This is a genomic window from Sphingobium xenophagum NBRC 107872 (assembly GCF_000367345.1).
Taxonomy (GTDB): domain Bacteria; phylum Pseudomonadota; class Alphaproteobacteria; order Sphingomonadales; family Sphingomonadaceae; genus Sphingobium; species Sphingobium xenophagum.
In genome coordinates this window covers 57,346-107,837 of record NZ_BARE01000027.1, presented here as the reverse complement: position 1 = coordinate 107,837, position 50,492 = coordinate 57,346, and the positions used below count along the sequence as shown (strand labels likewise).

At 62.4% G+C, this 50,492-nt stretch carries 46 protein-coding genes (1 of these 46 running past the window's edge); 37 read left to right on the top strand and 9 right to left on the bottom strand.

Annotated elements, in window-relative coordinates:
* Both SX1_RS13045 and SX1_RS13040 read right to left on the bottom strand, forming a co-directional pair.
* The coding region (locus tag SX1_RS13045; protein ID WP_019053347.1) for an aminomethyltransferase family protein at positions 1–1,087 on the bottom strand (1,087 nt) is incomplete at its 3' end.
* Between the two features lie 40 nt (positions 1,088–1,127).
* Positions 1,128–1,862, bottom strand: a complete 735-nt coding sequence (locus tag SX1_RS13040) for an alpha/beta fold hydrolase (protein ID WP_019053346.1) — start codon at positions 1,860–1,862, stop codon at positions 1,128–1,130.
* 116 nt (positions 1,863–1,978) lie between these two features.
* On the opposite strand from SX1_RS13040, the gene SX1_RS22650 reads away from it, so the two are divergent.
* The 4 genes from SX1_RS22650 to SX1_RS13020 are packed head-to-tail and all read left to right on the top strand — an operon-like array spanning position 1,979 to position 4,947.
* Positions 1,979–2,848, top strand: a complete 870-nt coding sequence (locus SX1_RS22650) for a methylenetetrahydrofolate reductase (protein WP_017181839.1) — start codon at positions 1,979–1,981, stop codon at positions 2,846–2,848.
* 29 nt (positions 2,849–2,877) lie between these two features.
* Entirely contained in the window at positions 2,878–3,732 is an 855-nt protein-coding gene (gene purU / locus SX1_RS13030; RefSeq protein WP_017181840.1) for a formyltetrahydrofolate deformylase, read from the top strand.
* Positions 3,733–3,734: 2 nt separating this feature from the next.
* Positions 3,735–4,598, top strand: coding sequence for a bifunctional methylenetetrahydrofolate dehydrogenase/methenyltetrahydrofolate cyclohydrolase FolD (gene folD / locus SX1_RS13025; protein ID WP_019053345.1), 864 nt, complete (start codon positions 3,735–3,737; stop codon positions 4,596–4,598).
* Positions 4,591–4,947, top strand: coding sequence for a dihydroneopterin aldolase (locus SX1_RS13020; protein ID WP_017181842.1), 357 nt, complete (start codon positions 4,591–4,593; stop codon positions 4,945–4,947). Before folD ends, SX1_RS13020 begins: the two co-directional genes overlap by 8 nt.
* On the opposite strand, the gene SX1_RS13015 is transcribed toward SX1_RS13020, so the two are convergent.
* Complete coding sequence (locus tag SX1_RS13015; protein ID WP_255209756.1) at positions 4,944–6,263, bottom strand: MFS transporter; 1,320 nt, start codon at positions 6,261–6,263, stop codon at positions 4,944–4,946. The two genes, SX1_RS13020 and SX1_RS13015, sit on opposite strands and share 4 nt — an antisense overlap.
* A 129-nt stretch (positions 6,264–6,392) precedes the next feature.
* On the opposite strand from SX1_RS13015, the gene SX1_RS13010 reads away from it, so the two are divergent.
* Positions 6,393–7,619: a multidrug effflux MFS transporter gene (locus tag SX1_RS13010; RefSeq protein WP_255209755.1), complete on the top strand. Its 1,227-nt coding sequence runs from the start codon at positions 6,393–6,395 to the stop codon at positions 7,617–7,619.
* Positions 7,620–7,624: 5 nt separating this feature from the next.
* Here SX1_RS13010 and SX1_RS13005 read toward each other — a convergent pair whose 3' ends face one another.
* A complete protein-coding gene (locus SX1_RS13005; RefSeq protein ID WP_017181845.1) occupies positions 7,625–8,194 on the bottom strand; it encodes a MarR family winged helix-turn-helix transcriptional regulator in 570 nt (189 codons plus the stop codon).
* Positions 8,195–8,236: 42 nt separating this feature from the next.
* Positions 8,237–8,638 carry a nuclear transport factor 2 family protein gene (locus SX1_RS13000; RefSeq protein WP_019053342.1) on the bottom strand — a complete coding sequence of 134 codons (402 nt, stop codon included), beginning with the start codon at positions 8,636–8,638 and terminating at the stop codon, positions 8,237–8,239.
* Between the two features lie 122 nt (positions 8,639–8,760).
* On the opposite strand from SX1_RS13000, the gene SX1_RS12995 reads away from it, so the two are divergent.
* The 3 genes from SX1_RS12995 to SX1_RS12985 are packed head-to-tail and all read left to right on the top strand — an operon-like array spanning position 8,761 to position 10,427.
* A complete protein-coding gene (locus SX1_RS12995; RefSeq protein WP_019053341.1) occupies positions 8,761–9,150 on the top strand; it encodes a nuclear transport factor 2 family protein in 390 nt (129 codons plus the stop codon).
* Positions 9,151–9,161: 11 nt separating this feature from the next.
* Positions 9,162–9,911: an SDR family NAD(P)-dependent oxidoreductase gene (locus SX1_RS12990; protein ID WP_019053340.1), complete on the top strand. Its 750-nt coding sequence runs from the start codon at positions 9,162–9,164 to the stop codon at positions 9,909–9,911.
* A gap of 12 nt (positions 9,912–9,923) precedes the next feature.
* Positions 9,924–10,427 carry a DUF3237 domain-containing protein gene (locus SX1_RS12985; RefSeq protein ID WP_017181849.1) on the top strand — a complete coding sequence of 168 codons (504 nt, stop codon included), beginning with the start codon at positions 9,924–9,926 and terminating at the stop codon, positions 10,425–10,427.
* Between the two features lie 95 nt (positions 10,428–10,522).
* Here the strand turns inward: SX1_RS12985 and SX1_RS12980 are convergent, their stop codons facing one another.
* Both SX1_RS12980 and SX1_RS12975 read right to left on the bottom strand, forming a co-directional pair.
* A complete protein-coding gene (locus tag SX1_RS12980; protein ID WP_174302237.1) occupies positions 10,523–12,652 on the bottom strand; it encodes an acetate--CoA ligase family protein in 2,130 nt (709 codons plus the stop codon).
* Between the two features lie 125 nt (positions 12,653–12,777).
* On the bottom strand, positions 12,778–13,221 hold the full coding sequence (locus tag SX1_RS12975) for a MarR family winged helix-turn-helix transcriptional regulator (RefSeq protein WP_017181851.1): 444 nt from the start codon (positions 13,219–13,221) through the stop codon (positions 12,778–12,780).
* A gap of 124 nt (positions 13,222–13,345) precedes the next feature.
* Here SX1_RS12975 and SX1_RS12970 point away from each other — a divergent pair, with 124 nt between their 5' ends.
* From SX1_RS12970 to SX1_RS12860, 23 genes are all read left to right on the top strand, one after another.
* A complete protein-coding gene (locus SX1_RS12970) occupies positions 13,346–14,764 on the top strand; it encodes an aldehyde dehydrogenase family protein (RefSeq protein ID WP_017181852.1) in 1,419 nt (472 codons plus the stop codon).
* Positions 14,765–14,931: 167 nt separating this feature from the next.
* The gene (locus SX1_RS12965; RefSeq protein ID WP_017181853.1) at positions 14,932–15,675 is read left to right on the top strand and encodes a DUF4198 domain-containing protein; all 744 of its coding nucleotides are present in this window, start codon (positions 14,932–14,934) and stop codon (positions 15,673–15,675) included.
* 24 nt (positions 15,676–15,699) lie between these two features.
* Positions 15,700–16,080: a hypothetical protein gene (locus SX1_RS12960; RefSeq protein WP_019053338.1), complete on the top strand. Its 381-nt coding sequence runs from the start codon at positions 15,700–15,702 to the stop codon at positions 16,078–16,080.
* 127 nt (positions 16,081–16,207) lie between these two features.
* A complete protein-coding gene (locus SX1_RS12955; RefSeq protein ID WP_026149746.1) occupies positions 16,208–17,422 on the top strand; it encodes an acetyltransferase domain-containing protein in 1,215 nt (404 codons plus the stop codon).
* A 322-nt stretch (positions 17,423–17,744) separates the two neighbouring features.
* On the top strand, positions 17,745–19,886 hold the full coding sequence (locus tag SX1_RS12950; protein ID WP_019053336.1) for a TonB-dependent siderophore receptor: 2,142 nt from the start codon (positions 17,745–17,747) through the stop codon (positions 19,884–19,886).
* A 100-nt stretch (positions 19,887–19,986) separates the two neighbouring features.
* Positions 19,987–21,030 carry a PepSY-associated TM helix domain-containing protein gene (locus SX1_RS12945; RefSeq protein WP_019053335.1) on the top strand — a complete coding sequence of 348 codons (1,044 nt, stop codon included), beginning with the start codon at positions 19,987–19,989 and terminating at the stop codon, positions 21,028–21,030.
* The gene (locus SX1_RS12940; RefSeq protein ID WP_019053334.1) at positions 21,027–21,956 is read left to right on the top strand and encodes a 2-hydroxyacid dehydrogenase; all 930 of its coding nucleotides are present in this window, start codon (positions 21,027–21,029) and stop codon (positions 21,954–21,956) included. The genes SX1_RS12945 and SX1_RS12940 overlap by 4 nt, the downstream gene beginning before the upstream one ends.
* Before the next feature lie 21 nt (positions 21,957–21,977).
* A complete protein-coding gene (locus SX1_RS12935) occupies positions 21,978–22,784 on the top strand; it encodes a haloacid dehalogenase type II (protein ID WP_019053333.1) in 807 nt (268 codons plus the stop codon).
* Between the two features lie 7 nt (positions 22,785–22,791).
* A complete protein-coding gene (locus tag SX1_RS12930) occupies positions 22,792–24,075 on the top strand; it encodes an NAD(P)/FAD-dependent oxidoreductase (protein ID WP_026149743.1) in 1,284 nt (427 codons plus the stop codon).
* Positions 24,072–25,616, top strand: coding sequence for an ABC transporter substrate-binding protein (locus tag SX1_RS12925; protein ID WP_019053331.1), 1,545 nt, complete (start codon positions 24,072–24,074; stop codon positions 25,614–25,616). Before SX1_RS12930 ends, SX1_RS12925 begins: the two co-directional genes overlap by 4 nt.
* Entirely contained in the window at positions 25,616–26,596 is a 981-nt protein-coding gene (locus tag SX1_RS12920; RefSeq protein WP_019053330.1) for an ABC transporter permease, read from the top strand. The genes SX1_RS12925 and SX1_RS12920 overlap by 1 nt, the downstream gene beginning before the upstream one ends.
* A complete protein-coding gene (locus tag SX1_RS12915; RefSeq protein WP_026149741.1) occupies positions 26,593–27,426 on the top strand; it encodes an ABC transporter permease in 834 nt (277 codons plus the stop codon). The genes SX1_RS12920 and SX1_RS12915 overlap by 4 nt, the downstream gene beginning before the upstream one ends.
* Positions 27,423–29,231 (top strand): ABC transporter ATP-binding protein, encoded by a 1,809-nt coding sequence (locus SX1_RS12910; protein ID WP_019053328.1) that lies wholly within the window; start codon positions 27,423–27,425, stop codon positions 29,229–29,231. The genes SX1_RS12915 and SX1_RS12910 overlap by 4 nt, the downstream gene beginning before the upstream one ends.
* Positions 29,228–29,533: a (2Fe-2S)-binding protein gene (locus tag SX1_RS12905; RefSeq protein WP_019053327.1), complete on the top strand. Its 306-nt coding sequence runs from the start codon at positions 29,228–29,230 to the stop codon at positions 29,531–29,533. The genes SX1_RS12910 and SX1_RS12905 overlap by 4 nt, the downstream gene beginning before the upstream one ends.
* Positions 29,515–30,900 carry an FAD/NAD(P)-dependent oxidoreductase gene (locus tag SX1_RS12900; protein WP_026149740.1) on the top strand — a complete coding sequence of 462 codons (1,386 nt, stop codon included), beginning with the start codon at positions 29,515–29,517 and terminating at the stop codon, positions 30,898–30,900. Before SX1_RS12905 ends, SX1_RS12900 begins: the two co-directional genes overlap by 19 nt.
* A complete protein-coding gene (locus tag SX1_RS12895; protein ID WP_019053325.1) occupies positions 30,897–32,033 on the top strand; it encodes an NAD(P)/FAD-dependent oxidoreductase in 1,137 nt (378 codons plus the stop codon). Before SX1_RS12900 ends, SX1_RS12895 begins: the two co-directional genes overlap by 4 nt.
* Before the next feature lie 96 nt (positions 32,034–32,129).
* Entirely contained in the window at positions 32,130–35,681 is a 3,552-nt protein-coding gene (locus tag SX1_RS12890; RefSeq protein ID WP_026149739.1) for a CHASE domain-containing protein, read from the top strand.
* Positions 35,682–35,819: 138 nt separating this feature from the next.
* Complete coding sequence (locus tag SX1_RS12885) at positions 35,820–36,470, top strand: response regulator transcription factor (RefSeq protein ID WP_017181869.1); 651 nt, start codon at positions 35,820–35,822, stop codon at positions 36,468–36,470.
* Positions 36,471–36,609: 139 nt separating this feature from the next.
* Entirely contained in the window at positions 36,610–37,038 is a 429-nt protein-coding gene (locus SX1_RS12880) for a DUF4402 domain-containing protein (RefSeq protein ID WP_255209754.1), read from the top strand.
* Positions 37,039–37,173: 135 nt separating this feature from the next.
* On the top strand, positions 37,174–37,680 hold the full coding sequence (locus SX1_RS12875) for a DUF4402 domain-containing protein (protein ID WP_017181871.1): 507 nt from the start codon (positions 37,174–37,176) through the stop codon (positions 37,678–37,680).
* Positions 37,681–37,745: 65 nt separating this feature from the next.
* Positions 37,746–38,213 carry a DUF4402 domain-containing protein gene (locus SX1_RS12870; protein ID WP_019053322.1) on the top strand — a complete coding sequence of 156 codons (468 nt, stop codon included), beginning with the start codon at positions 37,746–37,748 and terminating at the stop codon, positions 38,211–38,213.
* Between the two features lie 96 nt (positions 38,214–38,309).
* Positions 38,310–39,128 (top strand): fimbrial biogenesis chaperone, encoded by an 819-nt coding sequence (locus SX1_RS12865; protein ID WP_019053321.1) that lies wholly within the window; start codon positions 38,310–38,312, stop codon positions 39,126–39,128.
* Positions 39,129–39,152: 24 nt separating this feature from the next.
* On the top strand, positions 39,153–41,804 hold the full coding sequence (locus tag SX1_RS12860; protein ID WP_019053320.1) for a carboxypeptidase-like regulatory domain-containing protein: 2,652 nt from the start codon (positions 39,153–39,155) through the stop codon (positions 41,802–41,804).
* Here the strand turns inward: SX1_RS12860 and SX1_RS12855 are convergent, their stop codons facing one another.
* Positions 41,805–43,184, bottom strand: a complete 1,380-nt coding sequence (locus SX1_RS12855; RefSeq protein ID WP_255209753.1) for an aldehyde dehydrogenase family protein — start codon at positions 43,182–43,184, stop codon at positions 41,805–41,807.
* 299 nt (positions 43,185–43,483) lie between these two features.
* Between SX1_RS12855 and SX1_RS12850 the strand changes: the two genes are divergently transcribed.
* The 6 genes from SX1_RS12850 to SX1_RS12825 all read left to right on the top strand — a co-directional run bounded on the left by SX1_RS12850 (position 43,484) and on the right by SX1_RS12825 (position 50,158).
* A complete protein-coding gene (locus SX1_RS12850) occupies positions 43,484–44,341 on the top strand; it encodes a GNAT family N-acetyltransferase (RefSeq protein WP_019053318.1) in 858 nt (285 codons plus the stop codon).
* Complete coding sequence (locus SX1_RS12845; protein ID WP_019053317.1) at positions 44,338–45,801, top strand: NAD-dependent succinate-semialdehyde dehydrogenase; 1,464 nt, start codon at positions 44,338–44,340, stop codon at positions 45,799–45,801. Before SX1_RS12850 ends, SX1_RS12845 begins: the two co-directional genes overlap by 4 nt.
* Positions 45,802–45,871: 70 nt before the next feature.
* On the top strand, positions 45,872–46,939 hold the full coding sequence (locus SX1_RS12840; RefSeq protein WP_019053316.1) for a tartrate dehydrogenase: 1,068 nt from the start codon (positions 45,872–45,874) through the stop codon (positions 46,937–46,939).
* Between the two features lie 113 nt (positions 46,940–47,052).
* Positions 47,053–48,465: an aspartate aminotransferase family protein gene (locus SX1_RS12835; protein ID WP_019053315.1), complete on the top strand. Its 1,413-nt coding sequence runs from the start codon at positions 47,053–47,055 to the stop codon at positions 48,463–48,465.
* Positions 48,466–48,485: 20 nt separating this feature from the next.
* Positions 48,486–48,980, top strand: coding sequence for an Lrp/AsnC family transcriptional regulator (locus SX1_RS12830; RefSeq protein ID WP_017181880.1), 495 nt, complete (start codon positions 48,486–48,488; stop codon positions 48,978–48,980).
* A 29-nt stretch (positions 48,981–49,009) separates the two neighbouring features.
* Complete coding sequence (locus tag SX1_RS12825; protein WP_019053314.1) at positions 49,010–50,158, top strand: M20 aminoacylase family protein; 1,149 nt, start codon at positions 49,010–49,012, stop codon at positions 50,156–50,158.
* A 207-nt stretch (positions 50,159–50,365) separates the two neighbouring features.
* On the opposite strand, the gene SX1_RS12820 is transcribed toward SX1_RS12825, so the two are convergent.
* Positions 50,366–50,492, bottom strand: the final stretch of a protein-coding gene (locus SX1_RS12820) for a TonB-dependent receptor (protein WP_019053313.1). It continues 2,213 nt past the right edge of the window; only the last 127 of its 2,340 coding nucleotides appear in the window; its start codon lies off the right edge, out of view; its stop codon occupies positions 50,366–50,368.

Below are 50,492 nucleotides of genomic sequence, written 5' to 3'. Positions count from 1 at the left end.
GCCGGAACTTGGCCTTGTCGCCGGTCTGGAGCATCGAGCTCATGACGCGGACAATATCTTCATTGTCCAGCGCCAGCGTCACCTTCTGGCGATGCGGCTTGTCCTTGATCTTTTCCAGCGCTTCGCGGCCGATGAAGTCATGGTCGAACTTGACCATGATGCCATAGCCCAGCTCCCACGGGTTGAGATAATAATCCTCGATATTGTCCGACACGAAGCTGCCGCCGAGCGAACACATGCCTTCATAGGATTTGGCGGGCAGCCATTCGCGGAACGCCTTGGAGCCTTCACCGGTATAGGTGGCGGGCAGCGGAGACGGGATCCAGCCCGATTCCAGCGTGTTCGAGGAATAGGTGCGGCCGCCGCAAAGGGTGAGGCCGTAATCCTTGCCTGCTTCGATCAGCGCATTGCGGACGGTGTCATAATCCTTCCAGGGACCAAACAGCTCGTAACCTGGCTGACCGGCCATGCCGTGGCGCAGCGCGCGCACTTCGACGCCCGCGATCATGATCGGCGCCATGTGGAAGAATTTGAGATCCGGCGGGGTCTGGCCCATCGCCTTTTCCAGCACGGGCATGGCGTTTGGCCCCTGCAGCTGGAAGCGATAGTTGCGACGGTAGCCCTGCTGGTCGAGCGGGCGGGCCGCAGTACGCTCGTCGCGTTCGACCTTTACGTCCCACTTGCCGGTCGAGGCCCAATATTCGACCCATTCGATCGAGGGAGCGCGGCCGACCAGCTCGAACTTTTCTTCTTCGAGATAGAAGAGAATGACGTCGCCGATGACATAGCCTTCGGGCGTGACTGGAGCGAACTGCTTGGCGCGGTTCGGCACGAAGCCCTTGAAGCTGTTGGGGGCGAGATAGGCCAGCATGTCGAACGCGCCGGGACCGGTGACGAGCAGGTCGACCATGTGGAAGCTCTGGTTGAACAGGACCGAGCTTTCCGCCCAGCTGCGCTGTTCATCGCGCCAGTTGCTATATTCGCCCGGAACGCCCGGATAGGCGTTCGGGCCGACCTGCTGGTTACGCAGGAATTCAACGATGTCGCCCTTTTCGTCGAGCAGTTGTTGCAGGGACTTGTCGGTCATTCAAACCTCTCCTTTGGGATGATGTGCAATGTGACGGAAATCATGGGGTCGGGGCGATGGCGAGCCATTCCCCGACCAATTGGTTGAAAACCTGCGGCGCTTCGGCGGGCATCATATGGCCTGCGCCTTCGACGATGCGCAGTTGCGCGCCGGGGATGGCAGCCACGATCGCTTCATGCTGGGCGACCGGGGACCACTGGTCCTGGCGACCGACCATGGCGACAGTCGGACACGCAATGGTCGGCAACAGCGCATCGACTGACGGACGATTGAGCAACGCCTCGATCTGCGCCTCGAACGTTGCAAGGCCAGCTGAGACCGCCATGGCGTAGAGACTGTCCATAAGCGGTTCGTTGCGAAGGCCAGCGAAGCCCATCATCGGCGGCAGCCAGTTCGCGACTAGCGCGGCCATGCCCTGTTCGCGGCCAAGATCGCGCAGCGCATAGCGCGCGTCGCGTTCGCCCGGCTTGGGGCCATGAACGCCAGTATCGACCAGCGCCAATCGCTCGACCCGGTCAGGCGCCTTGCGCATGACTTCCAATGCAATGCGCGCGCCCATGGAATGGCCAAGTAGCGAGACGCGCGCTGGCATACGAGCAAGCACATAATTTGCCATCGCCTCGATCCGGTCGCAGCCGGCATAAAAACCGTCAATCACCTGGGCTTCGGGGAAAGCCGACAGCAGTTCAGCAAACATGCGCGAATCGCACATCAGCCCCGGAAGGATGATGAGCGGTGCGGCTTTGCTGCCCCGATAGGATGATTTCGTATCCATGAAGTTTTCATCTATACGAATGTTTACGGATAGGCTAGGGGAAAAATGCGCCGGGGAGAGGCACGCCGCATCCGTTTTGCGGGCCGCCCCTGATCGAACGCTACCGGGAGAGAGACATGAGCCTGCCGTCGATCCATCCAAACTGGGATTTGCCGCCAAAGGGCATGACCGATGGCTATTCGCTGGAAATCACGGCGAAAGACATTGACGCTCTGCGCGAAGCAGCGCCTGCCATGGCCCCTGAAACCCCAGTCGCCGTGACCTTTCTGCCGGGCGAATCGCTGGAGGCGCGAATCGAGGCCGCACGGACGGTGCGGGCTCTGGGCTTTGAACCGATGCCACATTTTTCCGCGCGCAGGCTGGAGTCGGGCGACGATTTCGAGGCCTATCTGGCGGCAGTCGTGCGCGAAGCAGGCGTAACCCGCTGCTTCATCATCGCTGGCGATCCGCCTGAAGCCGCCGGTCCCTATTCAGACAGCATGTCGCTGATCCGTACCGGTGCGTTCGAGCGCGCCGGGATCAAGGCGATCGGCGTCGGGGGTCATCCTGAAGGCCATCCCAATATGACGCCTGACCAATGTTTCGACATATTGATCGCCAAATGCGCGGAAATCGAAGCGCGCGGCATGGCCCCACTGATCGTCACCCAGTTCAGTTTCGACGCAGCGCCAGTGCTGTCCTGGCTGGAAGAGTTGCGCGGGCGGGGCATAGATGCGCCGGTACGCGTAGGTATTCCTGGGCCTGCCGGCATCAAGACGTTGATGCGCTTTGCCGCACGGTGCGGCGTGGGGGCTTCGGCTTCGGTGCTGACCAAATATGGCATTTCGATCACCAAGCTGATCGGCACCGCGGGCCCAGACAAGCTGGTCGACGCCCTTGGCAAAGGGCTGGGAAGCCAGCATGGCAAGGTTCGGCTGCATTTCTATCCGTTCGGCGGCCTCGCCCGGACGGTCGAATGGATTAATAATTACACAAAAAGCCGCTAAGGGCGGCAAGACTTGAGCGGAGAAGCGATGTGACCGAGATTTGCACCCTGACCCTGCAATGCGACGACCGGCCAGGCCTGGTGGCCGATGTTGCCGGCTTTCTGGCGCAGCAGGGCGGCAATATTACCGACGCCCAGCAGTTTAACGACAAGCTGACCGACCGCTTTTTCATGCGGGTGGAGTTTGAAGCGGCCGACGACAGCGTGGACGGGTTGCGTACGGCCTTCACCAATGTGGCGCAGAAGCGCGGCATGGAATGGAGCCTGCGTCGCCGCAGCGAACGGCAGAAGGTTCTGCTGCTGGTCAGCAAGTTCGACCATTGCCTGGGCGATCTTCTGTATCGCTGGCGCATTGGCGAACTGGACATGGATGTCGTGGGCATCATCTGCAACCATCCGCGCGAAGCGCTGACCATATCGCTGATCGGAAATATCCCGTTCCATCATCTGCCGGTGACAAAGGACACAAAGGCGGAGCAGGAAGCGCAGATCAAGGCGATCGTCGAGGAAACCGGCGCGGACCTGATCGTGCTGGCACGCTACATGCAGATATTGAGCGATGATCTGGCGGGATTCGTGTCCGGCCGATGCATCAACATCCATCACAGCTTCCTGCCCGGTTTCAAGGGCGCCAAGCCCTATCATCAGGCGCATGAGCGTGGGGTCAAGATGATTGGTGCAACGGCGCATTATGTGACCGCGGACCTGGATGAAGGTCCGATCATCCATCAGGATGTCGAGGCGATCGGCCATGCCGATACGCCCGACGATCTGGTGCGCAAGGGCCGCGACATTGAACGGCGTGTGCTGGCAAGCGCAGTGCAGCATCATCTGCAAGGTCGGGTGTTCCTGAACGGCGCCCGCACCGTCGTATTCAAGGCCTGACCATGGCGCAGGTCATTGACGGGCGCGCGATGGCGCGCGCCCTCTCGGACGAAACCGCCGCACGGGTGGCGGCGCTGGTCGACCGGACCGGCCAGCCACCCGCGCTGGCGGTTGTGCTGGTCGGCGACGATCCGGCGAGCCATGTCTATGTGCGCCGCAAGATCAGCGAATGTCGCCGCGTGGGCATTACATCGATCGAACATCGATTGCCGGTCGATTGCCCGCAAACAGAGTTGCTGGCGCTGATCGACGCGCTGAACGCAGATGCCGGCGTCCATGGCATATTGATACAGCTGCCCTTGCCAGCCGGTATCGATGCGGCGCTGGTGCTGGACCGGATCGACCCGGCGAAGGATGTCGACGGATTTCACCCGGTCAATGTCGGACGCCTGTCCACCGGGACCGGGGGGCTGGTGCCTTGCACGCCGCTGGGGATCATGAAGCTGCTCGACAGCGTGATCGAAGATTATCGCGGTTTGAACGCGGTGGTCATCGGCAAGTCCAATATTGTCGGCAAGCCTGTCGCCATGCTGTTGCTGGAACGGGAGGCGACAGTCACCGTCACCCATATAGAAACGTTGAACCTGCCCGACATTGCACGCAAGGCCGATATCATCGTTGCCGCCGCTGGTGCGCCCAACCTGGTGCGCGGCTATTGGGTCCGCCCCGGCGCGATCGTGATCGACGTGGGGATCAACCGCATCACCAGAGATGACGGCAGCACGCAAATCGTGGGCGATTGTGCCACCCATGAACTCGACCATGCCAAGGCCGTGACCCCGGTACCGGGCGGCGTCGGACCCATGACTATCGCCTGCCTGCTCAGCAACACCGTGCTCGCAGCCGAAAAGAGCGAAGATGCCTGAGCCAATCTGCACCACCCGCGTCAAGGTGCGCGACCTGCCCTTGCTGGCCGATATCGGCATCAACCCTGACGAGATCGGCCGTCGCCAGCCGCTGGTAATCTCGGTCGACCTGCTGCTGTCCGCCGATCGGGTGGACGGGATCGGCGACACGGTCGATTATCGCAAGGTCGCGCAAGCGGCCGAGGATCTGGCCCTGGTCCACATTCCGCTGATCGAGACATTCGCGCAGAAGCTGGGCGAGCGCTGCCTGGAGTTTGCCTGCGTGGTCGAGGCGCAGATCAGGGTCGACAAACCCTTTGCGCTGACGCGGGGGCTGGCAGGCGTCGAGGTGACGGTGCAACGCGCCTAATTTTCGTCGGCAGGGCGAATCCGCGAGGCTAGCAGGACCAAAGCGGCGATGCCCGATCCCAGCGCCAGCAGCAGGGAAGTCGTCCCCCGCCCTGCCCCGGCCGCGAGCAACTGACCCGCTGCGAAGGGGCCAAAGGCAGCGCCAAAGCGCCCGAAGCCTATGACCGCGCCAGTGCCTGTCGCGCGCAGGGTGGTCGGATAGACATTGGCGATGAGCGCGTAGAGGCCAACCACCGACCCGTTGGACAGAAAGCCAAGGACGAAGGCCGCGCCCTGGAGCAGGACAAGTTCAGGTGGCACGGCGCCGAAGGCGGCGACCGCCACCGCTGCGCCCGCAAGACCAAAGATGACGAGCGGGCGCAGGCCGAGGCGGGGTGACAGCAGGCCCAGGACCAGCCCGCCGATCGCGCCGCCCGAATTCATGAATACCGACACGATCGTCGCACGCGACGGATCGAAACCCAGCGCCACCACCAGCGAGGGCGCCCAGCCAAGCGCATAATAGAAAGTCATCATGTGCAGGCCATACATGACGATCAAAGCGATCGTTACGACGCGATAGCGATCGGCAAACAGGGACCGCATGGAGGCTTTGGGTTCCTCAAGCGCGATCAATTGCGCGGCCTGCGGCTGGCCCAGGCGTCGCAGGATCGCGTTGATCCGCGCCAGTGCATTCGGACCACCGCGCGTCGCCAGCCAGCCGATCGATTCGGGAAGAAACGCCAGCACGAGCGGCACCATGGCCAGCGTCGCCACGCCGCCGAACAGGAAGATCGCTTCCCATCCGTGCGTCCGCAACAAATGCGCCGCACCCCAGCCGCCGATGATGCCACCGACCGGATAGCCTGCCGCCATGATGCTGACGGCGAGGTCGCGGCGGCGGCGATTGGCAAATTCCGCCGACATGGCGTTGATCGCCGCCAGCATCGCGCCCAACCCCAGGCCGGTGAGCACGCGCAGCAGGCCAAGCGACACCACGCCCGTGGCAAAGGCGGAGGCGAACATGCCGATCGTCATGATGCCAAGGCAGAGCAATATCTGGCGGCGGCGACCGATGCGATCGGCCAGTTGGCCCAGCGTCAGCGATCCGATGACCATGCCGACAAGTCCGGTCGACACGATGATGCCGATCGCCCCTGGCCCGACCGCCCAGTCCTTCGCAATGCCCGGCGCAGCGAAGGTAACGGCCAGCACATCGAAGCCGTCGAGCGCGTTCAGGAGAAAGCAGACAGTGACTGCGACAATCTGCCGCAGGCGCATCGGGCTGTCGGCCATGATGCTGCGCGGATCGTCCGCTGGCAGGGTGGCGATGGCCATATTCATTCTCTCCTGTCGCACCATGCGGCCCGTATGACGAATTTGTATGCTGATGACACAATTAGGCGATCCTGCACGCTTGCACCAGCCCCATGATGAATGTAACGATCGTTATTAAATGGGAAGAGGGTGCAGATACTTATGGGCGAGGCGAGCCGGACCACGGCCGGAGAAAGCGCACAGCCAAGCCTGTTGCTGGGGATCGGCTTTGGCCTTTTGTCATCGCTTGGCCCCCTGGCGATCGATCTCTATCTGCCCGCCATGCCCGGCATGGCGCGCGAAATGGCGGCGGATAGCGGTGCGGTGCAGCGGACCTTGTCTGCCTTTTTCCTGGGACTGGCGCTAGCGCAAATTCCCCTGGGCACGTTGGGGGACCGTTTCGGACGACGATGGCCGCTGATCGGCGGACTTATATTGTTCATCCTCGCGTCAACGGCCTGCGCGCTGGCTACAAGTCTGGAGCAGTTGATCGTCTTTCGCTTCTTGCAGGGGATGGGTGCGTGCGCGGGGACGTCGAGCGTGCGGGCCATGATACGCGACCGGCACAGCGGGCATCGCGCTGCGCAGTTGATGGCATTCACATTCCTGGTGATTGGCATATCCCCGGTGCTGGCTCCGCTTGCGGGGAGCTATTTGTTGCAGCTCACCAGCTGGCGCGGGTTGTTCGCCCTGCTAGCGGGCGGCGGCCTGATTGCCATATTGGCGGTGCTGCTGTTCCTGCGTGAAACGCTGCCACCGGAGCGGCGGCAGGCGCGCCAGTCGATGCTTCGAACCTATGGGGATTTGCTGGCGACGCCTGCCTTTGTTGGCTGGACCCTGGTCGCCGGGCTGGCGACGACCATACCCTTCGCCTTCGTAACGGCCGCCCCTTTCATATTCAGCCTTGGCTTTGCCCTGAGCGCGCATGAATATAGCCTGTTGCTGGCCCTCAACGCCGGCACATCGATCATCGCGACGCAATTTGCGCCGGGCCTGATGAAGCGTTTGGGCGCAAGGCGACTTGTGCTGACCATAGCGACGATTGCCCTTGTCGCCACGGCGGCGATTGCGCTGGCGGCGATGAAACAGCCCGTCGCGCTGCCGCTTTTCCAGCTCTATTCCATGTTGCTATTTGCGATAGCGGGCCTGATCCTCACGCCAGCTGCGATTTCGGCGCTGGATGCGGCAGCGGGTGGCGCGGGCGCGGCGGCAGGCCTGCTAGGCACGCTGCAACTGGCGATCACGGCGCTGGCCAGTGGCGTCGTGTCGCTGCTGCCATCCCTTTCCATATTGCCGCTCGTCAGCGTGCTGGGCGGCGCCTTCGCCATCATGTGGGTGACGGCTGGGTTGATCGGTCCGCGACAGGCGCGGGCCTGATCAATCTAAAGGTCCGCCTCGTCCGGGCGGGTGGATTCAAGGAACCGGCTATTGCCAGCCTCGTCTTTCGCTTCGAGTGTCTCGACCAGCGTGTCGAGGAAATGATTGAGCGTATCGACCTGCGCCGCTTCCAAGCCGGACACCAGATAGTCTGCAACCTTGTCGGTCTGCGGGCGCATCAGCCCATAGAGGCGCTGTCCTTCTTCGGTCAGCACCAGCGTCTTGCGCCGCTTGTTGCTGGCGTCACGCTCCACGGTGATACGGCCATGCTTTTGCAAGGCGGCGACCGCACGCGAGACGCTCATCGGGTTCACCCCGGTCATTTCCGCCAGTTCATGGCTGGCCGAATCAGGGAAGCGCCCGATCAGCATCAGCAGCCGAAATTCATTGAGGCTGATCTTGTAGCGATGCTCCAGATATGTGGAGAAGGGCGCCATCAATTTGTTGGCCAGCCGCAATATCCGATGCAACGTATCGGATTGGCTGACTTCGTCAGCTCGTGACCGGGGCGACTTGCGCGATGCGGTCGGGCTTTTGGGCGCAGGACTGTTCGACATGACTTTCCGATAGGACATTTGCCGGGCCTCAAGTCAAGCCGGGCATGGGAGAAGGCGCGCTCAGGCGGCAGGAACGATCGCGCAGCCGACGCTGGTGAAGTGGTCATTGGCGACGTGATAATGGATATATTGGCGCATCTCCTGCACCTCGCCTTTGCGGATCGGGGCAAATTGATCCAACCCCTGTTCGCGCAAAGCCTCAGCGGTCAGGTCACGGATCCCTTCAACCCGGATGATCCCTTCCAGCGCGACCAGATTTTCGCTGGCAGCGAAGCGTTCGATCGTCAGCGTTTCGATCACATGGGCGTGGAGGAAGCTGTAGAAGCGCTTGAATGCTTCGCGCGTGCCCAAGTCTACGCCGAAGAACTGGATTTTCGCGTCGGGTGCGTAAAAATCGAACACCGTGTCATAATCGCGATGGTTGAAGGCGTGCGCGTAACGCTCATAATCGGCGCGGTTCATATCGGCCTCTCCATTTTTCGGGACTGCGATTTTTCGCCTGCCCGCTTGCCATATTAATAACGATCGTTATCGTAACGGCAAAGGGCGATCAAACGCCAGCGAAAAGATGGGATGAGGATGATATGGCCCGCACAGAGCAGGAAGAGCGCAATCTCAAACTCGTCATGGCGATGTTCGACCATGTGCTCAAACCCATGGATGCCGACGCGGTCGACCGCTATCTGGCCCCTGATTATATCCAGCACAACCAATGGGTCGATACCGGGACTGAGCCGCTCAAAGCGTTTTTGCGGCAGGTGCGCGGAGAAAATCCCGACGCGGTCCACGACATCAAGCGATGCTTTGTCGAGGACGATCATGTGATCGTCCATTATCATGTCCGGCGACGGCCGGATGATCCTGGTTTTGCCGTGATCGACATTTTCCGCGTCGAAAACGGGCTGATCGCCGAGCATTGGGATGTGGTGCAGGATGTGCCGACAGACAGCCCCAACCCCAATTCCCCCTTTTGACGGAGCGCGAGATGCGGTTCAGCGACAAGATCATACTGGTTGTCGGCGGCAATAGCGGCATCGGTCTGGCAAGCGCCCAGGCCTTTGCCGCCGAGGGCGCGATCGTGCGGATAAGCGGACGCGATCAGGCGACGATCGACGCGGCGGTGGCAACCATCCCCGGCGCAAAAGGCTATCGCGCGGACATTGCCGATCCGGACGCGATGGACGCGATGATGGCCGACATCGCGGCACAGGACGGGCGGATCGATACATTGTTCGTGAATGCCGGCGTCGGCGGCTTTGCCCGCTTGCGCGATATGGCACCAGCAGACTGGGATCATGTCCATGGCGTCAATCTGCGCGGCTGCGTGTTTGCCATCCAGAAGGCGTTGGGACTGATGCGCCGGGGCGGATCGATCGTCGCGACCGGATCGATCGGGGGCCATGCGTTCGTACCGGGCAATACGGCCTATGCGGCGGCCAAGGGCGGGCTTTATGCAGCGATGAAGGTGATTGCCGGCGAGTTGGTAAGCGAGGGTATCCGCGTCAATCTGGTCAGTCCCGGTCCCATCGAAACGCCCCTGCTCCACCGCAATCCGGGGATGAGCGAGGCCGATGTGGCAGCGATGCGCGAGGCCATGATCAATGCCGTACCAATGAAGCGGATGGGCCGACCGGAGGAAGTCGCCCGCGCGGTGCTGTTCCTGGCGTCGGACGAGGCGAGCTTTATCACCGCGGCTAACCTTTTCGTCGATGGCGGTACGCTTGAACTGGGATGATGGAGAATTGGGATGACGGATATGTTTTCGACGCTGGATAATCCGCGACTGGAATTTGCGATGGAGGTACGGCTGCAATTTCCGCGGGTGCAGACGATCGTGAATACGCCGATGGGCGGCAATCGCAGCGCCGTCTATGTCGATGGCGGCACGTTCGAGGGGCCAAGGATCAGGGGCAAGGCCGTTCCGGGATCGGGCGGCGATTATGCCTATTTCCGGCCTGACGATGTCGCGGTGTTCGATGCACGCTATATGCTGGAGGAGGAGGACGGCACGCTGATCCTGCTCAATAATCGCGGCTTCCTGTGGGGGCGCAAGCCCGATACGATGACGAAATTGCGGGACTGGGCCTTTGGCGAGGGGCAACCTGTCGAGCAGCAGGACTATTATCTGCGCGGCAATCCGACTTTCGAATGTCCTGTCGGCAAGCATGACTGGCTGACCAAACATGTGTTCATAGGCGTTGGTGAACGGCGGGCCGATGGCAATGTGTTGCGCTATTATGCGCTGACATAAATGCAGCGTCACCCGTTCGCTGCGAGCGAAGTCGAGAGGCGTTCAGGGCACTGCCCGGCGTTTTTCGGCTTCGCTCGGGGCGAACGGAGGCAGGGTCAGAGCGAGATCAGAGCGTCCAGCGCCAACGCGCCCTGTCCTTCGGGATAGACAATGACGGGGTTGAGATCGACCTCGCGAATGGCAGGCGTGGCGGCGACCATGCGGCCCAAGCGCTGGACGACGTCGGCGACAGCGCCGATGTCCATGACCGGCGCACCGCGAAAGCCGTCGAGCAAGGGCGCCATGCGTAGCGTGCGGATGCGGGCGATGATGGCGTCGCGCGGCAGGTCAGGCGGAAGCAGGCAGACGTCATGCAGCAATTCCGCCGCGACGCCACCAAAACCGACCAGGACGGTCGCGCCCCAGTGCGGATCGTTCCGCGCACCGACAATGAGTTCGACACCCTTGTCGGCCATCCCCTCCACCAGCACGCCGTCGAGCACGAGATCGGGGCGGGACGCTGCGATATTGGCGGCTAGCCTGTCCCAGCCTTCGGCCAGTTCGTCGCGATTTTTAAGGTCGACGATAACGCCGCCCGCGTCGCTCTTGTGCGGCAGGTCTGGCGACTGCGCCTTTAGAACGACAGGATAGCCCAGCGTCTCGGCAGCAGCGATCGCATCTTCCACGCTCTGCGCCATGGCGAAGCGAGGGAAGGCGATACCATGTTCCGCCATGATCGCCTTGGATCGATATTCCGGGATAGAATGGCCGACCTGCGCCAGATCGGCAACCGGAGCGGCGTCCAGCGGGGCCGCCGTGAAATCGCGCGCAGCAGCGGCGCTGATCCGGGCGAGCGCGCGCACGGCGCGTTCGGCAGTCGGCAGATAGGTGACGCCTGCCTGACGGAGAGCGGAAAGATCGTCCGCAAACACTGCGCCGCCTTCATCAACGCCGCCGACTATGATGGGCTTGTCTGGCCGGAGGGTGGCGAGCGCATTCAGCACGGCGGTGAATTTGACATGGGATGTGCCGGTGTCGGTCTGGATCAGGGTCAAAAGGATTGTGGCGATACGCTGATCTTCGACCAGAGCGGCAAGCGTGCGACCGTAAAGGCCCGGATCGACCAGCCCCTGCGCCGTGACATCGAGCGGATTGGTGACGGGAACGAAATCGGGCAGCGCCGCGCGCAGCGCCGGGCTGTCGGCGTCGGTCAGCGTCGGCAGGTCAAGCACGACCGCTTCGGAGAGGTCCAGCATCATCGCCTTGAATGCGCCCGATTCAGCGATGATGCCGGTGCCGCCCGCGCCGATTGCCGCATTGCGCGCCAGCATTTCAGCCACGTCGCCCAATTCTTCCAGCGAGTCGACCAGGATGACGCCCGCCCGTTCGACATGGACCGCCATGACGGCATGATCGCCCGCCATCGCGCCCGTATGCGTGGCAGCGCTGGCCGCGCCCGCCGCGCTGCGGCCTGGGTGGAGCAGCACCACCTGCTTGCCGGCCAGCCTTGCCGCGCGGGCGGCGGCAAGGAAACGGGCGGGATCGCGGACATGTTCGGCGATCATCGCGATCACCGCGGTTTCGGGCTCGTCTACCAGATGGGCAAGATAATCCTCGATCCCACTGGCCGCTTCATTGCCGGTGGAGATGTAGCAGCTGAGCGGCACGTCGCGATGAATCATCGTCGTCGCCAGCACAGCCGCCATGGCGCCCGATTGCGAAACGATGCCCACCCGGCGGTCACCCTGGGCCGTCGCCTCCGGCATTTCGATGAAGGTCAGCGAAACATTGTCGCGGAAGTTGACGAGGCCGAGGCAATTGGGCCCTTCCACCACCATACCGGCTTCGCGGGCGATGCGCGCGATTTCCTGCTGGTCGGCGAGACCTTGCGGGCCATCCTCGGCAAAGCCGGCGGAAAAGATCACGGCCGCGCCGACATGGCGACGGGCAAGGCCGCGCATCGTGTCGAGCACGCCCGCGCGCGGGATGGCAAGAACAGCGGCATCGACACCTTCGGGCAGATCATCAACCGATGCGACGCAGGGGCGGCCGCCGATTTCCGCACGCTTGGGATTGACCAGATGGATGTCGCCAGCAAAGCCCTGCCGCACCAGATTGGCCAGCACCGACGCACCCAGAGCGCCCGGCTTGTCCGACGCACCCACGATCGCGACGGACCGTGGCCGCAGCAACCGGTCGAGCGAGGGGGCCGCCATGGATAGTGTCGGCCGGTCGAGGTCGATCATGTCGGTCAAGCGTGTCTCTCCCCAGAAATTCTTCAGTAGAAGCGGCTCGAATCAACCGCTGTTTCGCGCCAACATTGTGCGCCTGTGATACAATTTACGCAACCGCTTTTGCGTCACCTTGGCCGTCAGTCAGCGCTGGCGGCGCGCGGCACTGGGCCAAGCTTGCGCAGCAAGGCACTGAGCGTGCGGACTTCCTCGGCGCTCAGCCGGGCCGTCATCCGCGCGTCGGATACGCGCAGCGCATCGACCATGACCGGCACTTTCGCTTCCCCTTCGGCCGTCAACCACAGCGCGTTGGTACGCAAGTCGCGACCCGGCCGCCGTTCGACAAGCCCGCGTTCCGCCAATATGTTGACCAGCTTCATCGCGCTCGACCGGTTGATGCTGAGTGCCCGACCCAGGGCAGTCTGGTCGCAGCCGGGATTGTCGCGGATCAGGATGAGCGCCGTCAGCTTGGCGGGCGAGAGGTCGTGCGCCGCCATGGCGGCGCGCGCATCCGTATCAATCAAGAGATGCGCACGCTGGACCTGATAACCAACCAGTCCACGAAGATCCGCCCCCTGTTTCATCGTTGCCTTTACCCTCTTGCCAAAATTGTATCACAGGCGCACAAATACATGCTACAGGCTCGCATCGCACAAAGCGATAGGCAAAGCCGATCGAAATCAGGACTTGCATTCAAGGAGAGCGACAATGGATCATGAATACCGCCTGTTGATCGATGGTGAACTTGTGCCGGGCGTCAGCGCCTTCGACGTGGTGAACCCGGCGACCGGCGCGGCCTTTGCTTCCGCGCCCAAGGCCGACGAGGCGATGCTGGAGCGCGCCGTCGCCGCCGCGAAACGCGCCCAGCCTGCATGGTCGGCGCTGCCGGTCGATGAACGGGCCGCGCTGGTCAACAAGCTGGCCGACACACTGGAAGCGCGAATCGGTGAGTTTGCAAGCCTGCTGACCGCTGAACAGGGCAAGCCACTCGATCAGGCTGGCTATGAGATCATGGGCAGCGTGTTCACGCTGCGCGGATTTGCCGCGATGCGGATCGAACCCAAGGTGCTGAAGGACGAAGGTGGCAACCGCGTTGTCGAACATCGCACGCCGCTGGGCGTCGTTGCGTCGATCACGCCATGGAATTTCCCGGTAATTCTGCTGATGAACAAGCTGGGGCCAGCATTGATGACCGGCAACACGATGATCGCCAAGCCTGCGCCGACGACGCCGCTCACCACACTGCTGTTCGGCGAACTGGCGCAGGCCATCCTGCCGCCCGGCGTGTTCAACATCGTGTGCGACCAGAATGAGCTGGGCGCGCTGATCACCGGGCATCCCGACATTGCCAAGGTCGCTTTCACCGGATCGACCGCGACCGGCAAGAAGGTGATGGCGTCCTCGGCCAGCACGGTGAAGCGGGTTACGCTGGAACTGGGCGGCAATGATGCCGCGATCGTGATGGACGATGTCGACGCCAAGCAGGCGGCGAAGAAAGTCTATCAGGGCGCGATGACCAATGCTGGCCAGATCTGCGTCGCCATCAAGCGCGCCTATGTCCCCACCCCGATGTATGACGAATTTTGCGATGAGTTGGCCCGGCTTGCCAATGAAGCGATCGTCGATGACGGGGCCAAGCAGGGCACGACGATCGGTCCGGTGCAGAACAAGATGCAGTTCGACAAGGTCAATGCCTTGATCGAGGATGCGCGTTCGCGTGGCACGGTGATGACCGGCGGCGCGCCGCTCGACCGGGCAGGCTATTTCATTCCCCCCACGATCGTTCGCGATCTGGACGATGATGCGCCCCTGGTGCGCGAAGAACAGTTCGGTCCGGTGCTGCCGGTGCTGAAATATGACGATATTGAGGATGTGATCGCCCGCGCCAATGACAGCGAATATGGGCTGGGCGGCACGGTGTGGGGCAAGGATCTGGCCCGCGCCACGGATGTCGCGATGAAGATCGACACAGGCACCGTCTGGGTGAACCAGCATCTGGCGATCGATGCCAATATTCCGTTCCGGGGCGTGAAACAGTCCGGGCTGGGCGCGGAACTGGGCGAGGCGGGGCTGCTGGAATATACCCAGGCGCATATCGTCAATTCAGTGGAATTTGCCGACGCCTGATCATTATCCCGACGGGTCGTAAAAAGGGCCGGAGAAGCACATCGCTCCTCCGGCCCTAACTTTTTGACATTTTTACGTCGCATCAATGACGTTTTCAGAATTTTCGTTCGTGCCGTCAGCATAGCCTCGATCCAGGAATTGGCCCCCTTTGTCGAGGAACCTGCCCGATGCGTTTTTCCCATATGGTTACAGCCGCTGTTGCGGCATCTACCCTGATCATCGCCACGGCACCCGCTGGCGCGCATGCCATCTGGTTCGCGCAGCGCGCCAAGCAGACCGCGTTGATCTACGGCGTTGGCGCAGACGATCTGGACATGGTCAAGCGCCTGCCGCTGGTCAAGTCAGTGACCGGCTATGACTCCGACGGTGCGCCAGTCAATACGTCGCTGCGCGCGGCTGGGGCTATTCCGGTGGTCGACAGCGACGAACCGATCGCCGTCGTCGCGGCAGTTATGGACTATGGCTATTGGAGCAAGACGCCGGATGGCGAATGGCACAATAAGGGCCGCGACGAAGTGCCCAATGCGACATTGGCCGAACATAATTTCAAATATGCCGTCTATCTGACGCAGATGCCGACCAAGCAGATCCCGCTGTATGAAGGCCACACGTTGCAGGTCGTGCCGGTGGGCACCGCCATTCCGCAGAAGATGGGCGAACCGATGAAGGTGCGGGTCTATTATAAGGGCCAGCCGATTGCCGGTGCGACCGTAATGCAGGATTATGTCAACGATCCTGACGAGGTTAATCCCGCCAAGACCGCTGCCGACGGGACTGCGACGATCAAGGTCCGCAACCAGGGCAATAATGTGCTGATGGCGATCTATGTCGCAAAATCCGATGACAAGAAGGCGGACCATATAGAGCATAGCGCTTCGCTGAGTTTCGTCCTGCCGCACGTGCCGGAATAACATCATTCTGTTCGGAGATTTGCCGTGAATATCCAGTATATCCGCAGCGGCATCGCCGCACTCGCCCTGATTGCTGCACCTGCGATGCTGCAAGCTCACAGCAGCATGAAACCGCAGCATGGCGGCATGGTCCAGATGACCGGCGAAACCGTGTTCGAACTGGTCGCGGGGCCGAAGGGCGTGGACGTCTATCTGAGCGAAGAGGATGAACCGCTGGCAGCAGTGGGCTATACCGCAAAGCTTATCCAAACTGTTGCAGGGGCCAAGACCGAGGCCGTCTTGACGCCGGCGGGTGGCAACAGACTATCCGCACCGGGTTTCAAAGCCGCCAAAGACGCGAAGCTTGTCGTCGCTCTGATCGACAAGAGCGGCGCCAAGACTTTCGCCACCTTCCAGGCGAAGTAAGGAGCGGGAAAATGCGTAGCGATCCGCCGCCAGTCTTGCTCCTCAGACGTGCGGCGGATCGCAACATGACAGCTTCCACGCTGTATCCGCCAAAGGGCGAGTGACGCAGGGAAAAGAAGGACAGACGATGAGCAGCATTGCAGGCCACGCGCCCCTCACCCCATTTACTACAAGCGCGCCACCACCGGTCGCAGCCGCCAAAGCGCGCACGCGATTGATAGCGATCGATGCGCTGCGCGGCCTCGTCATGCTGTTCATGCTGGTCGACCATGTGCGCGAGACTTTTTTCCTTTACATGCAGGTGACCGATCCGGTCGATGCCAACACGACCGATCCCGGCCTGTTCTTCACCCGGCTGCTATCCACCTTCTGCGCGCCGACCTTCGTTGCACTGACCGGCCTGTCGGCCTGGCTCTATGGCCAGTCACACAGCAAGGGGCAGGTTTCGGAATTTCTGCTCAAACGCGGGCTTTTCCTGATCTTTCTCGAAGTAACCGTGGTCGGCTATGCCTGGCCGACCCAGGCCCCCGCTTTCCCCCCGACGGCGATCTGGTTGCAGGTGATCTGGGCGATCGGCATTTCGATGGTCGCGCTGGCCGCCTTGCTGCATTTGCCGCGGGCCGCGCAATTTGGCGTGGGACTGGCGATCGTGGGCCTGCACAATCTGCTCGATCCCATTCGGCTGACAGCAGACCAGCCAGGCTATGTCGCCTGGGCAATTTTGCATCAGCGGTCGCTCATCGAATTTGGCGGGGCGGCGATCAAGACCACCTATCCGGTGCTGCCATGGATCGGCGTCATCCTGCTGGGCTATGCCTGTGGACCCTGGTTTGCCAAGGGCAGCGATCCGCAGCGGCGTATGCGCCGCCTGCTGATGACCGGCCTTGGGCTGATCCTGGGCTTTGTTGCGATCCGCTATCTCAACATTTACGGCGACAAGCCCTGGTTTGTCGGGGAAACGCCCTTGCGTACGGTCATGAGTTTCCTGGCACTGACCAAATATCCGCCATCCCTGCTGTTCCTGATGCCGACCGTGGGCACCGGTTGCCTGTTGCTCGCCCTGTTCGAGAAATATGAGGACAGCGCGGTCATGCCGCATCTGGCGCTGCTGGGCGGGGCGCCGATGTTCTTCTATATACTGCATCTCTATGTGCTGAAGCTGATCTACAATGTGGCGCTCGCCCTTTACGGGCCGACCAAAGGAACGGTGTTCGGGGTCGACAATCTTTCCACGGTGTGGATTTGGGTCGCTCTATTGATCCTGCCGCTTTACTTTCCCACCCGCTGGTTCGCGCAGCTCAAGCAGCGGCGCAAGGACATATGGTGGCTGAAATATCTGTAAAGGCGCCCACCCTGGGAACAACTGGTCACCTCCCCCTTGGAGGCGGCTATTTCCGGGGCATTTTGGCCTCTTTACTGCAAGGATCGGGCGCAGCATTTTCATGCCGTAACAACCGCCGATTCACAATTTTGCGCCGTCCGATGTGCCAAGTTTGACGGATTATTTCTGGAACTCATCCTAGCCTCGAACTCAAGAAGAGGTGGAATAAACACCCAATCGCCGGCGTCCGATGACAGGAGCAACAGTTCGCGTCGGAAATGAAAACCCGTCGGCCCCGTTCGCAGGACGTTCAGAACAGCGATTTTTAAAAGGGGATTTCATCATGCGACCATTCTCCACCCTCCGGCTGGCACTGATCGCCAGCACCGCCACTATCGCGTTGCCGTCTGCCGCGATTGCACAGGCACCGGCCGCCGAGTCCAGCGACATCGTCGTCACCGGTCTGAAGCGCCAATATTTCGGTGACACGCCGGTCAAGGAAATCCCGCAGGCTGTTCAATTTCTGGAAGGCAAGTTGCTGGATGATTTGAATATCACCCGGCTGGACACTGCGTTGGAACTGGCGAGCGGTGTGTCGAAGCAGAATAATTTTGGCGGTCTGTGGGACAGTTTTGCGATCCGCGGCTTTGCGGGGGATGAGAATTTTCCGAGTGGCTTTCTGGTCAACGGCTTTAATGGTGGCCGCGGTTATGGTGGCCCGCGCGATGCATCAAATGTCGAGCGCATCGAAGTGCTCAAAGGCCCCAATTCCGCGCTGTTTGGGCGCGGTGAGCCGGGCGGCACGATCAACATCGTCAGCAAAAAGCCGACCTTCAAGGAGGGCGGCAGCTTTTCCGTCGCCGGTGGCAAATGGAATACCTACCGCGTCGAGGGCGACTATAATCTGCCCATCACCGACATGGTCGCGGTCCGCCTGACTGGTGCGGTGGAAGATGCGGAAAGCTTCCGTGACACCGTGAAAACGCGCAAATATGTGCTGAACCCGTCCTTCCTGGCGAAACTGTCTGACAAGACGATCTTCACCTACGAACTGGAATATGTGAACCAGGAAGTGCCGTTTGAACGTGGCGTGGTGGCGATCCCGACCGTAACGGCCAATGGCATCACCTATGATCTGGGCGCAATTCCCAATACCCGTTTCCTGGGCAACCCAAATGATGGCCCGACCAAGGTCGAAGTGCTGGGCCATCAGGCGCAGTTGCAGCATGACTTGAGCGACGATTGGGTCGTCATGCTGGGTGCTGGTTACAAGGACACATCATTCAAGGGCTTTTCGAGCGATCCTGAACTGGTCCTTGGTCGGCAGCGCATCGACAATGACGGCCGTACCCTTACCCGCCAGCGTCGCTACCGCGATTATAGCACGACCCATATGGTTTTCCGCGGCGAAATCAGCGGCAAGGCGCAGACCGGATCGATCGTTCACAATATCCGCGTCGGGGCGGACTGGGACAAGTTCGAGATCGACACGTTCCAGACCCGTTATCGCCCCGTGGCGGCGGACCAGTCCTATTCGATCGACATCTTCAATCCCGATTACACCATCCCGGCCCCCGTTCCCAACGTCGTGATCCAGAATGGCAACGAGGTTCAGAAGGCCTGGGGTGTGTATGCGCAGGACCAGATCGAGATCACCGAACAGTTCAAGGTGCGCTTTGGTGGCCGCTACGACCATTTCAGCCAGAATATCGACCTGCGCCTGAACAATACCAACCCCAAGAAAAGCTACAGCAAGTTCAGCCCGATGGCAGGCTTGGTGTTCGAACCGACCAGCAGCGTGTCGCTCTATGCCAGCTATGGCAAAGGCTTCCGTCCCAATAGCGGCGTTGGTTTCGACGGGCAGCCATTTGAGCCTGAAATCAGCACATCCTATGAAGTCGGTGCAAAGTTCATCACCCCAGATGGTCGCCTGACCAGCACGATTTCGCTCTACAAGATGAAGAAGAGCAATGTGCTGTCCACCGACCCGGCCAACCCCGGCTTCTCCAAGCCGGTCGGTTCCGCCGACAGCAAGGGCGTGGAGTTTGACGTCAATGCCAAGCTGCCAGCCGGGTTTGAACTGTTCCTGACCTATGCCTATACCGATGCGGGCTGGGCCACCAATGTGTTCGACCCCAATTTCGGTCTGCCGATCCTGAAGGGCGATCCGCTGATCAACATTCCCAAGCATCAGGGCAATATCCTGCTGTTCAAGAATTTTTCGATCGGCGATCATCAAGCCATGCTGGGCGGTGGCGTAAACCATGTCGGCAAGCGTCTGGGCGAGACGGCAACGACCTTCTTCCTGCCCAGCTATACGATCGCCAAGCTGATGGGATCGGTCACGATCAACGACCAGTTCAAGCTGTCGGCCAATGTCGATAATCTGTTCGACAAGAAATATTATGCCAGCTCTTACGCAGCCCTGTGGATACAGCCAGGCATGCCCCGTTCCTTTACGATACGAGGTACGTTCAACTTCTAGAACAGGTGCCGGGGAGGCTTTCGCGCCTCCCTCTTCGGGCCGTCAACGACACCTCCTCCTCCTGTCGTTGGCGGCCCTTTTCGTTTTTGAGGGCTACCCCATGAACCGCGCGCTGATGTTGCGCCTGCATCGGACAATTGGCCTGGCCGTGGCGGCATTGCTGCTGGTGCAGGCGCTGAGCGGCGCGATGCTGGTCTATCGCGGGCCGCTGGCGCGGCTGATCGATCCGGTGGCGATGACCAGCGGAAAAGCCGGGCCAGCGGTTTCGGTGGGCGAGGTGATCATGACAGCGAACCGGACGACGGCAGGCTATGCGGTAACGCGGCTGTTTGCGCCCGATGCCGATGGGGCCACCTATTTCGCGCAAATGGGCAATCGTGACGGCGCGGTGCGCTATGCGTCGGTCGATCCCGCGGGCGGCGCAGTGCGGCGGTCGGGCAATGCCCTGGCCTTTCCGGTCGAAGCGGCGTTACAAATCCATTATCGGTTGATGGCCGGCAAGGTCGGCATGGCACTCATCGTCCTGAACGGCCTCGCCCTGTTGGCCATGGTCGCGAGCGGGCTGGCCTATTGGTGGCCCAAGCGCGGCAAGATGGGCAAGGCGCTGGCGATACGCTGGACATTGTCGTCCAAGCTGGTTCTGCGCCAATGCCATCGCACGGCAGCTGTCTTGCTGAGCGCGTTTCTGCTGTTCATGGCGACGACGGGATTGCTGCTGGTGGTGCCCGAATTGCTGAGCAAGGGTGCCGCCAATGCGCCGTCCGCCGCGTCAAATGCCACAATCGACCGCAGCCTGATGCTGGCGCAATCGGCCTTCCCCAATGCCACGCTGCGCGACCTGCGGATGGATGGCGATCGGCTGATCGTCAATTTCAACGCCCCTGAACATAATGCGCGCGCGATCCACAGGGTCATCGTAACGCTGGCGCAGCCCCGCATCGTTAGCGCCATGCGTGCGCAGAACAATCCCACATTGTGGATGACCGTGCTGCCATTGCATGCGGGCGATGCCTTTGGTCCGATCGGCCAGCCCCTATTGCTGATCACCGCACTGGCGCTGGCTGCGCTGTGTGTTTCCGGATTAGTCATGTGGTGGCAGGCCAGGCGCGCCCGCCGCCCTGCCCCCGCCAGAAAGTCTGTATGATGACCCTGCTTTATACCTCCGATCCTGAACGCGGCCGCACCTGGCGCGATGTTTTCGCGGCTGAGGCTGCGGATATCGGCTTTGTCGATCCGACCGACCCGCATGACCCCGCCACGATCCGCTACCTCGCCGCGTGGAACCCGTCAGTGGAACTGATCGCAAGACTGCCCGCACTGGAGATATTGTTTTCCATCGGCGCCGGTATCGACCAGTTCGACATGAGCCGCCTGCCGCCCCATGTCCGCGTAGTGCGGATGATCGAGCCGGGCATCGCGCAGGGCATGGTCGAATATGCGACGATGGCGGTGCTGGCGCTGCATCGCAACCTGATCGACCATGGTATCGCCCAGCGCGAGGGTCGGTGGGCACCGATCAAACTGACGCCCGCCAGCCAGCGACGGATCGGCGTGATGGGCCTTGGCATTCTGGGTCAGGCGGTGCTGGGCGCGTTGCGGCTGTTCGGCTTTCCACTGTCGGGGTGGAGCCGGTCGGCCCATGCCGTGGAAGGGGTCGATTGCTTTGCCGGAGCGACGGCGTTGCCCGCCTTCCTTTCGGGATGCGACATATTGATCTGCCTGCTCCCGCTCACCACCGAGACCCGCGGCATTTTGTGCCGCGAAACGCTGTCGCAACTGCCGCGCGGGGCGGGCCTGATCAATGTCGGGCGGGGTGGGCACCTGGTGGAGCAGGATCTGCTGTCGCTGCTGGACGAAGGTCATCTTTCAGGGGCGGTGCTGGATGTATTCGACCCCGAACCGTTGCCTCAGGGCCATGCATTGTGGGCGCATCCCCGCATCATCATGACCCCCCATGTCGCCAGCATGACGCGGGCGGACAGCGCTGCGCGCGCGTTGATCGCCAATATCCGCCGCCACATGTCGGGGGCGACCATGGAGGGGGAGGTCGCACGCGACAAGGGCTATTGAGAGCGCAGCAATCTATGCCGAATGGGCCGCGATAAAAGCCCGATATATGCGTTCGTGCCCGTAGAAATGGGCTTCATGTTCCGGTGCGCCCATGTCGTAATGTGCCTGTCACATGGCCGCCAGGCCGCGCTTCAAGAACCTGCAAAGGATGATCAGCCGATGCCCAATTTCCGGCCCAAATATATCAGTTTCGACTGCTATGGCACGCTCACCCGTTTTCGCATGACCGAAATGGCGACCGCCTTCATGGCCGATCGCATCGACGCGGAAAAGCTGCCCGCCTTTTGCAAGGACTGGAGCGCCTATCGGTTCGATCAGGTGATGGGCGATTGGCAGCCCTATCAGGAGGTCATCCGCAACTCGTTGCGCCGGACGTGCGAGAAATGGGGCGTGGCCTATAATGAGGCTGATGCCGATGCTGTGTACAACACGGTGCCGACATGGGGTCCGCATGACGACGTCGTTGGCGGCCTGTCCAAGATTGGCGACAAAATTCCGCTCGTCATCCTCTCCAACGCGATGAACGACCAGATCCATCATAATGTGGGGATGCTGGGCGCGTCCTTCCATGCGGTCTATACCGCGCAGATGGCGCAGGCCTACAAGCCGCGGATGCAGGCGTTCGAATATATGTTCGACCAGCTCGGCGCAAATCCGGAAGATATGATGCACGTATCATCCAGCTTCCGCTACGATCAGAATACGGCGACCGACCTGCATTTTGGCTGCCGCGTGTTCGTGGGTCGTGGGCATGAGCCGTCCAACCCCTTCTACCGCGACGTAGAAATCCCCCATATCGGCTGCCTGCCGGCGGTTTTGGGCCTCTGATCGTTCGATGAACGCCTCCCCCCTCTCCTACTGGCTTGCCAGCGCGCCGCCCTTCATGGGCGGTGCGAAGGGCGGGGTCGAAGGGTCGGCTGACATCGCCATCATCGGTGGTGGCTTCACCGGCCTGTCGGCGGCCCTAGCGCTGGCAAAGCGCGGCGCAAGCGTCGTTCTGCTGGAAGCGGGGAAGGTCGTGGGCGAGGCATCCGGGCGCAATGGCGGCCAGTGCAACAACGGCACCGCGCATGACTATGGCGCATTGTCGGCAAGGTTCGGCAAGCCGGTCGCCAAAGCCTGGTACAGGGCGCATTGCGACGCGGTCGATACGGTCGAGCGGCTGGCTCGCGAGGAAGGGATTGACTGCAATTTCACCCGCTGCGGCCGGGTGAAGCTGGCGGCCAAGCCCAAACATTATGACAAGCTGGCGCGGGCGCATGACCTGCTGGCCGCGGAAGTCGATGAGCATGTGCGGCTGGTGCCCCCGGCGCGGATCGGTGACGAGGTTGGGTCCGACGCCTTTCATGGCGCGCTGATCCAGACCACAAGCGCGCAAATCCACCCTGCCCGTTTCGGGGTGGGTCTTGCTGAAGCAGCAACGCGAGCCGGCGCACATATTTTCGAAGGGGCCGAGGTCACAGGGCTTGACCGGACACAGACCGGTTGGCGGGTTGTCTCTTCACGCGGGTCCGTCGATGCAAAGCAGGTGCTGGTCGCCACGGGCGGTGCCCCTGCCGCGGCGCCGTTCGGCTTCTTCCGTCGCCGGATCGTGTCGGTCGGCAGCTTCGTAATCGCGACCGAGCCGCTGGACGACGCGCTGATCGAAAAGTTGCTGCCAGGACGCCGCAATTATGTGACCAGCAAGAATATCGGCAATTATTTCCGTCTGGCGCCCGACAATCGCCTGATCTTCGGCGGGCGGGCGCGCTTTGCCATCAGCGATGCCCGATCGGATTTGAAAAGCGGGCGCATTCTGGAGGAGACGCTGGGGGAGATATTCCCAGCGCTCAAGGGCGTGGGAGTCGACCATGTGTGGGGCGGGATGGTGGACCTGACCGCCGACCGCCTGCCCCGCGCGGGCGAGACGGGCGGCCTTTATTATTCGATGGGCTATAGCGGCCATGGCGTGCAGATGGCGACCCATATGGGGCAGCAGATGGCGCGCGTGATGAGCGGCGAACCCGACGCCAACCCTTGGGCCGAACTGGACTGGCCGAGCGTGCCGGGGCATTTTGGCAAGCCATGGTTCCTGCCGCTGGTTGGGCTATGGTATAAATGGCAGGATGTGATCCATTGACCGATATCTTGTCCCCCTATTCCCGCCGCGGCCTGATCGGCGCGGGCCTTGGCGTTGGCGCTGGACTGCTGCTGCCCGATAGCGCGATGTCCGCCAGCCGCCCTCGCCGCGGCGGACGCATCCGCGCCGCCGGGATGACGGCATCGACCGCCGATACGCTTGATCCCGCCAAAGGCGCAAATTCAAGCGATTATATCCGTCACTACATGTTCTACAGCCTGCTGACCCAGCTGGACCGCAACCTGATCCCCCAGTTGGAACTGGCCGAACGGATCGAGAGCAGCGACCAGATCAACTGGCATATCAGGCTGCGCAAGGGCATCACATTTCATGATGGTGCGACGCTGACGGCGCAGGATGTCGTCTGGACCCTGATGCGACACAAAAATCCGGCGACCGGATCGAAAATGGCGCAAATTGCCGAGCAGTTTGCCCAGATTCGAGCCACGAGCAAACAGGATGTGTTCATTCGCCTGACCGGCCCCAATGCCGATCTGCCCGCCATTCTTGCACAAACGCATTTCGGGATATTGCGCGAAGGGACGAGCGATTTCCGTACCGCCAACGGCACCGGCCCGTTTTTGTGCGCACAATTTCGCCCCGGCGTCCGTACGCTGGCGCGGCGCAATCCCAATTTCTGGAAGCCGGGCAAACCCTATCTGGACGAAATCGAGCTCATCAGCATTCCCGACGAGACCAGTCGGGTCAACGCGCTGCTGTCGGGCGACGTCCACATCATCTTGGCGGTCAACCCGCGATCGAGCAAGCGCATCCATGCCTCGCCCCGCCATAATCTGATGGTGACACCATCGGGGCTGCACACCAACCTCATCATGCGACAGGATCGCCTGCCGACCGGAAACCCGCATTTCGTTGCAGCGATCAAATATCTGTTCGATCGCCCCCTCATAAAACGGGCGCTCTTCCGCGGCTATGCGACGATCGCCAACGATCACCCGATCCCGCCTTTCCACCCCTATTATCGCGCCGATCTGCCGCAGCGGGGACTCGACCTAGACAAGGCCCGTTGGCACTTGCAACGGGCGGGATTGAAGGGAACGCGGCTGCCGATCTATGCGTCACCCGCGGCGGAAGGATCGGTCGATATGGCGTCGGTCCTGCAGGAATATGGATCGCGCATCGGCCTTAATCTGGCCGTCAATCGCGTGCCCGCCGACGGCTATTGGTCGACCCACTGGATGAAACACCCAATGGGTTTTGGCAACACCAACCCGCGTCCGACCGCCGATCTGATGTTCAGCCTGTTCTACAAGTCGGATGCGGCGTGGAATGAAAGCGGCTGGAAAAATCCGCGCTTCGACCGCCTGCTGGTGGAAGCACGCGGCGAAGCCAACCAGGCAAAGCGCAAACAGCTTTATGGCGAGATGCAAGAGCTGGTCCGCGACTATTGCGGGGTTTCCATTCCGGTTTTCATCAACCTGATCGATGCCCATGACCGGCGGTTAAAGGGCATGTATCCAATCGCCATTGGGGGCATGATGGGTTACCAATTTGCCGAACATGTCTGGTGGGAAGGCTGATGGCGGGCGCATCCTCCCGCAGCGGCATGAGCGCCGCGCTGACATTGATCGGCAAGCGGTTCGCATCGTCTTTGCTGACGCTGTTGCTGGTATCGATGACGATCTTCGTGATCGCCCAATTATTGCCCGGCGACGCGGCGCAGGAAGCGCTGGGGCAGAGCGCCACGCCGGAACAGGTCGCGGCATTGCGCCATGAAATGGGCCTCGATCGCCCGGCCCATGTGCGTTATGTGAGCTGGCTTGGCGGCATGCTGACGGGCGATCCTGGCCAATCGATGGTCGCGAACATGCCTGTGGGCGAAGTCATTGAGGAGCGCTTGCCCAACAGCCTGCTGCTCGCCGCTCTGGCCGCCATGGTCGCTATCCCCGTCGCCCTGTCCATCGGCATCGGATCCGCCATGAACCGCGGCGGGCGGATAGACCGGGCGCTCAACGTCGTGACGCTCGCCATGGTGGCGGTACCCGAATTTCTGGTTGCGACCATCGCCGTGCTGATCTTTTCGGTGAAACTGCGCTGGCTGCCCTCGATCGCGCTGGCGTCGAGCGACATGGAGTGGGGCGAGTATCTGCGCGGCGTTGCCATGCCGGTCCTGACATTATGCGTGATCGTTATCGCGCAGATGGCGCGGATGACGCGCGCGGCAGTGATCGACCAGATGGACCGGCCCTATGTCGAAATGGCGGTGCTGAAGGGCGTTGCACCGGTGCGTGTCATATTGCGGCACATCATGCCCAACGCGATCGCGCCGATCGTGAACGCCATGGCATTGAGCCTGTCCTACCTGCTGGGCGGGGCGGTGATCGTGGAAACCATCTTCAACTATCCGGGGCTTGCCAGCCTGATGGTCAATGCGGTCACCAGTCGCGACATGCCGCTATTGCAGGCGTGCGCCATGATATTCTGCGCCGCCTATCTCATCCTGATGCTGATCGCGGACGTTACCGCGATCCTGGCCAACCCAAGGCTGCGGGCGCAATGATGGGCAATATCTTTCAACGGGCCAAAGCCCTGCCGCTGTCGGGCAAGCTGGGGCTGGCCCTGGTCATCTTCTGGCTGGCTGTCGCGCTGTTCGGACCCATGCTGGCCCCCTATCCGGTCGGCGCGTTCGTCGCCTATGACGTGTTTGACGGCCAATCCGCGAAGCATTGGCTGGGCAGCGACTATCTGGGCCGCGATGTGCTGAGCCGGCTGATGTCGGGCGCGCGCTATACGGTTGGGCTGGCGGCGGCGGCGGCCCTGCTGGCGAGCACCAGCGGCACCGCGCTGGCGCTGACGGCGGCAGTGGGCGGGGCCAAGGTCGATGAACCGCTTTCGCGCTTCATGGATATGCTGATTTCGATCCCCTCCAAGATATTCTCTCTGGTGCTGGTCGCGGCATTCGGATCCTCGCTGGGGCTGCTGCTGCTGATCGCGGCCTTCACCTATATCCCCGGCAATTACCGGATCGCGCGGGCTCTGGCCGTCAATCTGGCGCAGATGGATTATGTGCAGGTGGCGAAGGCGCGCGGCGAACGGCGCTTCTATATCGCGATCGCTGAAATATTGCCCAATATGATCCACCCGCTTCTGGCCGATTTCGGCCTGCGCTTCGTCTTCATCGTGTTGTTGCTGTCGGGCCTGTCTTTCCTTGGCCTTGGCGTGCAGCCCCCCGACGCTGATCTGGGATCGCTGGTGCGCGAGAATATCTCCGGGCTGGGCGAAGGCGCGCTCGCGATCATAGCGCCAGCCGTTGCGATTGCGACGCTGACGGTAGGCGTGAACCTGTTGATCGATGCGATCGGCTTTTCGGGCAAGGGCAAAGGCCAATGAGCGCGACGCCCCATGTCGAGGTAAAGGGCCTGACCGTCACCGCGCGCAATGGCGCGGGCGAGATATTCCCGATCGTCAGCGACATTGATTTCGCGCTGAATCGCGGCGAAGTGCTGGCGCTGATCGGCGAGAGCGGATCGGGCAAGACGACGATCGCGCTGACGCTGCTGGGCCATGCCAGGCCGGGGGCGAAGATCGCGGAAGGGTCTATCCGGGTGGGCGAGTGCGACCTTACCAAGCTCGATCGCGGCGCGCTGGCACAATTGCGCGGCAATCGCATCGCCTATATCGCACAAAGCGCGGCATCCGCCTTCAATCCATCGCGCACCATCATGGATCAGGTGGTCGAGCCTGCGCTGATCCACAATCTGATGCCGCGCGCGGAGGCCGAGTCCAAGGCGGTCGACCTGTTCCGCGCGCTCGCCCTGCCCTTTCCCGAAACGATCGGCGCGCGCTATCCGCATCAATTGTCAGGCGGACAGTTGCAGCGGTTGATGGCCGCGATGGCGCTGATCACGGACCCGGAACTGGTCATATTGGACGAACCGACGACTGCGCTGGACGTGACCACCCAGATCGAGGTGCTCCGCGCGTTCAAGACAGTCGTGCTGGAACGGGGCGCAACCGCCATCTACGTGTCGCACGACCTGGCCGTCGTCGCACAGATGGCAGACCAGATTGTCGTGCTGAACCAGGGGCGCATTCGGGAGGCGGGCGCGGCTGCGCAGATCCTCCACGCTCCCGCTGATGACTATACCAGGACACTGATGGCCGCCGCCCGGCCCGCGGTCCGCCCGGCACCCCCCAAAATTGCCCTGCCCGCCGCGCCGCTGCTGGAAATACACGGCATGACGGCGGGCTATGGCAAGATCGGCAAGGATGGTCGTCCGCGTATTCCGGTACTGCGCGACATCAACCTGACGATAGAACGGGGCGCGACTTTGGGCGTGATCGGCGAAAGCGGATCGGGCAAATCCACTATCGCGCGGGTCATCGCCGGGCTGCTGCCGCCCGCCAGCGGGCAGGTGCTGCTGGATGGCGAAACTCTGCCGCCAGGCTTGCACGGGCGTAGTCGCGACCAGTTTCGCCGGGTGCAACTGGTGTTCCAGAATGCCGATACAGCGCTCAATCCTGCGCACAGCGTCGGTCGGATATTGACGCGACCGCTGGCCTTTTACCACGGGCTCAAGGGCAATGCGGCGCGGATGCGCGTGCTGGAGTTGCTCGATCTGATCCGCCTGCCCGCCACGCTGATCGACCAGCCGATCGGCGGCCTGTCGGGCGGCCAGAAGCAGCGGATCAACCTGGCGCGGGCGCTGGCGGCCGATCCGCAACTGATCCTGTGCGATGAGGTGACGTCCGCGCTCGATACTGTCGTGGGCGCGGCGATATTGGAACTGATGGCCGAATTGCGCCGGGAACTGGGCATTGCGACCATGTTCATCAGCCATGACATCTCAACAGTCCGGGCGATTTGCGACGACATATTGGTGCTTTACGCCGGTACGATGGTCGAGACCGGGCCGCGTGAAGCGTTCGGCGTCGCGCCGTTCCATCCCTATACGGACCTGCTGATCGGATCGGTGCCGGAAATGCGGGCGGGATGGCTGGAGGAGAGTCATGCCGGGATCGCGCCGCCGCCGGTTGGAGGACAGGGCGATCATCCAGACCTTTGCCGCTTCCTGCCGCGCTGCCCCGCGCGGGTGGATGGGCTTTGCAATACCACGCCCCCACCCCGCCGCCCGCTCAGCAAGGGCAGCCAGATATTGTGCCATCTTGGAGATGAAAGCTTGCGTCCGTCATGAGCCGCTTCGTTCGTCTGGGTGAAACCGATCGCCCCGCTATCACCGTGCATGTCGATGGCGCCCCCGTCGGGGCGCTGGAGGGTGACACGCTGATGGTCGCATTGTTGAACCAGGGCAGCGTGTTGCGCCAGTCAGAGTTCGGGCCGGAGAAACGGGCCGGTTTCTGCCTGATGGGCGCCTGCCAGGATTGCTGGGTGTGGACCGAAAGCGGCGACCGCCTGCGCGCCTGTTCGACCCTGGCCGCGTCGGGCCAGCGCATCCTGACCAGCCAGCCGGAGGCATCATGGCCGAACAACGCATGAGCCCAAGGGTCATTATCGTTGGTGCAGGGCCAGCCGGGACACGCGCGGCGCAAGCCTGCGTGCAGGCAGGCGTGCGCCCGATCCTGCTGGACGAGGGACGCCGCGACGGCGGCCAGATCTATCGCCGTCAGCCGGATAATTTCACCCGGCCCTATGCCAAGCTGTACGGCAGCGAGGCCGGTCGGGCCCAAGCGTTGCATGAAACATTCAATGGGCTGAAGAGCGCGATCGATTATCGCCCGGAAACGCTGGTGTGGAACATCGCTGGCGGGCAAGTCTGGACAGCGAGTGCGACATATGCGGACGCAATTCCGTTTGACGCATTATTGCTGTGCACTGGGGCGACAGATCGGCTGATGCCGGTCAAGGGATGGCAGTTTGCCGGCAGCTACAGCCTGGGCGGGTCGCAGGTGGCGCTCAAGAGCCAGGCGGTATCGATCGGGCACAATGTCGTGTTCATGGGATCGGGCCCGCTGCTCTATCTGGTTGCAAGCCAATATGTCGAGGCAGGTGCGAATGTCGTCGCTGTGCTCGATACAGCCCCCTACAGCGCGCGGATCAAGGCTTTGCCCGACCTGCTGGCGGTGCCGTCTGTGCTGTGGAACGGCGTCACGCTGACGATGAAATTGAAGCGCGCGGGCGTAGCCGTGCACAATGGCGTAACGCCGCTGGAAATCATCGGCAACGCCGATAGCGGCGTGAGCGCCGTGCGTTTTCGCACCGGAGCGGGGACCGAGCAGGACATTGTCTGCGACGCGGTGGCGATGGGGCATCATCTGCGCCCGGAAACGCAACTGGCCGATCTGGCGCGCTGCGCCTTCGCATTTGATCCAGGCACGCGGCAATGGCTGCCGGAGCGGGACAGCGATGGACGGTCGAGCGTGGCGGGCGTTTATCTGGCGGGCGACGGGGCCAAGATATTGGGCGCGCGATCAGCCGAAGCCAGCGGGCGGCTGGCGGCGCTGGCGGCACTGGCCGATCTGGGGCTGCCGGTGGACAAGGGTGAGATGACGTCGCTGCGCGGCGATGTCGGCACCTATGCGAAATTTGCGCGGGGATTGGCGAAGGCCTTTCCATGGCCTTCGCACCAAGCATCGCAATTGCCCGACGATGCGATCTTGTGCCGGTGCGAGGGGGTGACCGCTGGCGACCTGCGCGGCATCATGCGCCAGACGGGCGCCAAGGAGGCAAACAGGGCCAAGGCGTTCAGCCGGGTGGGCATGGGGCGTTGCCAGGGCCGTTATTGCGGACTGGCGGCGGCCGAGCTGATCGCGGCAGAAGCGGACATTCCCATTGAGCAGGTCGGCCGATTGCGCGGTCAGGCGCCGGTCAAGCCGCTGACCATAGCGATTGGAGACGATCAATGAGCGGGGCCAGCGATGTCATCATCGTGGGCGGCGGGCTGATGGGGTCATCGGCAGCACTTTTCCTGCGCGGCCATGGCCTGTCAGTAACCTTGCTGGAAACCGACCTGATCGGTCGGCAGGCAAGCGGCACCAATTTCGGCAATGTGAGGCGACAGGGGCGCCCCATCCATCAATTGCCGCTGGCCAATCGCGCCATTGCCATCTGGCGGAAATCGCGAGAATTATTGGGAGCCGATGTCGAATATCTCCAGTCCGGACATATCCGCGTCTGTTATCGCGACCGACCCGAACTGGTCGGTTCGATGGAGGATTATGCGGCAAATGCGCGCATGGAAGGGCTGGATCTGGAATTGGTGAGCGGCAATGTGCTGCGCGACAAATTTCCCTTTTTCGGGCCTGACGTGCTGGCCGGTTCCTATTCGCCAACGGATGGTCACGCCAATCCGCGCCTCGCCGCGCCTGCCTTTGCGCGGGCAGCGGCACGACTGGGCGCGGTGATCCATGAAAATACCCAGATTGTCGATGCGCAGAAGGTCGGGGAGGATTTCATCGTCACGGCAGCGGACGGGCGGACATTCCGCGCGCCTATATTGCTGGTGACGGCGGGCGCATGGGGCAATGCGTTGTCATCGCAATTTGGCGAGCCGGTGCCGATCGTCCCCAAAGGCCCGACCATGAGCGTGACAGAGCCGGTACCTTACGCCATTTTGCCGACGGTCGGCGTGATGACCCCGTTGGAGCAGGAGACGGTCTATTTCCGTCAGGTAGCGCGGGGCAATATCGTACTAGGCGGCAGCACGCGCGGACCATCCTTCCCCGACCAGTATCGCGCCTATGTCGAGCCGCAAAATACGGTGAGTCAGTTGAAGCATATAAGGCGGCTCGCCCCGTCGCTGGGCAGGCTCAACATCATCCGCGTCTGGTCCGGGATCGAGGGCTATATGCCTGACAGCCAGCCGGTGATGGGACCGAGCGCGACAACCAGCGGGCTATATTATGCGTTCGGCTTTTCAGGATCGGGTTTCCAGATCGGGCCGGGCGTGGGCGAGACGATGGCGGAGATCATCGCGAAGGGCGCCACCGACATCCCGACCGAACCCTATCGCGTCGAACGGTTCACTACCCAGGCCTGACATCGACAAGCGGACATTGCCGATTGCGCGCCACGCCCTATAAGCGCGATGTCAGACAGGGCGGAACCGCGCCGCCCTGCCTGCGCCGGGGGCAGGATGGAATATCAGGACAGCCGGACATCGACCGGTAGTGACAGGAGGCTGCGCGCGGCTCTTTTCGCGCCGCGCATCGCGGCGCTGAATGCCGCGTTGGCGCTGGCCTATTGCGTCGTCGGGTGGCTGGGCCTGAAAATGGCGATCCCGCCCGGCTATGCGACAGTAATCTGGCCGGCGTCGGGTATCGCCGTGTCCGCCATCCTGGTTTTCGGACGTACGCTATGGCCGGGCGTTGCGATCGGCGCGTTTCTTGTCAATGTCGCGATCGGCATGATGCGACTGGAAACGGCAGGCCTGCCGCTGATCCTGTCCAACGCGCTGTGTATTGCAATCGGATCGACCTTGCAGGCATTGGTCGCCGCCTGCATCGTACGTAAGCGCTTCGGGAGGCCGATCCAGTTGACGTCGGCATGGGATGTAGCGCTGATGGCGGCGCTGATCTGTCCGCTGGCCTGCGTCATCGCGCCCAGCATCGGCGTCACCATTTTGTACCTGAACCACTCCATCCCTGCGACCGCCATTGCCGAAAGCTGGGCGACATGGTGGACAGGTGATCTGCTGGGGGTGTTGATCGTCACCCCGGTCATCATGCTCGGTCCCTGGAAGGGATGGCGCATATTGTGGCGCGGCGAGCCGATCGCGCATTATACCGCGACGATGAGCGCGGTCATGATGGTCATGATCGGTGGCACGTTGACCGCATGGAAGGTCACGTCCGAATTCGTCCATGACCGCAACCAGGCAAGCTTTGCCGTGCTGGCGCATGAAAATGAGCGGGCATTGCGATACCGGCTGGAAGCCTATTCCCGCAGCCTGGACGGCGCCGCGGCGCTATTTGCCGCGTCGGACGAGATAACCCCGGACGATTGGCGCGCCTATGTCGCGGCGCTGAACATGGGCACATTCCTGCCCGGTCTGAACGTCATGGGCTATATCCGTCCCGTGACACCTGCGACGCTGCCCGCGTTTATGCGCGCGCAGACGCAGCGTTTCCCCGGCTATCGCATCCATCCCGACAGCAACGCCCCCCTGCGCGGCGTGATCGCCCAGATCGAACCGATAGCCACCAACCGCGCCGCCATGGGGCTGGACATATTGGCCGAAGCCCGGCGGCGATCCGCCGCGCTGCACGCGCGCGACACCGGCAAGGCGACGATCACCCGGCGCATCATATTGGTGCAGGATGCGCAAAAGCGCCCCGGATTCCTGCTGTTGCGGCCGCTCTATCAGCCCGGCCTGCCCCATGCGACCGTGGAGGAGCGACGCAAGGCCGTGATCGCGTGGATCTATGCGCCGTTCATCGCCAACCGCCTGATGGAGGGCTTGACGCAAAGTCAGGGACGGTCGCTGGACATCCATATTTTCGATGGTCCTGTGACGGCCGATGATGACACTATTTATGCCAGCGCTGCCAAGGGGAATCATCGACCCAAATATAGCGTAACCCGCACGCTGTTGCTGATGGAGCAGAGATGGACGGTGCGCTGGACCAGCACGCCCCAGTTTGAGCAAAGCGTATCGACGAGCGAAGGCTGGCTGGTGCTGCTTTGCGGGCTGGCGATCAGCTGGATATTCGGCATATTGACGCTGTCCTACATCCGGCGCGAAGCCTATGCGTTGCAGCAGGTGGAGATCAAGACCAGCGAGTTGATGGAGCGCGAAACGGTGCTCCAGCAGGCGGTGAGCGCGCTGGAGGAAAGCGAACGGCATTTTTCCGCGCTGGCCAGCCTGTCACCTGCAGGGATTTTCCGCACGGACGATCTGGGCTTTTGCAATTTCGCCAATGACGCCTGGCTGAAAACCACTGGCCTGTCGCGCGACGCGGTCATGGGCGTTGGCTGGATGGCAGCGATCCACCCCCATGATCGTGAGAAGATACGGGCGCAATGGCGGACCGCCATGTCGCAAGGGCGGACATGGCGAGTGGAATTGCGCTTCTGCCACAGCGATGGCGGCATATGCTGGGTCGACCTGATCTGCGGCCCGGAGGTCGATACGCAAGGGCAGTTGATCGGCCTGATCGGGGTTGGCACCGACATCACGCGGCGCAAGGATCTGGAACAGGAGAATGAGGCAGCGCTGGTGCGCGCTGAACAGGCGGCCAATGCCAAGGCCGTTTTCCTGGCGAATATGAGCCATGAGATCCGCACGCCGATGAACGGCGTTATCGGCTTTACCGAATTGCTGTTGCATGATGAGCCGCGCCATGCGCAGCGCACCAAGCTGGAGCTCATCCTGGAATCCAGCCAGTCGATGATGGAATTGCTGAACGACATATTGGATTTTTCACGCATCGAGGCGGGACAGATGGTGCTGGAACCCGAACCTGTGAACCTTCAGAAGAAGTTGCAGTCGAGCGTTGCCGCACTCCATGCGCTGGCCGAACGCAAGGGGCTGCCCGTGTCCGTCATCGTCGACCCGGCCTTGCCGCAGATGATCCTGTGCGACCGGTTGCGATTGCGCCAGATCATCGTCAACCTGTTGGCCAACGCGATCAAATTCACCCATGAAGGGCATATCATCATCCGGGCGATCAGGCTGCCCGATGCCGTGTTGCGCATAGAGGTGGAGGATACCGGCATCGGCATCGCCCATGACCGGCAGACCGCGATATTTCGGGAATTTGTCCAGGCGCATGGGGCGGCGGCACAGCGCCATGGGGGTTCGGGCCTTGGCCTGGCGATCTGCGACAAGCTGGCGCGGTTGATGGGCGGACAGGTCGTGCTGCGCAGCAGTCCGGGTGAGGGCACGATCGTCGCGCTTCAGATACCGCTGGTAGCCGCAGAGGGCGAAGCGATGGCGCCCGCGCCCACCATGATGGATCCACCGGTCAGGGCCACCATCGCGCGCCGCGTCCTGCTGGTCGAGGACCATGACATCAACCAGTTGCTGGTGTCGGAGATGCTGGAGCGGCTGGGCCATGAAGTCGCCATTGCCTCCAACGGTGCCGAAGCGATCGCCATGGTGGATGACGCCCATGCGCGAGGATTGCCCTACGCGCTGGTGTTGATGGACCTGCGCATGCCCCACATGGACGGGATGACAGCGACGCGCACGTTGCGCAGGCGTGGCTATGGTCCAGACCGCCTGCCGATCATCGCGATCAGCGCGAATGCCTATGCGGACGATATTACGGCCTGTCTGGACGCTGGCATGCAGGGCCATGTGGCCAAGCCGGTAAGGATGAGCGATTTGCAGGCGGCGCTGAAGCCGTGGTTGCGCGTGGAAAACGACGATCGGATGCTGACAGGATCAGCGCCATCCCCCGAACTGGCGCGCATGTATCGCCAGCGGCTGGATAATATCGCAATACTATTCGCCGATGCCGCCGCGCCCGATGGACTGACGAGCGAGACAAAGGCGCAGTTGCGCAACGCCATGCACCAGTTGGCCGGGACGGCCGGCCTGTTTGAGAGCGCAACGACCAGCAGCGCGCTACGCGAGCTTTATGAAGCGCTGGAGGCGTGGTCCGACGAGCAATGGCGAGACCTGATTCGCGGAGCAGCCGAACGGTTCACGCTGATCACAGGCCAGCCAGAAAGGGCTTTGTAGCGCTACAAATGCTGGCTAGAGCTATTTAGTCCCTCTGCGGAACACCTGCCGCCGCATTTACCCATCACGGCGCTTGATGGCGGGATATAGTTGGGTTAGCGCGCATGTATAACAAATGTTTAACAAGCTGGGGTCGACGTGATACATAAGGTTTATGTCGTCGATGACGACGAACTAACATGCGTCGCGTTGCGCGACCTGCTCGAAATCGTGCCGGGGGTCGATGTCGAGATGTTTGCGTCGGGCCAGGATTTCCTCGACGCCATGCCGGTTGCTGGCGGGCTTTTGCTGATGGACGTCTATATGCCCGGCCTGGACGGGTTTGAGACAGTCGCGAAGCTGGGAGCGAGGCGCAGCCAATTTCCCACCATCATGATGTCGGGCCGGGGCGAAATCCGTCAGGCGGTGCAGGCGATGAAGATGGGCGCGATCGATTATCTGGAAAAGCCGTGCCAGCCGCAGACGCTTTATGCAGCGGTCAAGGCTGGCCTTGGCCAATTGAAAACGGTGCTTGATGACCAAAGCGCCAATACCGAAGCGCAGCAGCGCATTGCCAGCCTGACCGAGCGGGAAAGCGAACTGCTGCGCCTGCTGGTCAGCGGTATGACCAACAAGGATGCGGCCGAGCAGATGGCGATAAGCGTGAGGACGGCGGAAGCCCATCGCGCCAAGATCATGCTGAAGCTGGGCGCGGACAATTTCACCGAAGTCATGCGGCTGGCCTATGCGTCGGGCTTTGCCACGCTGAGCCCGGACAACGGCCCGCCGCCCGTGCTACAACAGGCTTAACGTTGCGGTAAGCATTTGTGCTTACGTATTTATACCAATTCGCGAGCATAACGGCGTAATGCGGGATGGCAGCATCATTTCATACCCCTTGATGCGGGTCATTCTGTTCGCCGGAGCCATGGCTTGTTCCAGCCTTGCCATGGGTCAAACAGCGAATGCCGCCTCCGGCGGCGCGGCGGTGACGATCTTGCGATCGCTATCGGCGACCCAGGAAGAATCGCTCGATTTCGGGCGTATTCTTCCTGCGGCGCAGGACGGGATCGTGACGGTGCGGCCTGATGGCGGGACCGATTGCAGCGGCGCAATGCTGTGCCTGGGCAAAGGGAAGCCTGCCCTGTTCCGGTTGACCGGCTCAGACTCGCCACTGCTCGTATCGATCGACCCGGCAGTCGCGATGATGGGACCGGATGCCGCGAGTCTGATGGTGACCCTGTTGCCATCCGGGTCTGTGGCGACGGCGAGTCCCGCTGGGGCATCCTATGCGGTGGGCGGACAGATGGTCGTGACGGCGGGGACGCCGCCGGGCAGCTATGCCGGGCAATATAATATTAGCTTTGAATATCAGTAATTTATGGTAGATTCCCTGGTCATTTCGATGGTTAATCGCGGCTTTACCATGCCCATTAGCCTTAGATAGACGGACATTTCCTATCCATGCCTCTGTCGGAGCTGGAATGCCGACGCTGACCAAGGGGTATATCACATGACCAACAAATCCGTTCAGGCCCTGGGCCTGACTGCCATGCTGTTTGCGGGCGCTGCGCTCTCGATCGAACCGGCCCACGCTGCATCCGCCACGGGCGATGCGACGGTTAAGATCCTGCGCGCCATTACCGTCACCAAATCGTCAGACCTGGACTTTGGCAAGATCGTGCCGTCGGCCGCTGCTGCGACCGTCGCCATCGCCGAAGACAATAGCCGCGTGTGCGGCAGCGGCCTGTCCTGCTTCGGCACGACCACCGCGGGCGCCTTTGCCGTCGTCGGCGCCGCGAATGAGACCGTGACCGTGGCGATCGACAATCCATCGATCACGCTGACCGATGGCGGATCGAACAGCATGGCGGTGTTGCTTGCCACGACGACGTCGGCAATGACCCTGTCCGGCACGGGCGATGGCAGCTTCAAGGTTGCCGGCACGCTCAATGTCGGCGCCAATCAGGCCGCCGGCACCTATTCGGGCCAATATGCGGTTTCGGTTTCCTATCAGTAATCACGGTCGGCAGGGGCGGCGCATAAGCGCCGCACCCACGCCGATGCCGAAGGGAGGACGGGGCGATGCGTGCAATATCCGCCATGGCGGCGATTGCCCTGAGCCTGTCCCCCCTGCCCGGCCATATGGCCCATGCCGACACGCGCAAGCAGGCGCCGATTGTCGAGGCGGCCACAGACATCAGTTTCGGGACGATCGCCGCCAGCGCTGCCGGCGGCACGATAGAGCTGACGCCCTCTGGCGCTGTGCGCTGCTCAGCAGGGCTGCAATGCCTGGGCGGTGAGCGGGCCGGGCTATTCTATGTCACCGGTCCCAAAGATTATATGGTCGGCATCATGCTGGCCCCTGCGCAACTGACCAACGGCCGTGGCGAAAGCATGACGGCCCTTCCCAAAGCGTCGCAATCGACGATGGTGCTGGATCCTGGCAAGCGCAAAAACAAGTTCAGCGTCGGCGGCAAGCTGACCCTGTCGGCGGCGCAGCCCGAAGGCGCGTACACCGGCAGTTATGAAGTGATGGTCGAATATTTCTGACCCCACCCGGCATGGTTAGCGAGTTGCTAACCTATTTTCGTCATCTTTGCCCATTGCGGCCCGCTGGACACGAAGCCGCTGACATGGGGTAATGATATGAAACGCACGATGATGATGGCGGCGATTGTCGCCAGCCATGCCCTTACGCCGACCATGGCGCAGGCTGCCGCCGGCGACCTGCTGGTCGCGCCGACCCGCCTGATCATGGGCGCCAATAGCGGCGGCGAGGTCGTGGTCAACAATACTGGCGACAAGGCGACGACATATCGCATATCGCTGGTGCTGCGGAAGATGACCGAACAGGGCACGATCGAATCGGTCGATGAGGCCACTGCGTCGCAGCGCGATGCCGCAGCGCTGGACCTGATCACTTATGCACCGCGCAAGATCACGCTGGCGCCGCAACAGTCGCAGACGGTTCGGATCGGCGTGCGGGTGCCGCCGACCATGCCGGGTGGCGAATATCGCGCGCACCTGCTGTTCCGCGCGGTGCCTGACGTCGCCGATGCCGCCGCGCCGCAACCTGCCGCTGATGGTATGTCGATCAGCCTGACGCCGATTTTCGGCGTCACCATTCCCGTCATCGTGCGCGTGGGTGAGCCGAAGGGCAGCGCCAGCCTGAACAACGCCCGTCTGAGCGTACAGGAGGGACAGGCGCAACTGGACGTCGACCTGATGCGTGCGGGCGACCGATCCGTCTATGGGACGCTGGAATTGATGCAGGCCGACGGCAAAACGCCGATCGCCACGATCAAGGGGATCGCCGCCTATCCGGAAGTGGCGCAGCGGCACATCATGCTGCCGGTGGACCGGGCCGCGCTGGCGCGGGTGAGCGGGCCGCTCAAGGTGCGGTTCGTGGAGACGGACCCCGCGGCGGGCGGCGCAGTGAGCGAAACAGCCGTGGCGCGACCCTGACACCAGACCACAGGTCCATATCCCATGAACGCGCAGCCCCGGCTGTGGCGTGTTTTGCTGTCATGCCTGCTGGTCCTGCTGCTGTTGCGCGCGGGTCCGGCGATGGCGGCGGCCGCCCTGCTGTCCGCCGACGACGCGCTGTTGTTCGATGCGCGGGTCGGGTCATTGTCCGTCGGCAACGGCATTCGCGGCTTCACGGTCGAGGATGCCATCTGCCTGGATATGGGCGATGTGATCGACGCACTGAAGATTGCCGTGGTGCCGAGCGAGGACAAGCGCCGGGCGCAAGGTTGGGCTTTTGACGAGGCGCGGCATATCGCCATCGACCGCGATACCGGCGAGGCGCGGTTCGGGACGGAATATATGCGGCTGGGCGCAAATGACATTCATGACAGCCGGTCGGGATGGTGCGTGGATACCCAGGCGCTGGGCCGATGGCTGGGCGTTACATTTGATGCCGACACGACCAACGCGATCCTGACCATCACGTCCTCCGCGCCGCTGCCCATCGAAGCCGCGTTGCGCCGGACAGCGGCGGCCGAGCGGCTGGCGACGAAAACGCAGCCACAGACAGCGGGGCTGGAGAGGCACCGCTTCCCCTATCGGCTATGGCGCATGCCTGCGCTGGATGCATCATTGGCCGCCGGGTGGCAGCGCGACGCGAAGGGCGCGCAGGTGCGAACGACACGATATGAAATGCTGGCGTCGGGCGAACTGGCCTATGCGTCTGCCGAAGCGCGGCTGGCGTCGGATGCGAACGCCATGCCGGACAGTTTGCGGCTGCGTCTCTACCGGGCCGACCCCGACGGGCAATTGCTGGGGCCGTTGGCAGCGACACAGGCCGCCATCGGGGATGTGGACAGTTTTGCCATCCCCCTTGTTGCCGGATCAGCCAGCGGACGCGGCGTGGCGCTGACCAACCGGCCGCTCGATGCCATTGGCGAATTTGACAAGGTGGCGCTGACTGGCCTGCTACCGCAGGGGTGGGACGCGGAACTCTATCGCAACGGCGAATTGCTCCGCGTGGTCCCGGCGGATGCGAATGGACGCTATGCCTTTCGCGATATTGCGTTGCGCCATGGCGTCAATGTGCTGGAAGTCGTCCGCTATGGCCCACAAGGGCAGGTCAGACGTGAACGGCGAGTCTATAATATCGCGGCGCAATCGCCGGGGCCGGGCGAAACCTGGTGGTCCACCAATATCGTGCAGGGCAATCATGATCTGCTGCGTTTCGGCAAGAGCCGGCAAACCCCGGCATCGGGATGGCGCGGCAGCATGGCTGTCGACCACGGACTGGGCCGGGGAACGTCGATCGGCGCCGCAATCATACGCGCGCCCTCATCAGATGGCAGCGCCGATTATGGCCATCTAAACCTGCGCGGCGGGTTGGGTGGAATGCTGGGGGAAGTGTCCTGGGCAGGCCGCAGGGGCGGCGGATCGGCCACACGCGCTTCTGTCGTCGGTGATCTGTTCAAGACCAGCATAGCGGTAGAGGCTGTCCATAATCGCGGGTTGCGATCCGAACGGATGGACCCTGCACTGCGGTCCTATGTCGGGGTAGCGCTCGACCGGCCGGTCCATGCAGCCGGTCTGATCCTGCCGCTGCATTTCGACCTGCGATCAACCCGGCAGCAGAGCGGACAGGGGGTAGAGGCGAATGGCCGCCTGTCGGTTGCGACACGCAGCGTGGCGGCCAGTCTGGTGGGTGGATGGAGCCGGTTCCAGTCGAGCGACGGCATGGCCCGCGAGAGTGCGACAGCCGGGCTGCTGGTCAGCGGGCGGGCCGGCAAGGTGAGGTTGCGGGGCGAGGTCCATTGGCGGCTGAAGCCCGATCCCACGTTGATGGGGGTCCAGCTGACCGCGAACCGGGCGCTGGGGGCAACCGACATGGTGCAGATATCTGCCAATTATGCGGCGGGCGAGAAAAAGGTCGCGATCGATGCGGCCTATGCGCGCGATTTCGGCCCGGCGGCGCTAACGCTGAACCTGTCGGGCGACAGCCGCCGGGCGGTGGCGATCGGCCTGGGACTGACGTTCAGCGTAGGCCCAGGCGCAAACGGACGGTTTGGCCGGGTACGTTCCGCGTCTCAGGCACGGGGCGGCGGATTGCTGGTGCGAGCCTTTCGCGATCTGGACGGCAATGGACAGCGCGATGCGGGCGAACCACCCTTTGCCGACCCGGTCGGGGTACTGGTGAACGATCTGCCGTTACCCGCCCGGTTGCGCGGGGAAGAGGCACGGGACATCGAGCTGGACGGGCTAAGCCCCGCTACCCCGATCAAGATTGCGCTGGACGAAGCATCACTCTCCGATCCGTTCGATATACCGAGCAATCCCGGCGTCCTTGTCACCCCGCGCGCTGGCCTGCACGAAGTGGTCGAACTGGGCGTATCGCCTTCCGCCTCGGTCGAAGGGACGCTGGCGGTGAACGGGCGGGCGCTGGCGGGCGAGACGATCGAGTTGCTGACGATGGATGGTACAAGCGCCTATCGCGCGCGCACGGAGTTTGACGGCATGTTCAGTTTCGAGCGGGTCCGGTACGGTCGCTATCGGCTAAAAGTGGCGCAGGGCCGCCACCCACAGGTCGAGCAGATCGTCGAACTGGGCCAGGCCCGCAGCATGGCGCGGCTGGGCGTCATCGATGTCGGCACTGTGCAGCGCATGGCGGCGCGCTGATCAGAATTCGACGAGCGCCACCTTGGTCTTGAGATTGGCGACATAGGCTTCGCGGCCCAGATCCTTGCCGATGCCAGATTGCTTGAAGCCGCCCGTCGGCAGGATGAAGTCGTTGCTGCGGCCATAGCGGTTGACCCAGACAGTGCCGGCCTCCAGCGCGCGGGTGGCGCGCAGGGCGCGGCTGAGGTCGCCGGTATGGACGCCCGCGGCCAGCCCATAATTGCTGTCATTGGCCAACGCATAGGCTTCCCCTTCGTCGGCGAAGGTCTGGACGGTCAGCACCGGTCCGAAAATCTCACTCTGTACCGCCTCACTATGCTGCGCAGCATTTTGCAGCAAAGTGGGCAGGAAATAGCTGCCATCCTGCGGCGCCGTGGCGCGTGTACCGCCCGCAAGCACCTGTGCGCCATCAGTGACGGCGCGCTGGACGATACCGTCGATCCGATCGAGCTGGCCATCGGAAATGATCGGGCCAAGCGTACTGTCGCTGGCCCAGGTTGGTCCCGGCTTGTGCGCCGCAAAGGCCGCCATGATGCGATCGATGACCTGATCGGCAACCTTGTCCTGCACCAGCAGGCGCGATCCTGCGACGCAGACCTGCCCGGCATTGAGCGTGATCGCGCGCGCGACGATGGCGGATGCCTTGTCCAGGCCTGCATCGGCGAAGATGATCTGCGGGCTTTTGCCGCCCAGTTCCAGCGTCACCGGCTTGGGGCCGGTCTGGGCGCAGGCGGTCATGATCGCCGCGCCCGTCGCAGTTGACCCGGTGAAGGTGACCTTGGCGATCTCAGGACGCCGCACCAGCGGATCGCCAACGCTGCGTCCGTCACCCTGAACGATGTTGAAAATGCCGGCGGGCAAGCCTGCCTCGATCGCCAGTTCCGCCAGCCGCACGATGCTGAACGGTGTCATTTCCGACGGCTTCAGCACGATGCTGTTGCCTGCCGCGATGGCGGGCGCAATTTTCCATGCGGCCATGACCAGCGGCAGGTTCCACGGCGCGATCGCAGCGACCACGCCATAGGGTTCGTGGATGGTAAGGCCCAGCTTGTCCGGCGTGGTCGATGCGACTTCGCCGCCAATCTTGTCCGCCCATTCGGCAAAGAAGCGAACGGTTTCAGCGGTATAGCTCACATCCCAGGCGCGGATTTCGTGGATCATGCGCGTGGAGCCAAGCGCCTCCAGCGGTGCGATCGTTTCCATGTCGCCTTCAATAAGGTCGGCCCAGCGGCGCAGCACCCGCATCCGACCGCGCGGGTCAGTCTGCGCCCAGCCGCTACTTTTATAGGCGCGCTGCGCGTCCTCGACCGCCTGCGCCAACTGCGCATCATCGACACTGTCGAGATCGGCATAGATCCGCCCGTCCGAGGGGCGCCGCACGGGAATCGCCTGTCCGCGCCCGACAACACGCCGTCCCCCGATAAAATTGCTGCCTTGCGGCAAGACGATGAGATCGGGGTTGAAAATGTCCACAGCGCAGCTTTCCTTCATGCAGGCTGGACGAGAGAATATGGATCGCGCGCGGCATGTGTTGCAGTTGCGGGGGAAAATCTGCGCGATAATCTTCCAAAATCGGGCCGAAGGCAGCAGCCAATGCTTGGACACGCCGATTAATACCGATCCAAGTGATTCCTTATCTGGGCAGGCGGACGACCCATTTCCGCCGGGGAGCAAGATGCATGGCGACAGACATAGAGGCGATGGTGGACCTGCGGGCGATGATCGTGGACGATCTGCCCGCTGCGCACGCGCTTTCCAGCGAACAGAAATGGCCGCACCGGATCGAGGATTGGGACATGCTGCTCAGCCTTGGCTTTGGTTATGTGGCAGAACGTGACGGAGAGGTTATCGGCACGGCCATGGCGTGGCTGTACGGGACCGACGCTGCGACGCTGGGGATGGTCATCGTATCGCCGGCAGCGCAGGGCATGGGGCTTGGTCGCCGGTTGATGGAGGCGGTGATGGCCGATCTTGGCGACCGTACGATCCTGCTCAACGCCACGGATGAGGGCGCGCCGCTCTATCGCAAGCTTGGCTTTGAACCGGTCGGCCCGGTGTTCCAGCATCAAGGGGCCGCCTTTGCCGTGCCGGTCGCCGAACTCATCCCCGACGAACGGGTGCGGCCATTGGGGGCGAAGGACATGCCGACGCTCCATGATCTGGCGCGGCAGGCGAGCGGCATGAACCGGGACACGCTGCTGGATGCTTTGGTGCCAGGCGCGCAAGGCGTGGTGCTGACGCGCGACAATGAACCGGTGGGCTTTGCCCTGTTTCGCCGTTTTGGCCGCGGCTATGTCGTCGGGCCGACGGTGGCCCCGGACACTGGCGGCGCAAAGGCGCTGATTTCCCACTGGCTCGGATCGAACAGCGGGATTTTCTGTCGGCTCGACGTGCCGGAAGAAAGCGCGTTGAGCAATTGGCTCGATGAGTTGGGCCTGCCCTGCGTCGGCCGGGTGATGCGCATGGTGCGCGGGCCGATGCCGCAGACAGACCCCTCGATCAAAGTCTTCTCTCTCACGACACAGGCGCTCGGATGACTCTTTCCCTTTCCAACCCCGCCCTTTTCGTCGAACGCGCCTATATTGGCGGCGCGTGGGTCGGCGCAACGTCCGGTGCGACCGTGCCGGTGGACAATCCCGCGACCGGCGCGATCATCGGCACCGTGCCCGATTGCAGCGCGGCTGATACCCAGGCGGCGATAGATGCGGCAGAGGCCGCCTTCCCGGCGTGGAAGGCGCGGACGGCAAGCGATCGCGCGGCGATGCTGGAGCGTTGGCATGCGCTGGTGATGGACAATCTGGTCGATCTGGGCCGGATCATGACCGCCGAACAAGGCAAGCCGACCGCGGAAGCCGAGGGCGAAATTCGCTACGCTGCAAGCTTTATCAAGTGGTTCGCCGAAGAAGCCCGGCGGATCGACGGCGGCATCATCCCCGCCCCCGAAGCCAATCGCCGCATATTGGTGATGAAGGAGCCGGTTGGGGTATCGGCGGCGATCACGCCATGGAATTTCCCCTCTGCCATGATCACGCGCAAATGTGCGCCTGCACTGGCGGCCGGTTGCCCGGTGGTGGTCAAGCCGTCGGAACTGACGCCCTATAGCGCGCTGGCCATGGCGAAGCTGGCAGAAGAAGCAGGTTTCCCTGCAGGCGTGTTCAATGTCGTCACGGGTCTTCCGACAGCGATCGGCGGTGCGCTGACCGCCAGTCCTGTAGTGCGCAAATTGTCCTTCACCGGATCGACCCGCGTAGGCGCTTTGCTGATGCGGCAGTGCGCCGACACGATCAAGCGGGTCAGCTTCGAACTGGGTGGCAATGCGCCGTTGATCATATTCGATGATGCCGACATCGATCTGGCCGTTGCCAGCGCAATGGTCAGCAAATTCCGCAATGCCGGCCAGACCTGCGTCTGCGCCAATCGCATTCTGGTGCAGGACGGCGTTTATGACCAGTTTGCCGAGAAGCTGGCCAAGGCCGTGTCGGCGCTGAAGGTCGCGCCGGGCGACATGCAGGGCAGCACCATCGGACCGCTGATCAACACTGCTGCCGCCGAGAAGGTGAAGGCGCATGTCGACGACGCGCTGTCGCGCGGCGCGACCCTGTTTGCGCAAGCGCCCGAAGGCGCAACAGGTGAGCGCTTTGCCCGCCCCGTCGTCCTGACCGGGGCGACACGGGACATGCGGCTGGCGGAAGAAGAGACGTTCGGCCCGGTCGCGCCACTGTTCCGCTTCACCCATGAGGATGAAGGGGTCGAACTGGCCAACGCCACCAGCTATGGCCTTGCCAGCTATTTCTACACCGAAAATCTGCATCGCGCCTTCCGCGTTGCCGAGCGGCTGGAGGCGGGCATGGTTGCGCTCAATACCGGTTCGATCGCTATGGAAGTCGCGCCGTTCGGCGGGGTCAAGATGTCGGGTCTGGGCCGAGAGGGCGCCCATGCGGGGATTGAGGAATATCTGGAGACAAAGGCGTTCCATATCGGCGGGCTGAAGATCTAGAGCCACCCGTCCCGCCCGCTTAGCCCAGTTCCCGCCGTCGCTGGCACACGTCCCTCGTAAAGGAGGCATCATGCGCAACTATAACATCTCCGTCATCCCCGGCGACGGCATTGGCAAGGAAGTCATGCCCGAAGGCATCCGCGTACTGGAGCGGGCGGCGAGCCTCTATGGCTTCACGATCGGCCAGAAATGGCAGGATTTCGCCTGCTGCGATTATTACGCCAAACATGGCCAGATGATGCCGGACGACTGGAAGGAGCAGATCGGCAAGCCTGACGCGATCTTCTTTGGCGCGGTCGGCTGGCCAAACACGGTGCCAGATCATATTTCGCTGTGGGGATCCTTGCTCCAGTTCCGGCGGGAATATGATCAATATGTCAATCTGCGCCCTGTCCGGTTGATGCCCGGCGTCCCCTGTCCGCTGGCCGGCCGCGAGCCGGGGGACATTGATTTCTGGGTGGTGCGCGAAAATACCGAGGGCGAATATAGCTCGGTCGGCGGCAAGATGTTTCCAGGTACCGATCGTGAGATCGTGATCCAGGAGACGGTGATGACCCGTCACGGCACCGACCGGGTATTGCGCTATGCTTTCGATCTGGCCGCCACGCGCGAGCGCAAGCATGTGACGTCCGCCACAAAGTCGAACGGCATCGCCATCACCATGCCCTGGTGGGACGAGCGGGTGGAGGAGATGGCCAAAAATTACCCGACCGTCACCCATGATAAATATCATATCGACATTCTGACGGCGCAATTCGTGCTGAACCCCGATCGTTTCGACGTGGTGGTGGCGTCCAACCTGTTTGGCGACATATTGTCCGACCTTGGCCCGGCCTGCACCGGAACGATCGGCGTGGCACCGTCGGGCAATATCAACCCGGATGGCACCCACCCGTCGCTGTTCGAACCGGTCCATGGCTCGGCGCCCGACATCGCCGGCAAGGGCATTGCCAATCCCGTAGGCCAGATCTGGTCGGCGGCGATGATGCTGGAGCATCTGGGCGAGGCGGATGCCGCTGCCGCCATCATGCGCGCGGTCGAAACGGTATTGGCCGAACCTGCCCTGCGGACAGGCGACCTGAAGGGCAAGGCCGGTACCGAGGAATGCGGCAAGGCCATTGCCGACGCGCTGGCCTGAGCGGGACCAGCGCGGCACAATATGCCGCGCCGTTTCGCCAATACGGCCCCGGCAGGCTTGTAAACGGGTCGATTGAGACTTTCCCGCTGCGTCACAAGGATAGGCTGCGTCCCATGACCACCATGGCGAGCACCCCCAAGATGCACCAATCCAACCGTAACCTGCTGGACATCGACCGCGATCATCTGATTCATTCGGTCACTTCCTTCCGCGCCCATGAAGCGCGCGGCGCGACCATGTTGCAAAGCGGCAAGGGCATGTGGCTGACCGATATGGACGGCCGCGAAGTGCTAGATGCCTTTGCCGGGCTGTGGTGCGTCAATGTCGGCTATGGCCAGGACAGCATCGTCGAGGCGGCAGCAGAGCAGATGCGACGCCTGCCCTACGCGACCGGCTATTTCCATTTCGGTTGCGAGCCTGCCGCGCGGCTGGCCGAGCGTCTCGTCGCTCTGTCGCCGGAGGGGCTGGAGCATGTCTATTTTACGCTGGGCGGGTCGGATGCGGTGGACTCCGCGATCCGCTATATCACCCACTATTACAATGCCATCGGCAAGCCCGCCAAGAAACAGTGCATCGCGCTGGAGCGGGGCTATCATGGATCGAGCAGCACTGGCGCAGGCCTGACGGCGCTCGCCAACTTCCATCGTAATTTCGATCTGCCGCTGCGCTGGCAGCATCATATCAGCTCGCCCTACCCCTATCGCAGCGATCTGGAAGGGGATGATGCAGCGATCATCGCCCGGTCGGTTCAGCAGTTGAAGGACAGGGTCGCAGAACTGGGCGCGGACAATGTCGCTGCCTTCTTCTGCGAGCCGATACAGGGCTCTGGCGGCGTCATCGTGCCGCCGGTCGGCTGGCTCAAAGCCATGCGGCAGGCGTGCGACGAACTGGATATTTTGCTGGTCGCCGACGAAGTGATCACCGCCTTTGGTCGCACCGGGCCAATGTTCGCCTGCGAAGCGGAGGGCGTGACGCCAGACCTTATGACCGTCGCCAAGGGTTTGACCTCCGGCTATGTGCCGATGGGCGCGGTGCTGATGTCCGACAAAGTGTATCAGGGGATTGCCGATGGCGCGGCCGCCGATGTCGTGATCGGCCATGGCGCGACCTATTCGGGCCATCCGGTGAGCGCGGCGGTAGGGCTGGAAGTGTTGCGGCTCTATACCGAAGGCGGAATATTGGCGAACGGCCAGAAGGTCGCAGCGCGATTCGATGCCGGGCTGGCCGGGCTGGCTGACCATCCGCTGGTGGGCGATACGCGTGGACGCGGCCTGCTGGGTGCGATCGAGCTGGTGGCGGACAAAGGCACGAAAGCGCGGTTTGACCCGGCGCTCAAGGTCGCCGACCGCCTGTTCAACGATGGCTATGCCAATGGCGTCATCTTCCGCGCTTTTGCCGACAATATCATCGGCCTGGCTCCCGCGCTATGCGCGACCGATGCCGAGATGGACGAGATATTCGCGCGCATCAGGAAAACGCTCGACGGCTTGCTCGAACAGGCAGATATTCGCGCGGCGCTGGGATAAATATAAGGGGGAACAAGGACATGTTGGGCGGACCCAGACTGGACAGGATCGACCTGAAAATCCTGACGCAGCTACAGCAGTCGGGCCGGATCACCAATGTCGAGCTGGCCGACGCTGTCGGCCTGTCCCCCAGCCCATGCCTGACCCGCGTCAAGCGACTGGAGAAAGCGGGCTATATCACCGGCTATGGCGCACATATCAATTTGCACAAGCTGGGCGAATTTCTGACCGTCTTTACTGAAGTAACGCTGACCGAACATCGGTCGGGCGACTTTTCCCGGTTTGAAACCCGCATCCGCAAACTGGACGAGATTGTCGAATGTCATCTGGTCAGCGGCGGATATGATTATCTGTTGAAATTCGTGACCCGCGGGGTCGGCCATTATCAGTCGATCATCGAAGGTATGCTGGAAAGCGATTATGGCATCGAAAAATATTTCAGCTATGTCGTGATCAAATCGCCCTTCATCAAACATCATTACCCGATCCAGCATCTGTTTGGCGAGCAACGCTAGGATTGGAAGCGGAAGCTTGTTGATAGATTATGAATGACATCACCGACCTGATCGAACCGCTCGTTGCGTTCCGCCGCGATATTCATGCGCACCCGGAACTCGGCTTTTGCGAGCATCGCACAGCCGGACGGATTGCCGAGCAGTTGCGCGCGCTGGGGCTCGAAGTGCATGAAGGGATCGGGCGTACGGGCGTGGTCGGCGTGCTGCGCAACGGCACGTCGGGACGCAGTATCGGGCTGCGGGCGGATATGGACGCACTGCCGATTGAGGAGCAGACCAACCTGCCTTGGGCCAGCAAGACGCCCGGAACCTTCCATGGTTGCGGCCATGACGGGCATGTCGCGATGCTGCTGGGCGCGGCCCAGCAGCTGACGCGCAGCCGCAATTTCGACGGAACGGTCCATTTCTTCTTCCAGCCAGCCGAAGAGGGGCAAGGCGGCGCGCGCGAAATGGTGCAGGAGGGACTGTTCGAGCGTTTCCCGTGCGAGCGCGTGTTCGGCCTGCATAACTGGCCCGATCTGCCAGCGGGCACGATCGCGACGCGGCCCGGCCCGATCATGGGCGCGGCGGACAAGTTCGAAATCCTGCTTGAAGGACGCGGCGGCCATGCCGCGATCCCGCAGGATACGCCCGATGCCATATTGGCCGCAGCGACGCTGGTGACGCAATTGAACGCGATCATATCGCGCCGGATCGCGCCGACCGCGTCGGCCGTGCTGTCGATCACGCAAATCCATGGCGGGCATACCCATAATGTGATCCCCGCCGAAGTCCGTATCGGCGGCACTGTGCGGACGTTCGACGAGCAAGTGCAGGACAGGATCGAAGCATCTATCCGCGAGATTGCGGCAGGCGTGGCGCTGGCCAACGGGTTGAGCGCGAGCGTCGATTATCAGCGTTACTATCCCGCCACGATCAATGATACGCAGGCGGCGCAGGAAGCGCTCGACGCGGCAGCGACCGTCGGCGTCGCGCAGCTCGCACCCGACCCCGCCTTCACGTCGGAGGATTTCGCCTTCATGCTGAAAGCCTGCAAGGGTGCCTATATCTGGCTGGGTCAGGCAAAGCCCGAGGGTGGCGCGCCACTCCATAACCCCCATTATGATTTCAACGATGATGTGCTGGGGCTGGGTATCCGGCTGCATGTCGCCCTGGTCGAACGGCATTTGGCGATTTAGGGCTGCAGTAACATATCGGCCTTCGATCGAAGCGATAGGAGCAGCGGACGAAGATGACCTGCCCTATCGCGTAATAACTGGCGGTCGGTAGCCAGTCCGTTGGGCTGAAAGCCTCCTTGAATTCCCTCAGGCCGGCACGAATCCCGGCCCATATCGTGTCGGCACGCCAGGACGCGCCGACCTTGTATGAGCCGGGATGCGTTGCGCTTACCGGATCGTCAATTGCACGCCGACCGTTCGCGGCGCGTCGACCAGGGCACTGATGCTGCCGGGCGCGAGCGGGATCGACTGCTTATATTGCGTAGTCAGCTTGTCGGTCAGATTCTTGCCGACC

What these genes read in the sequence shown, in the direction of transcription:
- SX1_RS12915 (WP_026149741.1), top strand. Translation starts at nt 26,593, where the DNA reads ATGATGGGCAATATCTTTCAACGGGCCAAAGCCCTGCCGCTGTCGGGC.
- SX1_RS12985 (WP_017181849.1), top strand. Translation starts at nt 9,924, where the DNA reads ATGACGGATATGTTTTCGACGCTGGATAATCCGCGACTGGAATTTGCG.
- SX1_RS12940 (WP_019053334.1), top strand. Translation starts at nt 21,027, where the DNA reads ATGATGACCCTGCTTTATACCTCCGATCCTGAACGCGGCCGCACCTGG.
- SX1_RS12975 (WP_017181851.1), bottom strand. Translation starts at nt 13,221, where the DNA reads ATGAAACAGGGGGCGGATCTTCGTGGACTGGTTGGTTATCAGGTCCAG.
- SX1_RS12950 (WP_019053336.1), top strand. Translation starts at nt 17,745, where the DNA reads ATGCGACCATTCTCCACCCTCCGGCTGGCACTGATCGCCAGCACCGCC.
- SX1_RS22650 (WP_017181839.1), top strand. Translation starts at nt 1,979, where the DNA reads ATGAGCCTGCCGTCGATCCATCCAAACTGGGATTTGCCGCCAAAGGGC.
- SX1_RS12955 (WP_026149746.1), top strand. Translation starts at nt 16,208, where the DNA reads ATGAGCAGCATTGCAGGCCACGCGCCCCTCACCCCATTTACTACAAGC.
- SX1_RS12965 (WP_017181853.1), top strand. Translation starts at nt 14,932, where the DNA reads ATGCGTTTTTCCCATATGGTTACAGCCGCTGTTGCGGCATCTACCCTG.
- SX1_RS13020 (WP_017181842.1), top strand. Translation starts at nt 4,591, where the DNA reads ATGCCTGAGCCAATCTGCACCACCCGCGTCAAGGTGCGCGACCTGCCC.
- SX1_RS12850 (WP_019053318.1), top strand. Translation starts at nt 43,484, where the DNA reads ATGGCGACAGACATAGAGGCGATGGTGGACCTGCGGGCGATGATCGTG.
- SX1_RS12875 (WP_017181871.1), top strand. Translation starts at nt 37,174, where the DNA reads ATGACCAACAAATCCGTTCAGGCCCTGGGCCTGACTGCCATGCTGTTT.
- SX1_RS12840 (WP_019053316.1), top strand. Translation starts at nt 45,872, where the DNA reads ATGCGCAACTATAACATCTCCGTCATCCCCGGCGACGGCATTGGCAAG.
- SX1_RS12830 (WP_017181880.1), top strand. Translation starts at nt 48,486, where the DNA reads ATGTTGGGCGGACCCAGACTGGACAGGATCGACCTGAAAATCCTGACG.
- SX1_RS13000 (WP_019053342.1), bottom strand. Translation starts at nt 8,638, where the DNA reads ATGAACCGCGCCGATTATGAGCGTTACGCGCACGCCTTCAACCATCGC.
- SX1_RS12870 (WP_019053322.1), top strand. Translation starts at nt 37,746, where the DNA reads ATGCGTGCAATATCCGCCATGGCGGCGATTGCCCTGAGCCTGTCCCCC.
- SX1_RS12970 (WP_017181852.1), top strand. Translation starts at nt 13,346, where the DNA reads ATGGATCATGAATACCGCCTGTTGATCGATGGTGAACTTGTGCCGGGC.
- SX1_RS12995 (WP_019053341.1), top strand. Translation starts at nt 8,761, where the DNA reads ATGGCCCGCACAGAGCAGGAAGAGCGCAATCTCAAACTCGTCATGGCG.
- SX1_RS13015 (WP_255209756.1), bottom strand. Translation starts at nt 6,263, where the DNA reads ATGGCCATCGCCACCCTGCCAGCGGACGATCCGCGCAGCATCATGGCC.
- folD (WP_019053345.1), top strand. Translation starts at nt 3,735, where the DNA reads ATGGCGCAGGTCATTGACGGGCGCGCGATGGCGCGCGCCCTCTCGGAC.
- SX1_RS12900 (WP_026149740.1), top strand. Translation starts at nt 29,515, where the DNA reads ATGGCCGAACAACGCATGAGCCCAAGGGTCATTATCGTTGGTGCAGGG.
- SX1_RS12845 (WP_019053317.1), top strand. Translation starts at nt 44,338, where the DNA reads ATGACTCTTTCCCTTTCCAACCCCGCCCTTTTCGTCGAACGCGCCTAT.
- SX1_RS12825 (WP_019053314.1), top strand. Translation starts at nt 49,010, where the DNA reads ATGAATGACATCACCGACCTGATCGAACCGCTCGTTGCGTTCCGCCGC.
- SX1_RS12905 (WP_019053327.1), top strand. Translation starts at nt 29,228, where the DNA reads ATGAGCCGCTTCGTTCGTCTGGGTGAAACCGATCGCCCCGCTATCACC.
- SX1_RS12890 (WP_026149739.1), top strand. Translation starts at nt 32,130, where the DNA reads ATGGAATATCAGGACAGCCGGACATCGACCGGTAGTGACAGGAGGCTG.
- SX1_RS12835 (WP_019053315.1), top strand. Translation starts at nt 47,053, where the DNA reads ATGACCACCATGGCGAGCACCCCCAAGATGCACCAATCCAACCGTAAC.
- SX1_RS12990 (WP_019053340.1), top strand. Translation starts at nt 9,162, where the DNA reads ATGCGGTTCAGCGACAAGATCATACTGGTTGTCGGCGGCAATAGCGGC.
- SX1_RS12920 (WP_019053330.1), top strand. Translation starts at nt 25,616, where the DNA reads ATGGCGGGCGCATCCTCCCGCAGCGGCATGAGCGCCGCGCTGACATTG.
- SX1_RS13040 (WP_019053346.1), bottom strand. Translation starts at nt 1,862, where the DNA reads ATGGATACGAAATCATCCTATCGGGGCAGCAAAGCCGCACCGCTCATC.
- SX1_RS12895 (WP_019053325.1), top strand. Translation starts at nt 30,897, where the DNA reads ATGAGCGGGGCCAGCGATGTCATCATCGTGGGCGGCGGGCTGATGGGG.
- SX1_RS12935 (WP_019053333.1), top strand. Translation starts at nt 21,978, where the DNA reads ATGGGCCGCGATAAAAGCCCGATATATGCGTTCGTGCCCGTAGAAATG.
- SX1_RS12865 (WP_019053321.1), top strand. Translation starts at nt 38,310, where the DNA reads ATGAAACGCACGATGATGATGGCGGCGATTGTCGCCAGCCATGCCCTT.
- SX1_RS12945 (WP_019053335.1), top strand. Translation starts at nt 19,987, where the DNA reads ATGAACCGCGCGCTGATGTTGCGCCTGCATCGGACAATTGGCCTGGCC.
- SX1_RS12980 (WP_174302237.1), bottom strand. Translation starts at nt 12,652, where the DNA reads ATGATCGACCTCGACCGGCCGACACTATCCATGGCGGCCCCCTCGCTC.
- SX1_RS12910 (WP_019053328.1), top strand. Translation starts at nt 27,423, where the DNA reads ATGAGCGCGACGCCCCATGTCGAGGTAAAGGGCCTGACCGTCACCGCG.
- SX1_RS12880 (WP_255209754.1), top strand. Translation starts at nt 36,610, where the DNA reads ATGGGTCAAACAGCGAATGCCGCCTCCGGCGGCGCGGCGGTGACGATC.
- SX1_RS13005 (WP_017181845.1), bottom strand. Translation starts at nt 8,194, where the DNA reads ATGTCCTATCGGAAAGTCATGTCGAACAGTCCTGCGCCCAAAAGCCCG.
- SX1_RS12930 (WP_026149743.1), top strand. Translation starts at nt 22,792, where the DNA reads ATGAACGCCTCCCCCCTCTCCTACTGGCTTGCCAGCGCGCCGCCCTTC.
- SX1_RS12860 (WP_019053320.1), top strand. Translation starts at nt 39,153, where the DNA reads ATGAACGCGCAGCCCCGGCTGTGGCGTGTTTTGCTGTCATGCCTGCTG.